The 56,762-nt window shown below is 64.0% G+C and carries 50 protein-coding genes; 20 read left to right on the top strand and 30 right to left on the bottom strand.

The annotated features are described in order from the left end of the window. Positions 1–172: 172 nt before the first annotated feature. Positions 173–1,375 (bottom strand): tyrosine--tRNA ligase, encoded by a 1,203-nt coding sequence (gene tyrS / locus CKO27_RS15520; protein WP_200375819.1) that lies wholly within the window; start codon positions 1,373–1,375, stop codon positions 173–175. Between the two features lie 196 nt (positions 1,376–1,571). Between tyrS and CKO27_RS15525 the strand changes: the two genes are divergently transcribed. Then, a complete protein-coding gene (locus CKO27_RS15525) occupies positions 1,572–1,823 on the top strand; it encodes a hypothetical protein (RefSeq protein ID WP_200375820.1) in 252 nt (83 codons plus the stop codon). A gap of 39 nt (positions 1,824–1,862) precedes the next feature. On the opposite strand, the gene erpA is transcribed toward CKO27_RS15525, so the two are convergent. From erpA to CKO27_RS15555, 6 genes are all read right to left on the bottom strand, one after another. Next, entirely contained in the window at positions 1,863–2,213 is a 351-nt protein-coding gene (erpA, locus tag CKO27_RS15530; RefSeq protein WP_200375862.1) for an iron-sulfur cluster insertion protein ErpA, read from the bottom strand. A gap of 99 nt (positions 2,214–2,312) precedes the next feature. Further along, positions 2,313–3,020 carry a DUF6776 family protein gene (locus tag CKO27_RS15535; RefSeq protein ID WP_200375821.1) on the bottom strand — a complete coding sequence of 236 codons (708 nt, stop codon included), beginning with the start codon at positions 3,018–3,020 and terminating at the stop codon, positions 2,313–2,315. Between the two features lie 10 nt (positions 3,021–3,030). Then, positions 3,031–4,056: an N-acetyl-gamma-glutamyl-phosphate reductase gene (gene argC / locus CKO27_RS15540; protein ID WP_200375822.1), complete on the bottom strand. Its 1,026-nt coding sequence runs from the start codon at positions 4,054–4,056 to the stop codon at positions 3,031–3,033. 95 nt (positions 4,057–4,151) lie between these two features. After that, on the bottom strand, positions 4,152–4,520 hold the full coding sequence (locus CKO27_RS15545; protein ID WP_200375823.1) for a HesB/IscA family protein: 369 nt from the start codon (positions 4,518–4,520) through the stop codon (positions 4,152–4,154). Between the two features lie 95 nt (positions 4,521–4,615). Then, a complete protein-coding gene (locus CKO27_RS15550) occupies positions 4,616–5,122 on the bottom strand; it encodes a DUF5063 domain-containing protein (RefSeq protein ID WP_242470944.1) in 507 nt (168 codons plus the stop codon). An 80-nt stretch (positions 5,123–5,202) separates the two neighbouring features. Next, complete coding sequence (locus CKO27_RS15555) at positions 5,203–5,367, bottom strand: rubredoxin (protein WP_200375825.1); 165 nt, start codon at positions 5,365–5,367, stop codon at positions 5,203–5,205. Positions 5,368–5,540: 173 nt separating this feature from the next. Between CKO27_RS15555 and thiD the strand changes: the two genes are divergently transcribed. The 4 genes from thiD (at position 5,541) to CKO27_RS15575 (ending at position 10,484) form a co-directional block, all read left to right on the top strand. Next, entirely contained in the window at positions 5,541–6,347 is an 807-nt protein-coding gene (thiD, locus tag CKO27_RS15560; protein WP_200375826.1) for a bifunctional hydroxymethylpyrimidine kinase/phosphomethylpyrimidine kinase, read from the top strand. Beyond that, positions 6,344–6,979, top strand: a complete 636-nt coding sequence (gene thiE / locus CKO27_RS15565; protein WP_200375827.1) for a thiamine phosphate synthase — start codon at positions 6,344–6,346, stop codon at positions 6,977–6,979. Before thiD ends, thiE begins: the two co-directional genes overlap by 4 nt. Next, positions 6,980–8,266, top strand: coding sequence for a glutamate-1-semialdehyde 2,1-aminomutase (gene hemL / locus CKO27_RS15570; protein WP_200375828.1), 1,287 nt, complete (start codon positions 6,980–6,982; stop codon positions 8,264–8,266). It begins immediately after the preceding gene. Between the two features lie 322 nt (positions 8,267–8,588). Further along, positions 8,589–10,484 carry a propionyl-CoA synthetase gene (locus CKO27_RS15575; protein WP_200375863.1) on the top strand — a complete coding sequence of 632 codons (1,896 nt, stop codon included), beginning with the start codon at positions 8,589–8,591 and terminating at the stop codon, positions 10,482–10,484. Between the two features lie 66 nt (positions 10,485–10,550). On the opposite strand, the gene CKO27_RS15580 is transcribed toward CKO27_RS15575, so the two are convergent. Further along, positions 10,551–10,847, bottom strand: coding sequence for a DUF3096 domain-containing protein (locus tag CKO27_RS15580; RefSeq protein WP_200375829.1), 297 nt, complete (start codon positions 10,845–10,847; stop codon positions 10,551–10,553). A 271-nt stretch (positions 10,848–11,118) separates the two neighbouring features. Between CKO27_RS15580 and CKO27_RS15585 the strand changes: the two genes are divergently transcribed. The 6 genes from CKO27_RS15585 (at position 11,119) to CKO27_RS15610 (ending at position 19,565) form a co-directional block, all read left to right on the top strand. Beyond that, positions 11,119–11,823, top strand: coding sequence for a GntR family transcriptional regulator (locus tag CKO27_RS15585; protein ID WP_200375830.1), 705 nt, complete (start codon positions 11,119–11,121; stop codon positions 11,821–11,823). Between the two features lie 64 nt (positions 11,824–11,887). Next, complete coding sequence (prpB, locus tag CKO27_RS15590; protein ID WP_200375831.1) at positions 11,888–12,778, top strand: methylisocitrate lyase; 891 nt, start codon at positions 11,888–11,890, stop codon at positions 12,776–12,778. 26 nt (positions 12,779–12,804) lie between these two features. Next, entirely contained in the window at positions 12,805–13,962 is a 1,158-nt protein-coding gene (gene prpC / locus CKO27_RS15595) for a bifunctional 2-methylcitrate synthase/citrate synthase (protein ID WP_200375832.1), read from the top strand. Between the two features lie 117 nt (positions 13,963–14,079). Beyond that, positions 14,080–16,674: a Fe/S-dependent 2-methylisocitrate dehydratase AcnD gene (acnD, locus tag CKO27_RS15600; RefSeq protein WP_200375833.1), complete on the top strand. Its 2,595-nt coding sequence runs from the start codon at positions 14,080–14,082 to the stop codon at positions 16,672–16,674. A 5-nt stretch (positions 16,675–16,679) separates the two neighbouring features. Beyond that, entirely contained in the window at positions 16,680–17,867 is a 1,188-nt protein-coding gene (gene prpF, locus CKO27_RS15605) for a 2-methylaconitate cis-trans isomerase PrpF (protein ID WP_200375834.1), read from the top strand. Between the two features lie 285 nt (positions 17,868–18,152). Then, positions 18,153–19,565: a sensor domain-containing diguanylate cyclase gene (locus tag CKO27_RS15610; RefSeq protein ID WP_200375835.1), complete on the top strand. Its 1,413-nt coding sequence runs from the start codon at positions 18,153–18,155 to the stop codon at positions 19,563–19,565. A 639-nt stretch (positions 19,566–20,204) separates the two neighbouring features. On the opposite strand, the gene CKO27_RS15615 is transcribed toward CKO27_RS15610, so the two are convergent. Further along, positions 20,205–20,867, bottom strand: coding sequence for a spermidine synthase (locus CKO27_RS15615; protein WP_338116066.1), 663 nt, complete (start codon positions 20,865–20,867; stop codon positions 20,205–20,207). A 276-nt stretch (positions 20,868–21,143) separates the two neighbouring features. Between CKO27_RS15615 and CKO27_RS15620 the strand changes: the two genes are divergently transcribed. Beyond that, complete coding sequence (locus tag CKO27_RS15620; protein ID WP_242470945.1) at positions 21,144–22,091, top strand: hypothetical protein; 948 nt, start codon at positions 21,144–21,146, stop codon at positions 22,089–22,091. A gap of 23 nt (positions 22,092–22,114) precedes the next feature. After that, positions 22,115–22,696, top strand: coding sequence for a YqiA/YcfP family alpha/beta fold hydrolase (locus tag CKO27_RS15625; RefSeq protein ID WP_200375837.1), 582 nt, complete (start codon positions 22,115–22,117; stop codon positions 22,694–22,696). A 210-nt stretch (positions 22,697–22,906) separates the two neighbouring features. Here CKO27_RS15625 and CKO27_RS15630 read toward each other — a convergent pair whose 3' ends face one another. After that, entirely contained in the window at positions 22,907–24,109 is a 1,203-nt protein-coding gene (locus CKO27_RS15630) for a TraB/GumN family protein (protein WP_200375838.1), read from the bottom strand. Between the two features lie 123 nt (positions 24,110–24,232). Between CKO27_RS15630 and CKO27_RS15635 the strand changes: the two genes are divergently transcribed. Continuing rightward, positions 24,233–24,730 (top strand): hypothetical protein, encoded by a 498-nt coding sequence (locus CKO27_RS15635; protein ID WP_242470946.1) that lies wholly within the window; start codon positions 24,233–24,235, stop codon positions 24,728–24,730. Positions 24,731–24,754: 24 nt separating this feature from the next. Then, the gene (locus CKO27_RS15640; RefSeq protein ID WP_200375839.1) at positions 24,755–25,069 is read left to right on the top strand and encodes a DUF3301 domain-containing protein; all 315 of its coding nucleotides are present in this window, start codon (positions 24,755–24,757) and stop codon (positions 25,067–25,069) included. An 11-nt stretch (positions 25,070–25,080) separates the two neighbouring features. Here the strand turns inward: CKO27_RS15640 and CKO27_RS15645 are convergent, their stop codons facing one another. The 10 genes from CKO27_RS15645 to CKO27_RS15690 form a co-directional block, all read right to left on the bottom strand. After that, positions 25,081–25,569, bottom strand: coding sequence for a ClpXP protease specificity-enhancing factor (locus tag CKO27_RS15645; RefSeq protein WP_242470947.1), 489 nt, complete (start codon positions 25,567–25,569; stop codon positions 25,081–25,083). After that, on the bottom strand, positions 25,569–26,204 hold the full coding sequence (locus CKO27_RS15650; protein WP_200375840.1) for a glutathione S-transferase N-terminal domain-containing protein: 636 nt from the start codon (positions 26,202–26,204) through the stop codon (positions 25,569–25,571). Before CKO27_RS15650 ends, CKO27_RS15645 begins: the two co-directional genes overlap by 1 nt. A gap of 322 nt (positions 26,205–26,526) precedes the next feature. Next, positions 26,527–27,258, bottom strand: a complete 732-nt coding sequence (locus CKO27_RS15655; protein WP_200375841.1) for a cytochrome c1 — start codon at positions 27,256–27,258, stop codon at positions 26,527–26,529. Then, positions 27,255–28,499, bottom strand: coding sequence for a cytochrome b (locus CKO27_RS15660; RefSeq protein ID WP_200375842.1), 1,245 nt, complete (start codon positions 28,497–28,499; stop codon positions 27,255–27,257). Before CKO27_RS15660 ends, CKO27_RS15655 begins: the two co-directional genes overlap by 4 nt. After that, entirely contained in the window at positions 28,499–29,092 is a 594-nt protein-coding gene (gene petA, locus CKO27_RS15665) for a ubiquinol-cytochrome c reductase iron-sulfur subunit (RefSeq protein WP_200375843.1), read from the bottom strand. Before petA ends, CKO27_RS15660 begins: the two co-directional genes overlap by 1 nt. Positions 29,093–29,303: 211 nt before the next feature. Next, positions 29,304–30,056: a Nif3-like dinuclear metal center hexameric protein gene (locus CKO27_RS15670; protein ID WP_200375844.1), complete on the bottom strand. Its 753-nt coding sequence runs from the start codon at positions 30,054–30,056 to the stop codon at positions 29,304–29,306. A gap of 234 nt (positions 30,057–30,290) precedes the next feature. After that, positions 30,291–31,031, bottom strand: a complete 741-nt coding sequence (gene phbB / locus CKO27_RS15675; protein ID WP_200375845.1) for a beta-ketoacyl-ACP reductase — start codon at positions 31,029–31,031, stop codon at positions 30,291–30,293. 164 nt (positions 31,032–31,195) lie between these two features. Beyond that, positions 31,196–31,561, bottom strand: a complete 366-nt coding sequence (locus CKO27_RS15680) for a phasin family protein (RefSeq protein ID WP_200375846.1) — start codon at positions 31,559–31,561, stop codon at positions 31,196–31,198. A gap of 118 nt (positions 31,562–31,679) precedes the next feature. After that, a complete protein-coding gene (gene phaR, locus CKO27_RS15685; protein WP_200375847.1) occupies positions 31,680–32,156 on the bottom strand; it encodes a polyhydroxyalkanoate synthesis repressor PhaR in 477 nt (158 codons plus the stop codon). Between the two features lie 142 nt (positions 32,157–32,298). After that, entirely contained in the window at positions 32,299–33,483 is a 1,185-nt protein-coding gene (locus tag CKO27_RS15690; protein ID WP_200375848.1) for an acetyl-CoA C-acetyltransferase, read from the bottom strand. A 143-nt stretch (positions 33,484–33,626) separates the two neighbouring features. Here CKO27_RS15690 and phaE point away from each other — a divergent pair, with 143 nt between their 5' ends. Together phaE and CKO27_RS15700 are read left to right on the top strand one after the other, a co-directional pair. Further along, positions 33,627–34,700, top strand: coding sequence for a class III poly(R)-hydroxyalkanoic acid synthase subunit PhaE (gene phaE / locus CKO27_RS15695; RefSeq protein WP_200375849.1), 1,074 nt, complete (start codon positions 33,627–33,629; stop codon positions 34,698–34,700). 57 nt (positions 34,701–34,757) lie between these two features. Then, positions 34,758–35,825: a class III poly(R)-hydroxyalkanoic acid synthase subunit PhaC gene (locus CKO27_RS15700; protein ID WP_200375850.1), complete on the top strand. Its 1,068-nt coding sequence runs from the start codon at positions 34,758–34,760 to the stop codon at positions 35,823–35,825. Positions 35,826–35,874: 49 nt separating this feature from the next. On the opposite strand, the gene CKO27_RS15705 is transcribed toward CKO27_RS15700, so the two are convergent. Together CKO27_RS15705 and CKO27_RS15710 are read right to left on the bottom strand one after the other, a co-directional pair. Beyond that, positions 35,875–36,522: a hypothetical protein gene (locus CKO27_RS15705; protein ID WP_242470948.1), complete on the bottom strand. Its 648-nt coding sequence runs from the start codon at positions 36,520–36,522 to the stop codon at positions 35,875–35,877. Continuing rightward, positions 36,512–38,602: an EAL domain-containing protein gene (locus tag CKO27_RS15710; RefSeq protein ID WP_242470949.1), complete on the bottom strand. Its 2,091-nt coding sequence runs from the start codon at positions 38,600–38,602 to the stop codon at positions 36,512–36,514. The genes CKO27_RS15705 and CKO27_RS15710 overlap by 11 nt, the downstream gene beginning before the upstream one ends. 500 nt (positions 38,603–39,102) lie before the next feature. On the opposite strand from CKO27_RS15710, the gene thiC reads away from it, so the two are divergent. Then, on the top strand, positions 39,103–40,995 hold the full coding sequence (gene thiC, locus CKO27_RS15715; protein ID WP_200375852.1) for a phosphomethylpyrimidine synthase ThiC: 1,893 nt from the start codon (positions 39,103–39,105) through the stop codon (positions 40,993–40,995). Between the two features lie 71 nt (positions 40,996–41,066). Here thiC and CKO27_RS15720 read toward each other — a convergent pair whose 3' ends face one another. The 8 genes from CKO27_RS15720 to pta all read right to left on the bottom strand — a co-directional run bounded on the left by CKO27_RS15720 (position 41,067) and on the right by pta (position 52,025). Beyond that, positions 41,067–41,432, bottom strand: a complete 366-nt coding sequence (locus tag CKO27_RS15720; protein ID WP_200375853.1) for a 4a-hydroxytetrahydrobiopterin dehydratase — start codon at positions 41,430–41,432, stop codon at positions 41,067–41,069. Between the two features lie 77 nt (positions 41,433–41,509). After that, entirely contained in the window at positions 41,510–42,589 is a 1,080-nt protein-coding gene (locus tag CKO27_RS15725; protein WP_200375854.1) for a ribonuclease T2 family protein, read from the bottom strand. Between the two features lie 107 nt (positions 42,590–42,696). Next, positions 42,697–44,670, bottom strand: coding sequence for an amylosucrase (locus tag CKO27_RS15730; RefSeq protein WP_200375855.1), 1,974 nt, complete (start codon positions 44,668–44,670; stop codon positions 42,697–42,699). A 56-nt stretch (positions 44,671–44,726) separates the two neighbouring features. Further along, a complete protein-coding gene (locus tag CKO27_RS15735) occupies positions 44,727–45,629 on the bottom strand; it encodes a carbohydrate kinase family protein (RefSeq protein WP_200375856.1) in 903 nt (300 codons plus the stop codon). Between the two features lie 108 nt (positions 45,630–45,737). Beyond that, positions 45,738–46,448, bottom strand: coding sequence for an EF-hand domain-containing protein (locus CKO27_RS15740; RefSeq protein WP_200375857.1), 711 nt, complete (start codon positions 46,446–46,448; stop codon positions 45,738–45,740). 365 nt (positions 46,449–46,813) lie between these two features. Next, the gene (locus CKO27_RS15745) at positions 46,814–48,553 is read right to left on the bottom strand and encodes an OmpA family protein (RefSeq protein ID WP_200375858.1); all 1,740 of its coding nucleotides are present in this window, start codon (positions 48,551–48,553) and stop codon (positions 46,814–46,816) included. 155 nt (positions 48,554–48,708) lie between these two features. After that, the gene (locus CKO27_RS15750) at positions 48,709–49,914 is read right to left on the bottom strand and encodes an acetate/propionate family kinase (RefSeq protein WP_200375859.1); all 1,206 of its coding nucleotides are present in this window, start codon (positions 49,912–49,914) and stop codon (positions 48,709–48,711) included. Beyond that, positions 49,911–52,025, bottom strand: coding sequence for a phosphate acetyltransferase (gene pta / locus CKO27_RS15755; RefSeq protein WP_200375860.1), 2,115 nt, complete (start codon positions 52,023–52,025; stop codon positions 49,911–49,913). The genes CKO27_RS15750 and pta overlap by 4 nt, the downstream gene beginning before the upstream one ends. A 370-nt stretch (positions 52,026–52,395) precedes the next feature. Between pta and CKO27_RS15760 the strand changes: the two genes are divergently transcribed. Together CKO27_RS15760 and CKO27_RS15765 are read left to right on the top strand one after the other, a co-directional pair. Then, positions 52,396–53,478, top strand: a complete 1,083-nt coding sequence (locus tag CKO27_RS15760; protein ID WP_338116068.1) for an efflux RND transporter periplasmic adaptor subunit — start codon at positions 52,396–52,398, stop codon at positions 53,476–53,478. Further along, positions 53,475–56,588, top strand: coding sequence for an efflux RND transporter permease subunit (locus CKO27_RS15765; protein ID WP_200375861.1), 3,114 nt, complete (start codon positions 53,475–53,477; stop codon positions 56,586–56,588). The genes CKO27_RS15760 and CKO27_RS15765 overlap by 4 nt, the downstream gene beginning before the upstream one ends. Positions 56,589–56,762: the final 174 nt, after the last annotated feature.

Below are 56,762 nucleotides of genomic sequence, written 5' to 3' on the forward strand. Positions count from 1 at the left end.
CTTAACCCAAATCTTGACACCCTCACTCCTAAACCAGGAACCCGATCCCCGGCCCGGCATCCAAGCCTCCCGCCCTCCTCCTCGAACGGCCGCGCAGTCTAACAAATTACAAATGCCCGTCAAGACCCAACAGCAACGGTACGCTCAAGCTCAAACTCAAACAACAGAGCCTTCAAATAAGACGAACCTTGGCAAAACGCCGCTTACCAACCTGATAGATATGCTCCGCACCTGCCGCGCAGGTCAGTTGAGGATCCTCGATCCGTTCGCTGTCGAGCCGAACCGCGCCTTGTCGGATCATCCGGATGGCCTCCGAAGTGCTGGCCACAAGCCCCGCGTCCCTGAGGAGATTCGCGATCGGCAACACGCCGCCCTCTCCGCAAGCCAAGTCCACCTCTGGGATATCGTCCGGCATTGCCCCTCGCTGGAATCGAGCCACGAAGGCCTCGCGCGCCTTCATGGCCTGAGCCGCTCCATGGAAGCGGGTCACGAGTTCGATCCCCAACTCGAATTTGATGTCACGCGGATTCGCTCCGTCACGAACGGCGTCTTTCCACGCCAGGATCTCGGGCATCCCACGGAAGCTCAACAGCTCGAAATAGCGCCACATGAGGTCATCCGACACGGACATCAGTTTGCCGAACATCTCATCGGGGGGATCCGCGATCCCGATGTAATTACCCAGTGATTTCGACATCTTCTGCACCCCGTCGAGCCCTTCCAGAATGGGCAGGGTGATGACGACCTGAGGCTCCTGGCCGTAGGCCTCCTGGAGTTGGCGCCCCACGAGAAGGTTGAATTTCTGGTCCGTGCCACCGAGCTCGACATCCGCCTTCAGGGCGACCGAGTCGTACCCCTGGATCATCGGATAGAGGAACTCGTGAATGGCGATCGGCTGACCCGACTTGTAGCGTTTCGAGAAATCGTCACGCTCCAGCATTCGGGCCACGGTATGCCGCGCGGCCAACTGCACGAGCCCCGCCGCGCCGAGCCGGTCCAGCCATTCCGAATTGAAGACGATCCGGGTCTTCTCGGGGTCGAGGATGCGAAACACCTGATCCTGGTAGGTCGCGGCGTTTTGCTGGATTTCCTCCCGCGAAAGGGGTTTGCGCGTCGCGCTCTTGCCTGTCGGATCGCCGATCATCCCGGTGAAATCACCGATCAGGAACAGAATCTCATGGCCAAGCTCTTGAAATTGCCGAAGCTTATTGATGAGAACCGTGTGCCCAAGATGGAGATCCGGCGCCGTGGGGTCGAACCCCGCCTTGATCCGCAAGGGGCGCCCCTGCTTGAGCTTCCCGCGCAAGGACTCTTCCAGCAGGATTTCTTCAGTACCGCGCCGAATGAGCGCGAGTGATTGCTCGAGTGAATCCATAATCGATCCGTGGGTCGAATAGTCGCAACAGGCGCCCTAGCGCAAAGGGCGAGAGGGTACGACGGGTGATCACGAGAGACAAGAAGCGGGAACCGACAGTGGCGGCGGGAGGGAAGAGCCTTGTTCGGTCACTGGGTTGCGACTACACTAGGAAGCCACGGAAGCACCTTGTTATTTATTGATATTACAGGAATTTATGATTCGCGATCACAAGTTTCAACGCACCGAGTGGACACTTCGCAAGAAGCGCCGCGTCAATCGGCGGGTACTTGTCCGGGCTTTCGCGCTCCTGGCTGCGGCTGGAATCGGCTATGCCCTGTTCGCGCAACTCGGCCATCGGCTGGCCAAGCCCACTCAGAGCCCGGAGACAAGCTCAAGCTCGCATGTCATCCCGCTCAAGCTTCCACCGAGCCGCCCAGGCACGCCGGACCTTCCGGCGGAAAAATGAGGATCCGCGCCAGCGGATTTGATCGGCCTCGGCCAACCATCAGGCCGAAAATGACGACCCACAGCCGCAAGTGGTCGAAGCGTTAGGGTTCCTAATGACAAATTGCGCGCCTTGCAGTCCTTCCGAATAGTCGATTTCCGCGCCCATCAGATACTGCATGCTCATGGCGTCGACGAGCAGCTTGACGCCATCGGTCACGATCTCGGTATCGCCGTCCTGGATTTCCTCGTCGAACGTGAATCCGTATTGGAAGCCCGAACAGCCTCCACCCTGGATATAGACGCGCAGCATCAGCCCAGGGTTGCCCTCCTCCTGGATCAGCTCCGCCACCTTCGAGGCGGCGGACGTGGTAAAGACAAGGGACGTTTCGACATTCGCTTCGACATTCATACTGGGATTCATCCTCGGTTCTTCATGCGATTCTTGGACATGCGTCTGTTTTGATAAATGTTCAAGCGGCAGGCCGAAGTCGCGTGGCGGCATCAAGGATCAATCGAGGACAGCCCCCCAGGGAAAGGAGACGGAGGTAGGCAACAAACGCTCGGTTCGTGGTTTGATGTCGACGACGATGGAAATCGGATCGAAGTCATGGGGAAGCACGAAAGCCCCCTGACAGTTCTGGAAGTGTTCGAAATCCATCCTCAAGGCATCCGGCTGGGCCTCTGGTAATTCACTCAGGGTCAGAGTGACCACGGCATCGCCCCGTCGACCCTCGATGCTCAACAGAACCTCGCCCGTGGATCGCCCGAAACCTTGGATCAACTGCATGATGGTGAAGTCGTAACGATACTCGCGCGGAGCCTCGCCATCGACCAGACGCATGTCATACACCTGTACCGCGCCCTCGCTTCCCCCTTGTACCAAACGCTTCAGATAGTTCAGCTCCCGGTTGCGTTCGAGACGGGCATCCTGAGCCTCCTTGATCTGCTCTTTCAGCAGCCTGCTGGCCTCCCGATCGATCCGCAGAGTGCGATCCAGGATGAGACGCTGTCGCTCCGACTCGGCCAGCAAGGTTTTCAGCCGATCGCGCTCATGCAGAAGCTGAACGCGCAAGGAGTCCGAGGCCGCCGGCCCATTGCCCGAGGCTGGCGCCTCTTTCCCCAACTCGAAGCCAAGTAAAAAAACCGCCGCCAGGGTGAGACTAAGGACACCGATGGCCAGTAAGCGATACGCAAGCCGCCGCGGGGAATCGGACATAGGCGGTCGATCAAGGCAGCATCGCCACCGCCTCCAGCCCAACCGACTCGTCGACACCGAACATCAGATTCATGTTCTGCACCGCCTGCCCCGCCGCCCCCTTGACCAGATTGTCGATCACCGACTGGACGATCACCACGTCGCGCCCCTGGCGCGACACGGCGATTCGACAGAGATTCGCCCCGCGCACGGAGCGGGTGTCCGGATGGCCGCCCGGCATCAGATCGACGAATGGCTCGCCACCATAACGCGCGCTGAACAGAGCATCGAGATCGACCCCGACATCCGTCAGGCGAGCGTAAAGCGTCGCCTCGATCCCGCGGATCATGGGCACCAGATGGGGAACGAAGGTCAGGTTCGCGTCGACGCCCGCGAACATCATGAGGTTTTGCGTGATTTCGGGGGCATGACGATGGCCGCTGACCGAATAGGCCTTGAAGCTCTCGCCGACCTCGGCCATCAAGAGTCCAGTCGTGGCCTTGCGGCCCGCGCCGCTCACGCCGGATTTGGCATCGGCGATCAACCAGGCGGGATCCACGGCGCCCCCTTCCAGAAGCGGTAGGAAACCCAGGGTCACGGCCGTGGGGTAACAGCCAGGATTGGCAATGAGTCGCGCGCTGGGGATCGAGGCGCGATTCAGCTCGGGCAGACCGTATACGGCCTGCGCGAGCCAGTCCGGGCAGAGGTGTGGCATCCCGTACCATTGCTCCCACAGCACCGGATCCTTCAGGCGAAAGTCGGCCGCCAGGTCGATGACGCGCGTCCCGCGCTCCAGAAGCTCGGGCGCCGCCCTCATCGCCGTGCCATTCGGCGTCGCGAAGAAGACCAGATCGCACTCGGCGAGCGCACCGGCGTCCGGCTCGGTGAAGCGCAGATCAAGATGACCGCGCAGGTGCGGAAACATCTCGGCCACCGGCTGACCGGCCTCGGTCCGAGACGTGATCACCGCGACCGTCGCGCCTGGGTGACGAGCCAGAATCCTCAGGAGCTCAGCCCCCGTGTACCCGGTTCCTCCAACGATTCCAACCCGAATCATGCCGACAAGGCTCCTCAAGCCAATGGGCGACGGATGGTCACCCTATCCCAACCGCCCCGCTCTCGCGCCACGGAAATCCGAGCTGCGACCTAGACCTAGGAGGAGCAGCCACCGCCCGACGACGATCCACAACTTCCACAACCCCCACCGACTTGCGGCAGGTTATTGAAAATAAAGGTTGCGTTCCCGTCTCCCTGATCGACGAAATCGATCTCGACGCCACGCAGATATTCGAGCGTCCCATCGTCGACGACGACCTTGAAGCCGTCGAAAGCAAGGACGCCATCGTCCTCGTTGATGACGTCAGTGAAGGTCATGCCAAAGCTGACGCCGCTGCATCCACCGGCGGTCGCGAAGACACGGACGCCCCGTACATTGTCATCGACCTGCTGGAACAGATCGCTCATCTTTACCTGAGCCGGCTGGGTCAGTGTCAATTCCGCCTCGGTGATCGCTACGGACATGGGTCAAGTCCTCTCGAATACATGGAATACGCGCAAAAAATCAGCGCCGGAGCGTAGCAGAAAGCCGCCCGGATATTCCAGCGTAAAATACAAGGTTAGGAAGTAAGGCGCGCCTCCGCGCCCAGCATCGCCAGATGGCGCTCGGCATCGACCAGATGCCGTCCCCAATGCTGTTCGTAACCCGTCGCCAAGGCGGCGATCGCGTACTCGGGGTCCAGCTCGAAGAGGCGTAGACCCTGCTTGAGTTCGCAGTAGATGTCGGTGAGGTCATCGGCCAAACTGCCGGTCATGGCGCCGACACCCTCGGCGACACGATCGAACTCCAGCCAGTAGGAGTCGCGATCGGCAAGCAAGCCGCGCAAGTGGCTGAACAGCTCGAAGCGGGCGTCCAGATCCACCACGTCGAGCTGATCGGCGAAGCAAAGATTGGCGACATCCAGGGAGGAAATACCGGCATGCAACCGCGGAAGCAACTCGGCCACGCCCCTAAGCCAGAGGCCTTGCGCACTCGAGCAGGAATCGATGAGGTGACAGTAGCGTCTCGCGAGCGAGACGATTTCGGTGTGAAGTCCAGGCTCCAGGTCCCGGGCGGAAAATGTCATGGCGTCCATGCGTGGGAGTGTAGCCGAGAAAATGCGTTTTGACCGAGGCAAGTCGATGCGCCAGGTCACGGCACGCTAAATCAAACGATCGCCATGTCGAAGTCGTCTTTTCCGACGCCGCACTCGGGACACTTCCAGTCAGAGGACACGTCTTCCCATTTGGTGCCTGGCGCGATACCGTCCTCCGGCCAACCTTTTGATTCGTCGTAAATCAATCCGCAAACGAGACATTGATAGGTGTTCATGCTACAGCTCCATCATGGGCAGGGCTGGGAGACGATCGCCTTCCGCCGTTCAAGATTCGAGTCCAAGCCCGATATTCATGAGATAAAAAATCGGGCTTTGACCAGGCATTTCAACCCGATGAAGGCTCAAGCGCAATGACGCACTCGACAACCACAGGCGACGCCACAGCAAGATGAACGGGACATCCGAGCGACCCATGGTGCTCTGCGTTGGCGGCCACGACCCAAGCGGCGGCGCCGGTATTCTGGCGGACGCGGAAGCGATCCAGGCGGCCCGCGCCTTTCCGCTGACCGTGATCAGCGCGCTCACGGAACAGGACAGTTGCGGCCTGAGCCATATCCATCCGCAACCGGCGCGGCAAGTCGCGTCGCAATGCCGACGGATCATCGCCGACAGCCCGCCAGCGGCCATCAAGATCGGACTGCTCGGCAGCGTCGGGATCGCGGGGGTGCTGACCGATCTCATCGACCAGACCCCAGGCATCCCGGTCGTTCTGGATCCCGTCCTGGCGACGGGCGCCGGACAAAGCGTCGTGGACGCGACGCTGCTGAATCATGTGCGCGAGCAACTCATCCAGCGATGCACCCTCATCACCCCGAACCTCCCGGAGGCGCGTACCCTGACCGACGCCGAGGCGCCGGACGCTTGCGCCGCGCGTCTTCGCGCCTCGGGGGCGCGCTGGGTTCTGGTGACCGGAACCCATGACGAAACCGACGCGGTAACCAACCGGCTCCATGGACCCGACGGCTATCGGCGCGACTGGGACTGGCCGCGACTGCCGGGGCAATATCACGGCTCCGGCTGCACCCTGGCCAGCGCCATCGCGGCACGGCTGGCCTGGGGGATGGGAATGGAGGACGCGGTCGCCTCCGCGCAGGCCTACACCTGGAAAAGCCTCAAGCTCGCCTTTCGCACCGGACGTTGCCAGATGACGCCTAACCGGCTCCACGACCTCCCGCCACCAGAGCCTTCCCGATGAATCCACGCCTGCACGGCCTCTACGCCATCACGCCCGAGGTCTCCCACCACCCGGCGCCACTGGTCGAGCAGGTCGCGGAGGCCATCCGCGGCGGCGCCCGTCTCATCCAGTACCGGGACAAGGGGGCCGGCGACAAGGAGCGCCGCCGACAGGCCGAGGCCCTCCTGACCCTCTGCCGCGCGTCCGGCGTCCCGCTCATCATCAATGACGATCTGGAACTCGCCGCCGAACTGGAGGCCGATGGCGTTCATCTCGGACGCCATGACCCGGACCCTCGGGACGCCCGCGAGCGGCTCGGCGACGCGGCCATCATCGGCGTCTCCTGCTACGACCAGCTCGCGCTGGCCGAGGCCGCCCAGTCCGCCGGCGCCGACTATGTCGCCTTCGGCAGCTTCTTTCCCTCGCCGACCAAACCCCAGGCCGCGAGGCCGGAACCTACGCTGCTGACCCTGGCTCGCGAGCGCCTAGAGCTCCCGCTGGTTGCGATCGGCGGAATCACATCACAAAATGGCGGATTATTGATTTCAGCGGGCGCGCGCATGCTGGCGGTCGTCACCGGCGTCTTCGCCCAGCCCGACATCAGTGCCGCGGCCCGCGTCTACACCAACCTTTTTCCTCAGGAGACCGTTTAAATGAGCCGATCCCACGACCTCTTCGAAGCCGCCCAGCGTCACATCCCCGGCGGCGTCAATTCGCCGGTGCGGGCGTTTCGCGGGGTGGGCGGCGACCCGGTGTTCTTCGAGAGCGCCGCCGGTCCCTACGCCTTCGACGCCGATGGCCGGCGTTATGTCGACTATGTCGGCTCCTGGGGTCCGATGATCCTGGGCCACGCCCACCCGGAGGTGCTGGCCGCCGTGCGCGAGCGTCTCGACAAGGGTCTGTCCTTCGGCGCGCCCACCGAGCTTGAGACCACCATGGCCGACCAGGTCTGCGCGCTGGTCCCGAGCATGGACATGGTGCGTATGGTCAGCTCCGGCACCGAGGCGACCATGAGCGCGCTGCGCCTGGCGCGCGGCTTCACCGGGCGCGACAAGATCGTGAAATTCGAGGGTTGCTATCACGGGCATGCCGACTCGCTGCTGGTCAAGGCCGGCTCCGGCGCCCTGACCTTCGGCGAGCCCAGCTCGCCCGGCGTCCCGGCGGCGCTCGCCGAGCTGACCATCACCCTGCGCTACAACGACATCGCGCAGGTGCGCGCGACCTTCGCCGAGGTCGGCGCGGAGATCGCCTGCATCATCGTCGAGCCGGTCGCCGGCAACATGAATTGCATCCCGCCCGTACCAGGCTTCCTGGAGGGACTGCGCGAGGTCTGCGACCAGTACGGATCCGTGCTGATCTTCGACGAGGTCATGACCGGCTTCCGCGTCGCCCTCGGCTGCGCCCAGGGGCTCTATGGCATCACGCCGGACCTGACCGCGCTCGGCAAGGTCATCGGCGGCGGCATGCCGGTCGGCGCCTTCGGTGGAAAGCGAGAGATCATGTCCAAGCTCTCGCCGCTCGGCCCGGTCTATCAGGCCGGCACCCTGTCCGGCAACCCCATCGCCATGGCCGCCGGGCTCAAGACCCTGGAGCTGATCTCCGCGCCCGGTTTCCATGACCAACTGACCGCCAAGACCAAGACCCTGCTCGACGGACTGCAAGCGCGCGCCGATGCCGCTGGCATTCCCTTCAGCACCAATCAGGTCGGCGGCATGTTCGGGCTTTTCTTCACCACTGAGCGGGTGACGAATTACGAGCAGGCGACCCAATGCAACCAGGAGCAGTTCAAGGCGTTCTTCCACGGCATGCTGGAGCGCGGCGTCTATCTGGCACCCTCGGCCTTCGAGGCCGGCTTCGTCTCCATCATGCATGAAGACGCGCACATCCAAGCGACCCTGGACGCGGCAGCGGAGACCTTCGCGGTGATCGCGAAGGGCTGAACGGAGGATCCGGAACCCTGACGGAGCAATGCGTCGAATAGTCAGGATTTAGAAGATTGTCCAGGATTGATGGGATTTTCAGGAGGCTTTTGCCTATTCTGCCGGGGCTGCGTCAAAGACAGCCCCGGACCCCGCCGAATCCAGGTGAACATCCGACCCTGGTCAACCGGGATCATCAGGACAGCGAGAGATTCGTCGCGAAGGGAGACGCCCGACACTCATGGCGACAGGCGGATCGGAATTCGACGGCACCGACGCAGCCAGCATCGAAACGCCAGATGGCCTTCCGAAGGCCGCGACCTCACCACCGGAGAAGAACAACATGGGCTACCAAAGCGTCTACGACCGCTCGATGAACGATCCTTCCGCCTTCTGGGCCGAGGCGGCGGAGCTGATCGACTGGAACCAACCCTGGGAGCGGGTACTGGACGACACCAACCCACCCTTCTACCGCTGGTTCAGCGGCGCCCGGCTCAACACCTGTTATAACGCGGTCGACCGCCATGTCATCGCCGGGCGCGGCGATCAAGCCGCCATCATTCACGACAGCCCGGTCACGGACTCCAAGACCGTCATCACCTACGCCCAATTGCAGGATCAGACCGCGCGCTTCGCCGGAGCGCTCAAGGCGCTTGGCGTCGAGAAGGGCGACCGGGTCATCATCTACATGCCCATGGTGCCCGAGGCGGTCGTCGCCATGCTCGGCTGCGCGCGCATCGGCGCCATCCATTCGGTCGTCTTCGGCGGCTTCTCCTCGCGCGAGCTCGCCACCCGCATCGACGACGCCAAACCCAAGGTCATGGTCGCCGGCTCCTGCGGAATCGAGCCCAATCGGGTCGTTCACTACAAGCCCCTGCTCGACTCCGCCATCACCCTGGCCGAGCACAAACCGGAGCACTGCCTCATCCTGCAACGCCCGCAAGAGCCGGGCTCGCTGGTCGCCGGCCGCGACCTGAGCTGGACCGAGGCGCTGGCCGAGGCCGAGCCGGCGGACTGCGTCTCGGTCGCCGCCACCGACCCGCTCTACATCCTCTATACCTCCGGCACCACCGGCCAGCCCAAGGGCGTGGTGCGCGACAACGGCGGACACGCCGTCGCCATGGCCTGGAGCATGGCCAACCTCTACAACGTCCAACCCGGCGAGGTCTTCTGGGCCGCCTCGGATGTCGGCTGGGTCGTCGGCCATTCCTACATCGTCTACGCGCCGCTGCTGGCCGGCTGCACCACCATCGTCTATGAAGGCAAGCCCGTGGGCACGCCGGACCCCGGCGCCTTCTGGCGGGTGATCCAGGAACACAAGGTCTCGGTGCTCTTCACCGCGCCGACCGCCTTCCGCGCCATCAAGCGCGAGGATCCGACCGCCGAGCATCTGAAGCGCTACGATCTCAGCGGTTTCCGCACCCTGTTCCTGGCCGGCGAACGCTGCGATCCGGCCACCCTGAACTGGGCCGAACAGATCCTCGGCGTCCCGGTCATCGACCACTGGTGGCAGACCGAGACCGGCTGGGGGATCGCCGCCAACTGTCTGGGCATCGAGCCGCTACCGGTCAAGCCGGGCTCGCCGACTCGCGCCGTACCCGGCTACGACATCCAAGTGCTCGACGACACGGGCGAGCCGGTCCAGCCCGGCGACATCGGGCGCATCATGATCCGCCTGCCACTCCCCCCCGGCTGTCTCAGCACCCTATGGGGCAACGACGCGCGGTTCATCCAGTCCTATCTGTCCACTCAGCCCGGCTATTATCTGACCGGCGACGCGGGTTATATGGACGAGGACGGCTATCTCTTCGTCATGAGCCGCATCGACGACGTCATCAATGTCGCCGGTCACCGCCTGTCCACGGGGAGCATGGAGGGGGTTCTGGCCGCCCATCCGGATGTGGCCGAGTGCGCCGTCATCGGCGCCGCCGACCAGCTCAAGGGCGAGCTGCCACTGGGGCTGGTGGTGCTCAAATCGGGCGTCACGCGGGCGTCGGAGATCATCATCAAGGAACTGGTGACACTGGTGCGCGATGAGATCGGCCCGGTGGCGGCCTTTAAGACCGTCGTCGTCGTCGAGCGCCTGCCCAAGACCCGTTCCGGCAAGATCCTGCGCGGCACCATGAAGTCGATCGCCGACGGCAAGGATTACCGCCTGCCCGCCACCATCGACGACCCAACCATCCTTGACGAAATCCAGACGGCGCTGGCCTCCATCGGCTACGCCAGACACGCCTGACGCTCTCCCCGTCCCTCGCCAACAAGCGCGGAATCCGGTCGGGCGACCGGATCCCGTCCCCAGCGGCTAGAACCGAAGAATCCCGGCCTCGATCAGACCCGCCAGGATCAGATAGATACCGATGACGTAACTCAGAATGGCCGGCTTGAGCAGGATGATCAGGCCCGCCACGATGGAGATCACCGTCATGGGTCGAATCGTCTGGCCGTAATAGACATGCATGACCCCCAAGGCGCCGACGATGAGCAGATAGGTGGCGACCGCGTAGTTCAGGACGCGCGGTACCAGCAGCACCACGACCCCGGCGACGATCGCGACCACGGCCTGAACCGGCCAATCCCGTAGCAGGTTTGGGATATCCATCCGAGCACTCCTGTCGACAAAGTGGATACTGTCCAGGTCGGCGGCGGAGCGTGCTCGCCACCACCAGGCCGACCAGTGAATCAAACCATTTTTATCGCTCGGATCCAATTCGAGTAAGGAAGACATCCAACACCCCAGCCGCGCCCCCAGGCAGGTCAAGGCCCCGCCAGAAGCCACTGCATAAAAAAATATTGTCGACAATCAATCTTGACATCATCCTTGAATCGGCTATTTTATCGGTACAAACCGATTTTATGTCGACACTTCAACCATGTCAGTTGCCGCCGAAACCATCAGCGAAGCCGCCGAGACCATTGCCGACCGAGTCTTCGATCAGCTCCGACAGGCGATCGTGGAAGGCGCGATCCCGCCCGGCAGCAAGATCAGCGAGCCGGTGCTGGCGGCGCGCTACGGCATTAGCCGCGGCCCCTTGCGCGAGGCGATGCGACGGCTGGAGTCCAGCAGCCTGGTGGAACGCAAGGCCAACGTCGGCGCGCGCGTGATCAAGCTCACCAGCGAGCAACTGCTCGAAATCTATGTCATCCGCGAGGCGCTGGAGGGCATGGCGGCCAGGCTCGCGGCGGATCGGATGTCCGACGCGGCCATCGCGGACCTCAAGGGACTGCTGGAACGCCATCGCAGCGATGTCGCCCATGAGGAATGGCAGGCCTACTTCCAGAAGGAAGGAGATCTGGATTTCCATTTCCGCATCGTTCAGGGCAGCGGCAACCGGCGTCTGACCGATATCCTCTGCAACGATCTCTATCACCTGGCACGCATGTACCGGTGCCAGTTCGGGATGAAGAGCGACCGGGCGCGCGATGCGCTCAAGGAACACGAACTGGTGGTGGATGCCATCGCCGAGCGTGACGGCGAGTTGGCCGAATGGTTGATGCGTCGACACATTCGGATCTCGCGCAAGGCGACCGAGCGACGGCTCGCGGCGATGAGCGCGAAAGTCGTCGCCAGCCTTTGAGGATTCCCAGGTTTCAGGCCCAACCGCTCGCGGGCGCGCGGGCTCCACACACGAGAAGCACACCATGACCGATACATCGACCCCCGGCGCCAAGCTGCGCCTCGCCGTCCAGCAAGAGCGCCCCCTGCAGGTCGTGGGCACGATCAACGCCTATCATGCCCGCATGGCCGAGCGCACCGGTTACCGCGCGCTCTACCTGTCCGGCGGCGGTGTCGCGGCGGGCTCCTACGGCATCCCGGACCTGGGCATGACCAGCCTGGACAATGTGCTGGAGGACGTGACCCGCATCACCTACGCCTCGGATCTACCCCTGTTGGTCGATGCCGATACCGGCTGGGGCAGCGCCTTCAACATCGCCCGCACGGTCAAGCAACTGATCCGCGCCGGCGCGGCCGGCTGTCACATCGAGGATCAGGTCGCGGCCAAGCGCTGCGGTCATCGTCCCGGCAAGGCGGTCGTCTCCAAGTCCGAGATGGTCGACCGCGTCAAGGCCGCCGTGGACGCCCGCACCGATGATTTCGTCATCATGGCCCGCACCGACGCCCTGGCGGTGGAAGGCATGGACGCCGCCATCGAGCGCGCCCTGGCCTGTGTCGAGGCCGGCGCGGACATGATCTTCCCGGAAGCCATGACCGAACTGGCCCAATACGAACGCTTCACGGCGGTCGTCAAGGTGCCGGTGCTGGCCAACATCACCGAGTTCGGCGCCACGCCGCTGTTCACCACCACCGAGCTTGGTCATGTCGGGGTGTCGCTGGTGCTCTATCCGCTGTCGGCCTTCCGCGCCATGAACAAGGCCGCGCTCAACGTCTATCAGGCGATCCGCCGCGACCGCACCCAGGCCAATGTGGTCGATACCATGCAGACCCGCATGGAGCTTTACGATTATCTGAACTACCACAGCTTCGAGCAGAAGCTCGATGAGCTGTTCGCGCAAGGCAAAGCCGACGAATAATCCAGACAATACGAGGAGAGGAAACGATGGCCGAGAACCAAGAACAGCAGTTGCCCAAGCCGAAGAAATCCGTCGCGCTGTCCGGCACCGTCGCCGGCAATACGTCCATCTGCACGGTCGGACGCACCGGCAACGATCTGCACTATCGGGGCTATGACATCCTGGACTTCGCCGACCAGGCCGAGTTCGAGGAGATCGCGCACCTGCTGATCCACGAGCGTCTGCCCACCCGCACCGAGCTGGCCGCCTATAAGCGCAAGCTCAAGGCCATGCGCGGCCTGCCGGCGGCCATGAAGACGGCCCTGGAGCAAATTCCAGCCTCCTCCGCCCACCCGATGGACGTGATGCGCACCGGCTGTTCGCTGCTCGGCACCCTGGAGCCGGAGAAAGACAGCATGCCGGTCGCCGCCGCCCGCGAGATCGGAGACCGTCTGATCGCCTGTTTCGGCTCCATGCTCCTTTACTGGTATCACTTCGCCCATCACGGCCGGCGCATCGAGGTCGAGACCGATGACGAGACGGTCGGCGGTCACTTCCTGCACCTGCTGCACGGCGAGACGCCGTCCGAGGAGTGGGTGCGCGCCATGCACACCTCGCTCATCCTTTATGCCGAACACGAGTTCAACGCCTCGACCTTCACCGCGCGGGTGATCGCGGGCACCAACTCGGACATGTACTCAGCCATCGCGGGGGCCACCGGCGCCCTGCGCGGTCCCAAGCATGGCGGCGCCAACGAGGCCGCCTGCGAGATCCAGGAGCGTTACGCCAGCGCCGACGAGGCCGAGGCGGACATCCGCGAGCGGGTCGCCCGCAAGGAGATCATCATCGGCTTCGGCCACCCGGTCTACACCATCTCCGATCCGCGCAACGAGGTCATCAAGTCGGTCGCTAGACGACTGTCCGAGTCCAACGAGAGCCTGGGGATGTTCGAGGTCGCCGAGCGGCTCGAAAGCGTCATGTGGGATCAAAAGAAGATGTTCCCCAATCTCGACTGGTTCTCGGCCGTGTCCTACGCCCAGATGGGCGTGCCGACCCCACTGTTCACGCCCATCTTCGTCATCTCGCGCACCGCCGGCTGGGTCGCGCACGTCATCGAGCAGCGTCAGGACGGCAAGATCATCCGCCCGAGCGCGAACTATGTCGGCGTCGAAAACCTGCCCTGGGTGCCGATCGAGCAGCGTTAAACCGCGCCCAGAGCGGTGGGCGATGTTTGTGGATTGGATCGACCGCGGCCGCATCGACGCTAGTCGGCGCGGGCGCGGTTTAAGATTTTGAATAATATAAATTTTAGTGTACTGATCATGAACACCACCTACCGTAAACCACTGCCCGGCGCCGACCTGGATTATTTCGACGCGCGCGCCGCGGTCGACGCCCTCGCGCCCGGCGCCTATGACAGGCTGCCATACACCTCGCGCGTGCTGGCCGAAAACCTGGTCCGCCGCTGCGATCCGGCCATGCTGACCGATTCGCTGAAGCAGCTCATCGAGCGCCGGCAGGATCTGGATTTCCCCTGGTTCCCGGCGCGCGTGGTCTGTCATGACATCCTCGGCCAGACCGCGCTGGTCGACCTCGCCGGCCTGCGCGACGCCATCGCCGAGCAGGGCGGCGACCCAGCCCAGGTGAACCCGGTCGTTCCGACCCAACTGATCGTCGACCACTCGCTGGCGGTGGAATGCGGCGGCTTCGATCCGGATGCCTTCGCCAAGAATCGCGCCATCGAGGATCGGCGTAACGAAGACCGCTTCGACTTCATCGACTGGACCCGGAAGGCGTTCAGGAACGTCGACGTGATCCCGGCCGGCAACGGCATCATGCATCAGATCAACCTGGAGAAGATGTCGCCGGTGATTCAGGTGCGTGACGGCGTGGCCTTCCCGGATACCTGCGTCGGGACCGACAGCCACACCCCGCATGTCGATGCGCTGGGTGTGATCGCCATCGGCGTCGGCGGTCTGGAGGCGGAAACCGTGATGCTGGGGCGCGCGTCCATGATGCGCCTGCCCGACATCATCGGCGTCAAGCTGACCGGCAAGCGCCGGCCGGGCATCACCGCCACCGACATCGTGCTGGCCCTGACCGAATTCCTGCGCCAGGAGCGGGTGGTGGGCGCCTACGTCGAGTTCTTCGGTGACGGCGCCGACAGCCTGACCATTGGGGACCGCGCCACCATCTCCAACATGTGCCCGGAATACGGGGCCACGGCGGCGCTGTTCTACATCGACCGGCAGACCATCGACTATCTCAGGCTGACCGGTCGTGAGCCCGAGCAGGTCGCGCTGGTCGAGCACTACGCCAGGACCAGCGGCCTCTGGGCCGACAGCCTGGTCGACGCGCAATACCCGCGGGTGCTGGAGTTCGATCTGTCCGCCGTGGTGCGCAACCTGGCCGGCCCCTCCAACCCGCACCGGCGTCTGCCGACCTCCGAGCTGGCCGCGCGCGGCATCGCCGGCGTCTGGGAGGAGAAGGAAGGCGAAATGCCCGATGGCGCGGTGATCATCGCCGCCATCACCAGTTGCACCAACACCAGCAACCCGCGCAACGTCGTGGCCGCCGCCCTGCTGGCCCGCAACGCCAACCGGTTGGGTCTGGTACGTAAGCCCTGGGTCAAGTCCTCCTTCGCCCCCGGCTCCAAGGTCGCCAAGCTCTATCTGGAAGAGGCCGGTCTGCTGCCCGAGCTGGAGAAACTGGGCTTCGGCATCGTCGGCTATGCCTGCACCACCTGCAACGGCATGTCCGGCGCCCTGGACCCGGCGATCCAGCAGGAAATCATCGACCGCGACCTCTACGCCACCGCCGTCCTGTCCGGCAACCGCAATTTCGACGGCCGTATTCATCCCTATGCCAAGCAGGCGTTCCTGGCCTCGCCGCCCCTGGTGGTGGCCTACGCCATCGCCGGCACCATCCGCTTCGATATCGAGAAGGACGTGCTGGGTCTGGACACCGCCGGCCAGCCGATCGCCTTGAAGGATATCTGGCCGTCCGATGAGGAGATCGACGCCATCGTCGCCGCCAGCGTCAAGCCGGAACAGTTCCGCTCGGTGTATCTCCCGATGTTCGAAGTCCGGCAGGACGATGGCGTGAAGGTAAGCCCACTCTATGACTGGCGCCCCATGACCACCTACATCCGCCGTCCGCCCTATTGGGAAGGCGCGCTGGCCGGCGAGCGCACCCTGACCGGCATGCGTCCGCTGGCGGTGCTGCCGGACAACATCACCACCGACCATCTGTCGCCGTCGAACGCGATCATGGCCAACAGCGCGGCCGGTGAGTATCTGGCCCGGATGGGCCTGCCGGAGGAGGACTTCAATTCCTACGCCACCCATCGCGGCGATCACCTCACCGCGCAGCGCGCCACCTTTGCCAACCCACAACTGGTGAACGAAATGGCCGTGGTCGATGGGCAGGTCAAGAAGGGCTCGCTGACCCGCATCGAGCCGGACGGCCAGGTGACCCGGATGTGGGAGGCCATCGAAACCTACATGGCGCGCCAACAGCCGCTGATCATCATCGCCGGCGCCGACTATGGTCAGGGATCGTCGCGCGACTGGGCGGCCAAGGGCGTGCGCCTGGCCGGTGTGGAGGCCATCGTCGCCGAAGGCTTCGAGCGGATTCACCGCACCAATCTGGTCGGCATGGGCGTGCTGCCGCTGGAGTTCAAACCGGGCGTCGACCGCAAGACGCTGGGCATCGACGGCACCGAAACCTTTGATGTCATCGGCGAGCGCACCCCGCGCGCCACGCTGACACTGGTCATCCATCGCAGGAACGGCGAGCGGGTGGAGGTGCCGGTGACCTGTCGCCTCGATACCGCCGAAGAGGTGGCGATCTACGAGGCCGGCGGCGTGCTTCAGCGTTTCGCCCAGGACTTCCTTGAATCCTCGAAGGCCGCGTAATTCCCATGGCTTACGTACCCCAGATCAAGATCCCCGCCACCTACATGCGTGGCGGCACCAGCAAGGGCGTCTTCTTCCGCCTTCAGGATTTACCCGCAAGCGCCCAGGCGCCGGGCGCGGCGCGCGATGCGCTGCTGCTGCGCGTCATCGGCAGCCCCGACCCCTACGGCAAGCAGATCGACGGTATGGGCGGGGCGACCTCCAGCACCAGCAAGACGGTCATCCTGTCCAAGAGCGACCGGCCCGATCACGATGTCGATTATCTGTTCGGCCAGGTGTCCATCGACAAAGCCTTCGTCGACTGGAGCGGCAATTGCGGCAATCTCTCCGCCGCGGTCGGCTCATTCGCGATTAGCGCCGGGCTGGTCGAGGCCGAGCGCATCCCGCGCAACGGCGTGGCGACCGTGCGCATCTGGCAGGCGAACATCGGCAAGACCATCATCGCGCATGTTCCGATCACCAACGGCGCCGTGCAGGAAACCGGCGACTTCGAACTCGACGGCGTGACCTTTCCAGCCGCCGAGGTGTGCCTGGAGTTCCTCGATCCAGCCGACGAGGGCGAGGACGGCGGCTCGATGTTTCCCACCGGCAACCTGGTCGACGACCTCGAGGTTCCCGGTATCGGAACGCTCAAGGCCACAATGATCAATGCCGGCATCCCAACCATCTTCGTGAACGCGGAGGCCATCGGCTATACGGGCGCCGAGTTACAAGAGGCCATCAACAGCGATGCCAGGGCCTTGGCCATGTTCGAGACCATTCGCGCCCATGGCGCGGTGCGCATGGGCCTCATCCAGCATGTCGATGAATCAGCCATTCGTCAGCACACCCCCAAGGTCGCCTTCGTCGCCAAGCCCGCCGATTACGTCTCATCCAGCGGCAAGCCGGTCGCCGCCAACGACATCGACCTGCTGGTGCGCGCACTCTCCATGGGCAAGCTGCACCACGCCATGATGGGCACGGCGGCGGTGGCCATCGGCACGGCGGCCGCGATCCCTGGAACCCTGGTGAACCTCGCCGCCGGCGGCGAGGCGCGAACGGCGGTGCGCTTCGGTCATCCCTCGGGTACCCTGAGGGTGGGCGCGGAGGCGAATCAGGTCGACGGGGAATGGGTGGTGACCAAGGCGATCATGAGCCGCAGCGCCAGGGTGTTAATGGAAGGCTGGGTGCGCGTGCCCGGCGAGGCCTTCTAAGGAACGCCGCCTTTGGCCGAATTTGCGCCGGGTCGATCGACCCGGCCGTACCGCGGCCATTCCATTCGCGGCCTGACCGAACGAGCCAAATCCCGCGAAACTTTCAAAATCAGGCCGATTCTTCAGCCAAGCCCCCCACCCGCCGAGCCAATCGAACGGCTACTTGCCGACACATCATCCCACCAGGATTCGACACCAAGAATGGCTGTCGAGCGGTGCGTCTCCATTGACAGGCTGATGGAACTCGCTGATCCTCCTTGGAAGGCCACACGGCATGCCGCGCTCATGAACAGCTCCCACAGCATGGACGACCACCTTCGCGAGGAAAACGCCACCCTGAGACTCCGCCTCAGTGTGCTTGAGGCAAGCCTAGCCGAGACCAGGCCATCCCCGGCTGCGGCCCTGCGCATCGACAAGCTGCTCGATAACCTGCCAGGCATGGTCTACCGTTGCCGTGACGATCCGGATTGGACGATGGAATATGTCAGCGTTGGCGCTCGGGAACTGCTCGCCTGCTCGCCCGATGATCTACTCCAGAATCGGATCAGCTACGCCGGCCTGATCCTGCACGAGGACAGACAGGGCGTTTGGGACGAGATCCAGCAAGCCTTGGCCCTCGAGCGTCGGTTCGAGCTTCGCTATCGCGTCCAGGTTCGCGATGGCGCGATCAAATGGGTATGGGAACGCGGCTGGGGCGTCTGGTCCGACAGCGGCGAATTGATCGCGCTGGAAGGCTTCATCACCGATATCACCGACACCAAGCAGGCCGAACACGCCTTGCTGGAAAGCGAGCGTCGCTATCGGCGGATCGTCGAAAACAGTCAGGAAGGCATCTGGACCATCGACGCCGAGCAGCGCACCAATTTCGTCAACGCGCGCATGGCCGAGATGCTGGGCTACCCGGTCGAGGAAATGCTCGGCCGATCCCTGCTGGAGTTCATGAGCGAGGAGTTTCGGGGCATCGCCCTGAACCAGATCCAGCAACGTCGGCAGGGCACCCGTGAACCGCATGATTTCCCTTTGCAACGTAAGGACGGAGGCGAAATCTGGGCCTTGATGTCGACCACTCCCCTTCTGGACGAGAAGGGACGCCACAGGGGTACGCTCGCGATGGTGGTCGACATCACCGACCGCAAGCGGATGGAGGCCAGGCTCCGAGAGCTGGCCATCTCCGATCCCCTCACGGGATTGCTCAACCGGCGGCACTTCTATGAGCTTGCCCAGCGGGAGTTGGAACGCTTCACGCGCTACCGCCGTCCCCTCGCCGCGATCATGGCGGATCTGGACCATTTCAAGTCGATCAATGACGAGCAGGGACACCTGATTGGAGATCAGGTTCTGCAAACCGTCGCGAGGATGCTGAGCGAGAGCATGCGCCAAACCGATCTGCTCTGCCGGTACGGTGGAGAAGAGTTCGCCATGCTGCTCCCGGAAACGGATATCCGAACGGCCAGCCTGACGGCGGAACGGCTACGCGCCATGTTCGATACCCAGCCGATCGATACCGAGCGTGGTCCGCTGCGCCTGACCGTCAGCCTGGGAGTGGCGGCGATCAGTGCCGGTGAGACCATCAGCCTGGAAACACTACTGGATAACGCCGACCGTATGCTCTACGCGGCCAAGGACGGAGGACGCAATCAGGTCGCCATCTGGGATCTGTCCAGCAATCGTAAGGTACTCGCCAAGCCGCCGGGCTGACCCGCGCGGGATTCGGTGCCCCCGTCCTTTCGTCACGGAGAGCGCCGACCTTCCTGGCGCTCTCCGTGAACGCTCAACCGCGACCCGCCATCCGCTTCGACCCCTAGTCCAAAAACGTCAAACCGGGAACGAGCCACATTCAACCCAGTAAAGAGCCGCCAGCGATCCGCCTCCAGCCGTTGCATGGCCGAGGTTTTCGCTTCTTGCGGGGCTTCTTGCGGGCTTCGCCCAATGGGTAAGCCTCGGCCGGTCTCGGCCAATGGCCAAGTGACCGACTCCCAATAGCTGGAGGCTGGAGGCTGACAGCTCTTTATCCAGAGCCGATCGAGGCGTCTCGACGGTGGACGATCAATACCGGTCGGTCTTGTCGGATTGAGGCCGAACCAAATTGACGAACCTTGTCTGAAGGCTCCTGGCCCAGGGCGGCTGCGTCCAATTCCAGCCGATCACGATCCCGATCACGAGGCCAAGCAATAACTGAATCATGCGCGTTTCCTCCTCTTGGGTTTGAACACAAGCGCCGCGCTAAGCCCGATCATCGATCAGGGCGCCTGATCAATTATCACAGAAGCCCGATAAAAGATAAGGTTCCGCGAACCCTGAATCCAAGCGTCTTAACAAGGTTGAGGCCAAGGGGCGTTAGATTTGATCTTCAAGGTGAAAACCGAACAGTTCCAGCACGATACCGGTCAAGGCCCCGCCGAGCATGCCGCCCAAAAGCCCTGGTGGGACATCGTTCAGGACATGAGTGATGGCGTCCTGACTGCGCGTGTCCAGCATCGCCGCCGTCGTGCCGCCAAGGATCCAGATACTGGCGCCCACGACGGCGGCGATCAGTCCAGCCACCACGGGAGCCGAGATCACGCCTGGCAGCCAGGGGATACTGCGGCTGACCAACCAGCGTTCCGAGACTTGGAAGAAGGTACCGACCAGGGCGACCACGCCGGCCGCCAGCACGAACATGCCGACCGGCTCGGCCGTGACCGACAGCACCAGGGCCAGCGAACCGCCCGCGAGCAGGCCCGCGATGAGTCCAGTGAGGGTCTCGGCCAGCGGACGACTGCCCCCGGTCACGATCCAGGAATAGAAACTACCGGCGATCAGGCCGGTCACACCGGCGATGCCGACGATCATCAACAATTCGACTTCTTGACCAGTCGCAATCAAATAGCCAATCGAAGCCAGAACACCCGCCATGGAACCTACCAGCGCCACCGGCATCGCGCTATAAAACGCCGACGTCGTCATCGCCGCCGCCGCGGCGGCGATGATCAAAGGCTGCCAGCCGGTCAGACCAAGCACCCCGAGGATCTGGTAGAGCCCGGCGAACAGGGCTCCGAACAAGGCTCCGGCAAACCCCCACACGAAGAGCGCCATGACAATCGCGGTAAACTGGTCCTTGGATTGCATAGTGAATACCCTGCATAGTAAATACCCAGCGACGAGAGGAACGCTGGCCCTAGTCTAGCCTTTCTCCGATCCGGAACCGCTATCCTTTCAGGAACCTCTGGAACAATCGCCAGCCGTGGAATCCGATGTCGATTCCCAGGCTCGCCCCAACCATGACCACGGACATTGATGCGCAGCCTGTGTCAGTCCCCTTGCAACGGAGCCAAACGCCAGATCGATGGCGTCACTCGCGTCTATTATGACGGATACTGGGTCAAGTATTACGAGCCGCCCGTCGACAGCCTCGTGGTCCGGCGCCAATTGATCCAGGCCCTCACGCGACGCCTGTTCAACCACGTCGAGCACGGGATCAATATTCCGGGGGCGCGTCTCAAGGAGGCACGCGCCGCTTACGAGGCCGAGACGGATATCGAACGCAAGCGCGTCAATGGGGCCATGCTGGCCGGCGCCCTCTTCAATCGGGCCGCCGACATCTTTCACAGTCTGGTGGATCTGCAAACCGCCGGAGTCGAGATCCCTCCGGATCACGCCCTGATGCGCGAGTGCGGACATTGCCTGATCGAGGCGCTCGAGCTGGGAAAAATGGTCCGTCACCGGGGCGGCGACGAAGGGATCGATGAACTCTGGGGCGAGCCATTCAAGGCCTTCTCCATGCCCATCGAGGACTTCTACGCCAGCCGCTATCTCAAGATCGCCATGACCATGCGCGATATCGACCGCATCACGGCGGCCATGAAGGATACCTTCGCCGGCAGTCGTCAGATCCTCGACATCGAGCCTCGGCTCGCGGAACTGGCCGAGACGGCCAAGCGCAAATGCGAGATCCTCAGGACCGATCCGGCGGTCTTCGATGTCTGGCCGACCTATGTCGTCGCGAGCGAGCGGGTCCGCAATCTGGAGCCGGTCATACCGAGCATCCACGACGCCGCCGACGTGCGCGAGGCGATCGAGGGTACCCGCGTGCTGCGCGACGGAGCCGATCTGATCAGCTTCATCGTGCGCGCCCGTGTGCCCATGTCCAAGAGCACCCGTGAGTACATCGATCGCTGTCTGCAATTTCGCCGCGCCCACATCGAGCCCCGGCTTGCCCGAAGCCCGGACTCCTCTTCCGTCTGAACCTCGCCACCCACGGAACCCCGATGCTCGTTTATCTCCATGGCCTCAACAGCTCCGGCCAATCCATCAAGGGCCAACAACTGCGCGAGCGGCTGCGCCCATTCCAGGTACTGACTCCCGACTATCCGGCGCATCGCCCGAACGAGGCGCTCGCCTGTCTCGAGCGCTTCTTCCGCGCGCTCGATGGACCGGCCCCGGCGGTGGTCGGCAGTTCGATGGGCGGATTCTATGGGCAGTATCTGGCGAGACATTTCACCTTCTCGCATCTCTTCATGATCAATCCGGCGCTCACCCCCTGGACCTTCCTCGCCGAACACCTGGGTGAAACCATGACGACGGCGGAGGGAGAGCGCTATCCGATCACGCGCGAGCTCATCGACAGCACCCGCGCCTACGGGATCGACGACCCCGGCGCGGGCGTCGCGACGACCCTGTTCCTGAATCGGGGGGACGAGGTCATCGACTATCGCATCGCCGAGCGACACTATGCCGGCCATGGCCGACGACTCATCTGGGATGGCGGCGACCATGCGTTTCAGAACATGGATGAAGCCATCGAGATCATCCGCGCCCATCTGGTCGCGAGGACAGGGTCGCGAGCCTGATGGGGCCGGGGGCGGGGCCGCTCCCCGGAGCGGCCTGAAGAGGGCTTAGGCGATTTCCGGGAAAGTCCATACCCAACCTAAAACTCCGGAAATGGACAGGATTTACAGGATTAAAAACAGAGTTTTATAAATCCTGTCAATCCTGCGAAATCCTGTTAATCCTGTCTATGACGGGGCGGATCGCGGGTACAAGGTTTCCCGGAAATCACCTTAGGTCGTCGAGCGAAACAACTGTTCGACCATGCGGAAACCCGCCACATAGGTTCCGATCGCCGCCCCCAGGCTGCTCAAGACGAACACCACCAGGACGCGCGAGACGCGATTTCGCCACCAGCCCGTCCAGGTGGCCACGTCCGCGCGCAGACGGCTGAAGTCGCCAACGTTGGGCTTGCGCAGATAGAGTTCGACGGCGCCCGTGACCATGCCCGCTCCCACGGCGGGATTTAGCGTCGTCAGGGGCGCGGCCAGGAAGGCGGACAGGATGGTGAGCGGGTGACCGGCGGCGAGCAGGGTTCCGAACGCGGAGAGACCGCCCGTGATCAAGACCCAGGAGATCAGCAGATCAAAGCCGAGTCCGGGACTGGTGGCGAATCCGTAGCCGAAGCCCGCGAGGATCAGGACCAGGATCGCCCAGGCGATCATGGACGGCCATCGACTCGGGGGCGGAATCTCCTCCAACGCGGCGACTACGCCGGCGGGGTCGGTCCGATCCCGCTCCAGGTTAGCGGCGATCCCCTTGAGGTGGCCGACGCCAACCACCGCCAGGATTCGCTTGACGCCGAGCCGCGCCGCCTCGCGTCTGAGCTTGGCGGCCATGTAGAGATCGCGCTCCTCGATCAATGGCACGTAGAGATCCCGACGGTCGGCGGCGAACTCGGCGAAGGTGGTCTCGAGGACGTCCCCTTCCTTGAGTCGCTCAACCTCCTCCTCGGTGACCTCGTCCGAGCTGACCATGGCGGCCATCAGGCCGGCGAACAGACCATAGCGCCGCCACCAGCCGAGACTGGCGGAGATGCGTTTCAGGGTCAGGCCGATCTCCCGATCGATGAGCATGACGGGCAGGTCCAGATCCTTGGCCAGGCGCACGGCCATCCGCTGCTCGGCCCCTGGCTCGATGCCGAACTGGTCGGCGAGTCGCTGCTGATAGGCGGACAGGGCCAGGTTGGCGACCACCATGTAGACCCGGTTCTGGCGGATGACCGAAAAGAGGTCCATCTGGGACAGCGATCGCGGATCGAGCAAGGCATTGAAGCGACTGCGGCAGAGTTCGACGGCGACCGCCTCGTAGTGACCGGTTTGGATCAGCTTGCGAACCTGCTCGGCGCTGGCGCGCGACACATGCGCGGTGCCGAGCAAGGTCAGCTCGACACCATCGATGACCAGATCCAGTCTTGGCTCCGTTGAATCGACCATGGGATATCGTTACTCACTCCAAAAACACAGGGCGGCATCATACCCCAGCCATCGCGGGCCAACCCGATCCGCCGCCACCCCGAGCCGCGCCGGGATCCGTTGGTCGACCCGAGCGGATGCCGTATGATCGCCGAACAGAGGAACAACATCATCGCCTGGAACAGCATCGTGGAGAAAGCAACCCTCGGAAAACCGCGTCGATTCTCGTCGACGCTGGCCCGGCTGTGCCTGGCCGGCCTCGTGGCGACGACCCTCGCGGCCTGCAACCCCGTGAAAAAGGACCAGATGACCGACTCGCTTCAAAACGCGACCAATGGCTATCAAACGGCGTTGCGCTGGGGCTATTACGAGAACGCCTACGCCTTCATCGATCCTCGGCAGCGACAGGACAAGCCCATGCCAGCCTCGCTGGAGGGCCTGCGACTCACCGGCTATGACGTGATCCAGCCGTTGGTCCTGAAGCAGGACGAGAATCAGGCGGCCCAGATCGTCGAGATCGAATACCTCTACGAAGACCGGCAGATCGTCAAGAAACTCAAGGACCGACAGGTCTGGCGCTATGACCTGGAGAAAAAGAAATGGTGGCTCGAATCCGGGCTTCCACCCTTCGCCAAGCGCTGATCGGCGCCGCCGGAACCGAACCCCATGAGCAACCTCCTCGCGATCTGTCTACTGCTGCTGATCGGCTGGTTCTGGCTGGACAGCCTCCGCGCCAGGGAGATCGCGCTCGCCATCTGTCAGGCGGCCTGCCGCCAACGGGATCTGCAATTCCTCGACCAGGCCGTGGCCCTGCGTCGACTTGGATTCGCCTGGCGCTCCGAGGGACTGCGGCTGCGCCGCGTCTATCGCTTCGATTTCAGTGAGGAAGGTGTGGGCCGGCGCAATGGCTATATCGTGATGCGCGGCTTGAGTCTGGAGGAATTGAGCTTTGGACTACCCGAGCAGACAGGGGATGCCTGAACCGCTCGCTCCTATTTCACGACCTTGAGCGTCGGACCGCCGCCCTTGCCACGCGGCGACCCGGATGCCGGCTTAGCGCCCGGTTCCGCCGACGTGTCGCCAACCGGCGCGAGCCTGGGCCCGGCCGACGGACGGACATCCCCCGACGCGGCCTCGGGATAGCGGGGCTCGGGAAAGACCATGCCCTGTCCGTTCTCACGGGTAAAGATGCCGATCACCGCCTCGCTCGGCACCATCACATCCCTGGCGACGCCACTGAAACGGGCATTGAACTGGACCCAATCATTGCCGATCGACAAGCCACGCACGGCTCCCGGCGCGATATTGAGCACGATCCGCCCCTCCTCGACGAACTCCCTGGGCACCAGGGTATCCGGAAAGCCCGCGTCGACCACCAGATGAGGCGTCATCTGGTTATCCAGGATCCAATCGTAGATGGCCCTGACCAGGTAGGGCTTACTCGATGTCATGCTATCGGCGGTATCGGTGGTGTCGATCATCAGCGTGCGTCCGCGATCATCTCCTTCTCGGCCTCGGTCAAGCTTTGGCGGAAGGCATCCCAGTTGAAAATCCGCTTCATGTAGACACGGATCGGATCGGCCTGTTTCGGCAGTTCGACGCCGAGCATCGGCAAGCGCCACAGGAGGGGCGCGACACAGCAATCGACCAGCGAAAACTCATCGCTCATGAAGAACGCATGGGCGGAAAACACCGGCGCGGTGGCCGTCAGGCTCTCGCGCAGTTCCTTGCGGGCCTGGTCGACCTCGCCGCCCTCGCCCTTGAGGATCCGCCCCATGAGCGAATACCAATCGCGGTCGATGCGATACATGAAGAGCCGCGCGCTGGCGCGCGAGACGGGATCGACCGGCAGCAAGGGTGGGTGTGGAAAACGCTCGTCCAGATATTCCATGATGATCCTTGACTCATAGAGTCGCAGATCCCTGTCCACGAAGGTCGGCACGGTGCCGTAGGGATTGAAGTCCATGACTTCATCCGGCAGCGCCTTGGCGTCGACGTCCACGACGTCGACCGCGATCCCCTTCTCGGCCAGCACTATCCTGACCCGATGGCAATAGGGGCAAACAGGATCGGAATATAGGGTCATTGCAGCTCGTCTACTAGCGGCCTCGGCCATTCTTCCCTTCTCCAGCACATAGGCTGAGCCCGGTTGGGCTCGATCATTGAGTGTCGTCGACCGTCCTGGGCGCGACTTCCCTCCGGTCCGGCAGGGGCATCGCCCGATCGGCCTCGGGCCGAGGAATTTACGGAGTCATTGCGATCCGAGAGGCCAGTATACCCCTCAAGGTCTCGGCGATTGCCGATTTTCAACGATAGATAGAGCCATGGGCTCGCGGCCGGTCGCCTCAAGCGGAGAAGCATCGACCTGTTGGGATAGCCGACTGGCGCGGGAGGGAGGCGGTGCCCCCGAAACCGGAGGTCACCGCCGATAGGCCCGATCAGTGGATGTCTTTCCAGTACTCTTTCTTGAGCAGGTACGCCAGGATGAACAGGAAACCCAGGAACAGGAGGACGTACCGACCCAGTTGCTCACGCTGCAACTGGCTGGGTTCGCCCGCGTAGGTCAGGAAGGCGGTGATGTCGCGCACCATCGCATTGTATTCCTTGGGCGGCAACGAACCTTGCTTGACCAGCTTGACGCCTTCAAGCACCGGCGCGCCGCCTTCCTCGTGCGCCGGAGCAAACACGGGCTCTTGAGCACCCTGCATATCACCTAGCACATGCGGCATGGCGACCAGCGGAAACAGGACATTATTGACGCCGTAGGGGCGAGTATCGTCCAGGTAGAAGCTCTTCAGGTAGGTATACACCCAATCTGGCGAACGCCAACGGGTCACGAGCGTCAGGTCTGGAACAGCGATACCAAACCACTTCAGACTATCTTCCGGACGCATGGCGTTTTCCATCAGATCGCCCGGCTTGGCATCGCCGAAGAGCAGATTCTGGCGCAGCGTCACCTCGTCGATGCCAAGATCCTTGGCCAAACGGTTGTAGCGCATGTACTGCAGGGAATGACAGCCCATGCAGTAATTGACGAAGTACTTAGCGCCACGTTGCAGCGAGGCTTGATCGCGGAGATCGATGTTGGCCTGCTCAAGAGGCGGCCCCTCGGAAGCCGAGAGGATGGCCGGCGAGAGCAGCAACAGGGTGGCAATGATCAGCTTTCTCATGAGGTCACCCTCTCCGGAACAGGCTTGGTCTTATCCAGCGAGCTGTAGATTGGCATCAGCAGGAAGTAGGCGAAGTACAGCGCGGTGAAGATTTGCGACAGCAACGTGTACAGGTCCGAGACGGGCTTCATGCCCAGCCAGGCCAGGACGACGAATGAAACGGCGAAGATGGCCGTCGCCCACTTGAAGATCGGTCCCTTATAGCGCATGGACTTGACCGGACTGCGGTCGAGCCAGGGCAGCACGAAGAGGATCAGGATCGCCGCGAACATGACCACGACGCCGGGGAACTGCGAGCCCCACATGGGCGGAACCGCGCGCAGCATGGCGTAGAAGGGCGTGAAGTACCAGACCGGGGCGATGTGCACCGGGGTTTGCATCGGATTGGCCGGCTGGAAATTTGGCGCTTCCAGGAAGAGCCCGCCGAAGGTCGGTGCGTAGAACATCACCAGACTGAAGATCGCCAGGAAGACCACCACGCCCATGAAATCCTTCACGGTGTAGTAGGGATGGAAGGGGATGCCATCGGCCGGGGCCTTGTCGCTCCAGCGGTTGCCCTTGGGGCCGTTCTTGATCTCGATCCCGTCCGGGTTGTTCGAGCCGACATGGTGCAACGCGACGATGTGCAGGAACACCAGCGCCGCGATCACGAACGGCAGCAGGAAGTGGAAGGCGAAGAAGCGGTTCAGCGTGGCGTCCGAGATGACATAGTCACCGCGCACCCAGACCGACAGATCCTCGCCAACCACCGGCACCGCGGCGAACAGATTCACGATGACCTGCGCGCCCCAATAGGACATTTGGCCCCAAGGCAGCAGATAGCCGAAGAAGGCGGTCGCCATCATGGCCAGGTAGATCACGATACCGATGATCCACAGCAGTTCGCGCGGCTTGCGATAGGAGCCCCAGAGCAGGGCGCGGAACATGTGCAGATAGATCACGATGAAGAACATCGAGGCGCCGGTGGAGTGCATGTAGCGGATCAGCCAGCCCCAGTCGACATCGCGCATGATGTACTCGACCGAAGCGAACGCCAGCGTGGCGTCGGGCTTGTAGCTCATGGCCAGCCAGATGCCGGTTAAGATCTGGATGACGAGCGTCAGGATCGCCAGGGAGCCGAAGAAGGACCAGAAATTCAGGTTCTTCGGGGCATAGTATTCGGAGAGGTGGTTGCGCCAGGTCTCCGTGAGTGGGAATCGCTTATCGATCCAACTGAGGTTTTCGGTCTTTTCAGCGCTCATCAGGCCGCTCCTCCATCCTCACCGACCAGGATGGTGGTGTCGTTGAGATAGGCATGCTTCGGAATCACCAGATTGGTCGGCGCCGGCACACCCTTGAACACGCGTGCCGCCAAGTCGAACCTCGAGCCATGACAGGGACAGAAAAACCCGCCCTTCCAATCGGACCCGAGATCATCGGGGCCAAACTCCGGACGATAGGTCGGCGAGCAGCCCAGATGGGTGCAGATACCGATGGCGACCAGGTACTCGGGCTTGATCGATCGTGTCGGATTCTGGCAGTAGCTGGGTTGCTGAGGAACCGCGGAGACCGGATCCACCAATTTGGGATCGTTGCTGGCCAGCGCCGCAAGCATCTCGGGCGTGCGATGCACGACCCAAACCGGCTTACCACGCCATTTGACGCGCAACAGGGCGCCCGGCTCCAGTTTGCTGATGTCCGCCTCGACCGGCGCACCGGCGGCCCGAGCGCGAGCGCTCGGATTCATCGATGCGACAAACGGGACGAGCGCGTAGCCAGCGCCGACGGCACCGACCACGCTGGTCGCGGCAACGAGCACTCGTCGCCTCATTTTGTTCACGCCTTGCGCGCTCATAGGCCAATATCCCCCGGCTGATGCGAGCACCGCCCACGGCAATCCAGGCGGACACCCCACGCAGCTTGGATGAAAGAAACGTCAGATGGAAAAATATAAGAATATGACGATTGACTGCGAAATCGACCGCGCATTCTCTTCGATTCCAGTGGGATAGGTCAAGGATAAAGCTAAAGCCGCCGTGGCCAGGCCCTTCCTTGATCCAATTCCATCAGGCTGGATTGTCGATCTCGACGAAACGATGCCACAGACCGAAAGACTCGGCCAAATGGACGCCAAGCGCCTCGATGCCATAGCGTTCGGTCGCATGATGGCCAGCGGAAACGTAACAGAGACCGAGTTCGCGAGCCTGATGCATGGTTTGCTCGGAGAGCTCCCCACTCAAGAAGGCGTCGACCCCCAACTCGGCGGCCTGCTCGATATACCCCTGCCCACCACCCGTGCACCAGGCGATCCGCTCGATTCGACCCCGCTCGTATCCGACCGGGATAGCCCGACGACCGAGCCGCCCGGTCACATGCTCCACGAGTTGATCGACGCTCAAGGGTTCCGGCGGACGACCGGCCCAGAGGAGACCATTGGCCAGCGCGGTTGGTTCCGCGTCGAGCAGCCCCAGTCGCCGGCCGAGGGTCGCGTTGTTTCCGACCTCCGGATGGGCGTCGAGCGGCAAATGATAGGCAACCAGACTGGCGCCCGCGCTGAGCAATGTCCTTGCGCGCCGCCCCTTCATGCCAACCAGGCAGGGATTTTCGTTCTTCCAGAACCAGCCGTGATGGACCAGGATCGCATCGGCCCGCTCCGCGATCGCCGCCTCGATGAGCGCCGCGCTCGCACTGACGCCGGATACCAAGCGGCGAATCGGCCGCTCGCCCTCCACCTGCAATCCGTTTGGGGCATAGTCCGCGAAGCGCGCGGCCTCCAGGAAACGATCGCAGTATTCCACGAGCGCGCGAGGTTCGATCATCGGCTTCGGATCTCCTTCTTGTCAGTTGTCAGTGAGTTTTAGACAAGGTCTCGGTCGATGACAAGCCGGCGGAATCCCGCGACGGGGTGAGACTGATGGAAAACAAGCAAAAAAAAGCCCGGCGGGGAGCCGGGCTGGAAACGTCTCATGATGAGAGAGACGAGGAGGACTCGGTAAAATCCAGTGACGGTCAGGCTTGCTTAACTACTCGCTTACGCCTGATCCGCGCTTAAATCAATGCATGAACAGACCGCCGTTGACCGGCAGATTCGCGCCCGTCAGGTAGCTGCTTTCGTCGCTGGCGAGGAAGGCGATCGCGGCGGCGATCTCTTCCGGCTGGGCCATGCGGCGCATCGGAATGCCGCCGATGATGCTGTTGCGCACGCTGTCATCCATCGCCAGGGTCATGGCGGTCTCGACATAACCGGGCGAGATGGTATTCACGGTAACGCCCTTGGAAGCGCCTTCCTGCGCCAGCGCCATGGTGAAACCGTGCATGCCGGCCTTGGCCGCCGAATAATTCGCCTGACCGAACTGTCCACGCTGTCCGTTGACGGACGAGATGTTGATGATGCGCCCGAAGCCGCGCTCCAACATGCCATCCCACACCGGGCGCGTCACATTGAAGACGCTATTGAGGTTGACATTGATCACGGCCTCCCAGTGCGCGAGCTCCATTTTCTTGAAGGTCTTGTCACGGGTGATGCCGGCGCAATTCACCAGGATATCGACCGGACCGAATTTTTCGGTGATCTCCTGGATCATGCGGGTGCTGTCCTCGAACGAGGAGACATCCGCCGTGATGGTGGCGATGTCGAGACCCTCGGCCGCGCGCGCCTGCTTCCACTCCTCGGCGGCCTGGGCCTCGGACGGGTGACAATTCGCCACGACGGTACATCCGTCCTTGGCCAGACGGGTGCAGATCGCGGTGCCGATGCCGCCGATGCCGCCAGTGACGAGTGCGATGCGGGCCATATGTTTCCTCCAGTGACGTTTGTCGTCGGAATTATTGTTCAGGGATAATTTACTACCAGGGCGAAGGTCAGGTGAAGCCCGGCCTCCATTGGCCGTGATCCCCGTCACATCGGGAATCATGGCCAATGGCGGTCCATCCCTGGACCGCTAGGCGACGCCGTCGATCAGGCGGTCGCGACAGTCTTGCGCAGGTCGGCGCTGACGTCGCTCAGGTTCTTTTCGAACCAAACGCGATAGTCGTCGCGAGCCTCGCCGGCGAGCTGCATGGTGGTCTTGCTCTCGGCCAGAACGCGCTCGCTCAGTTCCTTGGTGGCATCGACCTGACCGGTGAAGAACTCATTGTAGCCCTTGGACTCGGTGGCCAGCTTCATGACGCGCATGGCGTGATCCATGTAGAGGGTCATGGCCTCCATCTGACGGGCCGCCATCTTCTCGAAGATGCGAACATTCAGCTCGCCGAGACTGGTCGCGCGCTCGACACTCTTCTCGGTCCACTCATTGACGTTCTTGATGCTATCGGTGCTGTTCATGTGTGTCTCTCCAGGATTTTGTGCAGTGCAGCAATGTTGCATCGCACAATAATCGTCCGGAACGACTCGGTCAAGAGTCTTTTTTGCAATTCTTTCGATTGAGAAAGGCAAGCCTCGATCAGATCGGCGACTCGTCGTCCTTCTTGCGCTCGCCAGCGACGGGAAAGCCGGCCGCGCGCATGAATTCGTCCTGGAGATCCGACCAGATCTCGACGTTCTTCTGGGTCAGGCGGGTCATGGCCTCGAAGGGGTTGTCGCCGAGAGCCTTGGCCATCTCCTGCTGCTGATCGGCGAAGAGATCGAGCGAGGACTCAAGATAGCGGGCAAAGGTGCCCTGCAGGGTTCCGCCATAGAAACGGATGATCTGGGCCAGCATGGAGGCACTGAACAGGGGCTCGCCGCCGGTCTCCTCCTCCAGCATGATCTGAAGCAGGATGGAACGGGTGATGTCGTTGTCGTTCGCGGCATCGACGACCTTGAATCGGGTCCGGCTCATCACAAGACCGCGGACGTCCAAGAGGGTGATGTAGCGACTGACCTCGGTGTCGTAGAGGCGGCGGTTGGGATACTTCTTGATGATTCGCTCGCTGTTCATGGGCACCCATACGGCTCGGCTTGTCGTTCGGCAAGTTTACCCCATTCGCGCGAACGCCTCGCCGACCGAGGTCGGCGAGGCGCCCGAACCGATTGGAGCCAGGCGATCCACGGCCGCCGGCCAGAAGCCGGCGACCATGGCGTCACGACCGCTCGACCGCCAGGGCGACGCCCTGACCACCGCCGATGCAGAGCGTCGCCAGACCCTTCTTGGCATCGCGCTTTTGCATCTCATAGAGCAGCGTGACCAGAACCCGAGCACCGGAGGCGCCGATCGGGTGACCGATCGAGATCGCGCCGCCATTGACGTTCACCTTGGAAAGATCCCAGCCCATGTCCTGGTTGACCGACATGGCCTGCGCGGCGAACGCCTCGTTGGCCTCGACCAGATCCAGATCGGCCGGCGTCCAGCCCGCCTTCTCCAGACACTTGGTGGAGGCCGGGATGGGGCCGGTACCCATGATGGCCGGATCCACGCCCGCGCTCGCGAAGGCGACCAGACGGGCCATCGGGGTCAGGCCCAGTTCCTTGGCCTTGGACTCCTTCATCACCACGACCATGGCCGCGCCGTCGTTGATGCCGGAGGCGTTGCCGGCGGTCACGGTGCCGGCCTTGTCGAAGGCCGGACGCAGCTTGCCCAAGCCCTCGGCCGTGGTTCCGGCGCGCGGGAACTCATCGGTGTCGAACACCAGCGGGTCGCCCTTGCGCTGCGGGATGCTCACCGGAATGATCTCGTCCTTGAAGCGGCCGGACTTGATAGCGGCCTCGGCCTTCTGCTGGGAGCCGGCGGCAAAATCGTCCTGGGCCTCGCGGCTGAAGGCGTACTGCTTGGCGATGTTCTCGGCGGTGACGCCCATGTGGCAGTTGTTGAAGGCGTCCCAGAGACCGTCGACGATCATGGTGTCCTTCATCGCCCAATCGCCCATGCGCTGTCCCTCGCGCGAACGCGGCAGAACGTGCGCGGACTGGCTCATGCTCTCCTGACCGCCGGCGATCACGATGTCGGCGTCGCCGCAGGCCACCGCCTGCATCGCCAGATGCACCGCCTTGAGCCCGCTGCCGCAGACCTTGTTGATGGTCATGGCCGGGACGGAATTCGACAGACCGGCGTTTAGGGTCGTCTGACGCGCCGGATTCTGACCCACGCCGGCGGTCAGAACCTGGCCGAGAATCACCTCGTCGATCTGGTCGGGCGCGATACCGGTGCGCGCGAGCAGGGCCTTGAGCACGGTGGTACCGATCTCGGTCGCGGACAGGGTGGAAAGTGAGCCGCCGAAGGTACCGACGGCGGTACGGCCAGCGTCGACGATGACGATATTCTCGCTCATGGTGTGAATGTCCTCTCTCTTGAAGGTGCGGAATCGCCCATTGGTTGGGGCTTGTGGCGGGCGGATTCTACGCACCTTTGTTGCAGTGCACAAATCCGCATGATAACGTTGGCCCGATAACACCCCCCGAGGAGGGCCAAGGCATGAGTAACGATACCTTTTTCAACAACGACTGGCTGGATCTTCAACGCAAGTACTGGGATAGCTGGTCCGCCATGAGCCGCAAGGCCATGGGTCAGGATGGCGAGGCGAACATGACGGCGCCCTGGGAAGACGCGCTCAACCACTGGTGGAAGGCCCTGTCGCCGGCGGCGCCCGATCTCTCCCGTTCCTTCATGGAAAAGATGATGGATCAGGGCAAGAATTTCTTCCGCATGGCGGAAACTTTCTCCAACCGTCCAGACGATGGAACCGCCACCAACGGCGTGGCCTATTGGACCAAGGCGCTCGAGGACATGCAGAAGCAATTCAGCGGATCCCTCGACGACGGCGGCAACGCCATGCAGCGCATGATGTCCTTCTGGGAGCTGCCGCTCGACAACTGGCAGCGCATGATGTCGTCCATGTCGCCCATGCCCGGCGACTTCCTGCGCAACATGCCGCACGAGCATTTCAAGGGCAACCTCGACCGCGCCCTCTCCGCCCCCGGCCTCGGCTATACCCGCGAGGAGCAGAGCCAGTACCAGGAGCTCATGCGCAGCGCCCTGGACTACCAGGCGGCCCAACAGGAGTACAGCAACTTCTACAGCGGACTCGGCATGAAGTCGGTCGAGCGCATGGGCGGCTACATCCAGGAAGTGATCGACAGCGGCAAGAGCATCGACTCCGCGCGCGCCCTCTATGACAACTGGGTCCGCTGCTGCGAGTCGGTGTATGCCGACGAGGTCGCGACCCCCGAGTACGCCGCGATCCATGGCCGTCTGGTCAACGCCCAGATGGCGCTCAAGAAGCGCATGTCGATCCTGGTGGACGAGAACCTCGGCGCCATGAACATGCCGACCCGCAGCGAGCTGCGCACCCTACAGGATCGTCTCCAGGAAACCCGGCGCGAGAACAAGCAGCTGCGTCAGGGCCTGAATGCGCTGGAACGGCGCGTGGCGGCCTTGGCCGGCGAGACGCCCGTCAGCGCCACACCCGCGACCGCCCTCAAGGCGACCGCGCCAGCCACCAAGGCCCCGGCGCGTCGACGCGCCACCAAGACCGATCCGACCGAATAGACCGGCGGATATCGACCTTAGGCCGCGCAACCAACGAACACCGCGAGGAAAGACAATATGCTCCCTATCGATATCCGGCCAGACAAGCTCGCCCAGGAAATGCTCGACTACAGTCGCAAGCTGGGTCAGGGCATGGAAAACCTGCTCAACGCCGAGGCCATCGACACCGGCGTCAGCCCGAAACAGCCCGTTCACAGCGAGGACAAGCTGGTCCTCTACCGCTACGACACCCCCGAGGGCGTCACGCCCGGCGCGGTGCCGCTGCTGATCGTCTACGCCCTGGTCAACCGGCCCTACATGACGGACATCCAGGAAGACCGCTCCACCATCAAGGGGCTGCTCGCCACCGGCCAGGACGTCTATCTGATCGACTGGGGCTACCCGGACCAGGCCGACCGCGCCCTGACCCTGGACGACTACATCAACGGCTACATCGACCGCTGCGTGGACTTCCTGTGCGAATCCCACGGCGTCGAGAAGGTCAACATCCTCGGCATCTGCCAGGGTGGCGCCTTCAGTCTGATGTACGCCTCGCTGCACCCGGACAAGGTCAACAACCTGGTGACCATGGTCACCCCGGTCGACTTCAAGACCCCGGACAATCTGCTGTCCGCCTGGGTACGGAATATGGACGTCGACCTGGCGGTCGACACCATGGGCAACATCCCCGGCGAGCTGTTGAACTGGACCTTCCTGTCGCTCAAGCCCTTCAGCCTGACCGGCCAGAAATACGTCAACATGGTCGATCTGCTCGATGACCCGGACAAGGTCAAGAATTTCCTGCGCATGGAGAAATGGATCTTCGACAGCCCGGACCAGGCCGGCGAGACCTTCCGTCAGTTCATCAAGGATTTCTACCAGAACAACGGCTTCATCAACGGCGGCGTGAAGCTCGGCGGGCGTGAAGTGGACCTCAAGCACGTCACCTGCCCGGTGCTCAACATCTTCGCGCTCCAGGATCACCTGGTTCCGCCGGATGCCTCCAAGGCGCTCAAGGGCCTGGTCGGCAGCAAGGACTACACGGAACTGGCCTTCCCCGGCGGCCACATCGGCATTTACGTCAGCGGCAAGGCGCAGAAGGAAGTCACCCCCGCGATCGGCAAGTGGCTCAACGAGCGAAGCTGATCCAAGCCTTCCAGCCGTCGGCCCGACACAGGGGCTGGCGGCTGGATCTCTAATCCTGCACGTAGAAGTGATGCCAGCCGGCACCGCTGGCTCGGATCAACAGATCGAACAGCGACTGGGTTGGCGTCGCCTCCCCTGGAAAGACCTCCTCCACCTGGATGAAGAGGCAGCCGAACCCACCCTGCTGCTTCCAGTCCCATCCCCAAGGCGCACGCGTTTCGCCACAGCTCGGACAACTCACACCGGCATGCGGATGCGCGGCCCAATGGTCCGTGCGCTCGCGCCAGTCGGTCAATCGCGCCCGACACCCCAGACACCTTGGCGCCCTGGTATTGCGACCCGATAACAGCCAGGGATGCGCGCTGGCGGGCGGAATGCGGATATGGGCGAAGCGGGTGTCGGCCTCGGGCTCATCCCGAACCCAGACCGAACAGCCAGCGAAGGCCAGCAGACTCAGGAACCCAGGCCCGATCCGGAAGGCGCGAGCGCCGCCTTCGCCCAGATGTTCGCCCAGACGTTCGCCGAGAAATCCCGCCGTGGTCAGCGCCTCGATCAGTAAACCGCTATCCGGGGCGGCATGAGGATCGGCAGGGGTCAGCACCAAGCGACCCGTATGGGCGGGCGAAAGCGGTTTCGGCCCCTTGGGGTCGTCCGGCGCGGAGGTTGGGCCATCGATGGCGAGGGGCTCAATTTTCATGCGACATACGCTGGAAATCGAAGGTCAAATCCGGGCTCGGCATCTGGAGATAATGGCCCTGGATGAAATCCGGCCGACAGGTCCAGACGCGCGAGACGCCGGCCTGGTCGTCGATGCCCGGAGCGATCACCGAGATACCGCGCACCTGAAGCGACTGGATCACATCCATGAGTCGCGTCTGTTCCATCTCGCGGGTCGTCTGAAGCGACAGCTTGACCAGCGTCACGCCGAGCCGCCCCAGCAGGGAGACCTCTTCCCTCAGACCCGTGACATGACAGACGCAGATCTGCATCCCATAGTTGCGCAGACGCTCGATCAGCGGCTTGGCGTCGCCGCGATGCTGACGAATGTCGTTCATCTGAACCTGCAACAAGGGATAGACCTGAGTCAGATTCCCCTGGACGATCTGGTCGCGCAGCCAGGGAAACCACTCCGGAGCGGTCAGGGTCGTGATGTTCTGATGCACCAGCAGCTTCAACCTGGGATGCTCGACGCGGCGCGCGCGCATGATTTCCAAGGCCCGCCGCAGCACCCAGCGATCGATCCTCGGCATCAGCTCCGAGCGCTCCGCGACGGACAGGAAATCCGCGGGCGGGATCTCCTCGCCATCCAGGGTCCGCAACCTGATCACGGCCTCGTACAGCTCATCCTCCTGACGGTTCAGCGAAAGAATCGGCTGGAACAGCAGCAACAGGCCGTCGTGAGCCAGCGCGGTGGTCACCAGCCGCTTAATCACGGATTCGGCCTCCTGGGTTCCTCCTCCCCCCGCTCCACCAGGCGACCAGACCTGGATTCGGTTCCCGCCGGCCTGTTTCGCGCTCAAGACCGCCTTCTCGCCACGCGACACCAGGGCGGAGACATCGTCCGGCGGTGGATTGAAGGTGCCGACACCCACGCTCACCGTGACCGGGAGCTCCTTCTCCAGGTTCCCTGGCTTCAGCCCGGCCAACTGGCCGCGTAACTCGTCGGCCAACCCCTTCAACTGCTCCGCGCTCTCACGCCTGGCCAGGAGGGCATACCGAAAGTCGTCCAGGCGCGTCGCGCTTTCCTCGGCGCCCACCAGTTTGCCGAGCCGCATTTCCAGCTCCCGCAGTAATGCCTCGGTGGCGCCGAGACCCAGCGTCTCAAGCAGGGACTGGGAGGTGTCCAGCTCGATGAGCAAAAGGCCCTGCCCATCGCCGGCCACCTCGTCCGCGTGGATGATCCGCTCCAGATGACGCATGAAGACATCGCGCGGCAGGAATCCACCCGCGCTCTCGCGACGATTGACCAGGGTGCGGCGATCCTGAAGCCAGCGCGACATCCGCATCCGGTATTCGACCGCCGCGATCAGGGCCGCGCGACGCACGGGCTTGGAAACGAAGCCATCGCCCCCGGCCTTGAGCGCCTCCAGTTGCCTGTCGAGATCGGTTTCCCCGGACAGAAAGAGCAGCGGGATCCCAAAGAAGTCATCGTGATCGCGAATGATGGCCGCCAGTTCGGCCCCCGAGAGCGCCGGAAAATAGAGATCCGCCAGAATCAGATTCGGCCTGAAGGCCAGCATGCGCGCGAGCACCTTCATTGGATCCTCGACCACCAGGGCCTTCATGCCGAGGCTGGCGAGCAGGGTCGCGAGTTTCCGGCCCTCGACCGGATCCGCCAGGATCAGCAGGATGCGATAGGGCCTGGCCTCGATGAGGCCGCACATTCGGAGAATCCGGGCGGCGAGACGCCCGACCGCCACCGGAGCGACCAGATAGCTGGCTACCCCGGCGCGCATCGCGCCCAGCCTGTGCTCCAGGGTATCCTCGCCACGTTCCCTGCTGGCGATGCCGATCAGGTTCGGGCGTGCGCCCGCGACATCGGCGAGGGCCGCGATGAAGCCACCGAGCCGGCCCTCCCCGGAGAACTCCGCCAGATCGAGCAGAACGACCTGGGGCAATGATCCCGCGGCCTCCCGGATGAGATCGAGCGCCTTGGCGAAGGCGACCAACCGGACACCCCTGGGCTCCAGAACGGCGTCCAGTTCCGCCATCAGCTCCCGATCGACGCCCAAGCAGAAGACACGGCCGCGCGAGGCTTCATTGGTGGTAGGTTTCATATCCTGTAGAACCTGTGTATGGAACACGCCATCGTCTGGGGCGATGATGAATGGCCCGCTCGGGTTTCGCAAATCCGTCGCGGGCGGGTTTCTATTGAAATCACCGCGCCCTTTCGCTAGTTTCGGAGCCTAGATGCTGCTGCTGGGGGTGTCCGTGACGATCCGCCGCCGCTGGTTTCTCGAGATTCGGACCTCAGGGTTCGGCCGAGCACCCGGTATTGGCGGAAATCGTCACGGGCTGAGAGAAGACCCTTTGAACCTGATCCGGATCATGCCGGCGCAGGAAAGCAGGCGAGATCGCAAACGCGCAGGGCGCTCCGACAGAGGACGGAGCGATCCGGCGCGCCCCTCCCGCCCCGCCTCCTGTCCACTCGCCGCCGATCCCTGGAAGCCAGGTCGAACCGCCTCGCCGGAGGCGCTTTCTCAATCCCTCGCGGCTCGCGATCCCCGCATCGATCAGAGGCGCCCCAGGCGCCGCGCACCAGCCTCGAGGTATCCAGATGAGCGCCATCCCAAAAGAATTCGTCCGTAAGACCGCCCGGCTGTCCGAGGAGGTGACCCGGCCCTTCCCCAGTTCCAGCAAACGCTATGTCATCGGCTCCCGTCCGGACCTGCGTGTGCCGATGCGCGAGGTGACCCTGACGCCCACCCAAACCAACCAGGGCGACGAGGACAATCCACCGGTCCTGATCTACGACACCTCCGGTCCCTACACCGATCCGCACGCGCGCATCGATCTCAGGGCCGGTCTGGCGGATGTGCGCACCGCCTGGATCGAGGAGCGCGGCGATACCGAATTCCTGACCGGACCGACCTCCGCCTTCGGCCTTGCCCGCCAGAACGATCCAGCCCTCGCCCATCTGCGTTTCGAGCATCTGCGCACCCCGCGCCGCGCCGCGCCCGGCCGCAACGTCACCCAGATGCACTACGCCCGCCAGGGAACCGTCACCCCCGAGATGGAATATATCGCCATCCGCGAGAACATGCGGCTCGACGAACTGCGCGCCGATCCGCGCTACGCCAAGGTGCTGCGTCAGCATCCCGGTCACTCCTTCGGCGCCGCCCTGCCCGAGACCATCACTCCCGAATTCGTCCGCGCCGAGGTCGCCCGCGGGCGCGCCATCATCCCAGCCAACATCAACCACCCCGAACTGGAGCCCATGATCATCGGGCGCAACTTCCGGGTGAAGATCAACACCAATATCGGCAACTCCGCGCTCAGTTCATCCATCGAAGAAGAAGTCGAGAAGATGGTCTGGTCGGCGCGCTGGGGCGGCGACACCCTGATGGATCTCTCGACCGGCAAGAACATCCACGAGACCCGCGAATGGATCCTGCGCAACGCCCCCATGCCGATCGGCACCGTGCCCATCTACCAGGCGCTGGAGAAGGTCGACGGCAAGCCCGAGGAACTGACCTGGGAGCTGATGCGCGACACCCTGATCGAGCAGGCCGAGCAAGGGGTCGACTACTTCACCATCCATGCCGGCGTACTGCTGCGCTATGTGCCGCTCACGGCCGATCGCCTCACCGGCATCGTCTCGCGCGGCGGCTCCATCCTCGCCAAATGGTGCCTGGCCCATCACCAGGAAAATTTCCTCTACACCCATTTCGGCGAGATCTGCGAGATCATGAAGGCGTATGACGTCGCCTTCAGCCTGGGCGACGGCTTGCGTCCCGGCTCGCTCGCCGACGCCAACGACCGCGCCCAGTTCGCCGAACTGGAAACCCTCGGCGAGCTGACCAAATTCGCCTGGGAGCAGGATGTGCAGGTCATGATCGAAGGCCCCGGCCATGTCCCCTTGCAGATGATCCAGGAGAACATGACCAAGGAGCTGGCCGACTGTTACGAAGCACCCTTCTACACCCTCGGCCCGCTGATCACCGACATCGCACCGGCTTACGACCACATCACCTCCGGCATCGGCGCCGCCAACATCGGCTGGTATGGCACCGCCATGCTCTGCTACGTGACACCGAAGGAGCATCTGGGTCTGCCCAACAAGCAGGACGTGCGCGACGGCATCGTCACCTACAAGATCGCCGCCCACGCCGCCGACCTCGCTAAGGGCCTTCCCGGCGCTCAGATCCGCGACAACGCCCTTTCCAAGGCCCGCTTCGAATTCCGCTGGGAAGACCAGTTCAACCTCTCCCTCGACCCCGACCGCGCCCGCGAATACCACGACCAGACCATGCCCCACGCCGCCCACAAGGTCGCCCACTTCTGCTCCATGTGCGGCCCGCATTTCTGTTCCATGAAGATCACGCAGGATGTGCGCGACTATGCCGAGGCGCACCGGATCGAGAACATCTCGGTCGCGGTGGAGGAAGGCATGAAGGAGAAGGCGCGGGAGTTTCTGGAGGAAGGGGCGGCGATCTATAAGGCGATCTAGTCGCTAACGATCCTGTAGAACAGGATCGAACCCCAGGCGGTCGGTCCCGGTGGACCGACAGGCACGGGGGATCAGTCGTATTTGATGTACTCGTACCGGGCGTCATCCGGCGTGCCTTCGAGGGCGCTGTCGGCGGCCGGCCGCCAGGTCACCGTGTCCTCGATCTTGCGCGCCAGCTCGAAGTCCTTGTCGGTGACGCCATTGGCCGAGTGGGTTAGCAGCGTGACGATGATTCGGGCGTAGGAGGCATGTAGGTCGGGATGGTGCCAGGCGGCCTCGGCCAGGTGCCCGACCGTATTGATGACCATCAGCGTGCCTTTCCATCCACTGGTGCGGTATTCGCGATGAATGGCGCCGTCCGCGTAATACCAGTGGGGAAGTTCGGCTTGCAGGCGTTGCCGGATCTCGGCTTCGGTATGGATCTTGTCGGTGGACATAGGGATTCACTCCAGTCATGCGGGTTCGAACCCGGCGCCTCGACCGGAGGGCCGAAGCGCCCATCAAGGCCCCGGCGCTAATTCGCCACGCGGGTCACGCGCCCTTGGGCGCAACTCCTCTGATGGCTCGACTTGGATGTCGGCGGGGCGGCCTGGATGAGACGCCCCAGTTCGGCCGGCTCGCCGATATCGCCGTTCAAACTGATCCAGAGTTCGGTGATGATGTTCTCGCCGCCGACCCGCGCGCAGCGAATGAGAACGCGCTCGCCCGCGCCCGCGCCGAAGGCGTCGTCGAAGGCGGACTCGATCTGGTCGCGGGTCAGGATCTCGCCCAGCCGGGCGACGAATAGATCGCGCACACCCGAGGCGTTGAGGGCGTCCAGCGGGGCCAGCGATTCGGAGAAGTACTCATCCGGATCGGTCCCGGCGTCGGGTCCACTCCTGTCCGCCTCGTAACAGGCACCGTGCTTCGGCCATTCGCGCCGGTGCAGACCGGATCGCACCCCCGGCATGGCCACCTCCAGGCGCGCCATCACCCCAGAGGAGAGATCGATCCCGGCGTCCCTGTCCTGGCTGGCCGAGCAGTCGATGGGCGCGCCGCGACCGCAATAGCAGGGAAAGATCGCCTTGTCGTCCAGATCGTCCGGCCAGAGCCCGTGCAGCGAGAAATGGCTGGCGTCGTGGCGCTCGGCCGTTTGCGATCGACACTCCGCCTTGTCCCGGCCGGCACTGGTGGCGCAGAACCCCGGTTGCCAGCTCGCGGCGAGCACCAGTTCGATGCTGTCGGGCGTCAGGCCCGCGCCGCCCGGACCGCCACCGGAACCGCCGCCCGACCCCGGCTCGCCATCGACGAGGACCAGTGAATCCTTCGGGGCATAGGCCCCGCAGCCCATCGGAACCCAGCGCGCCTCGGTCAGGGGCGCGCCCGGCACCAGGATGCGATAGTGGCTGCCAGGCGTGGCGTTGCGTCCAATCATGTCGTAGGCGCGCCGGGGTTCGAGCCGGATGTTGCCGGGGTTGTCCCGATCCTTCTTCTTGGTCGCCTCGCAGGCCTTGAGGGCGATGAAATAACCCTTGAGATTGACCTCCTGGGCCTGGGTCGGAGCGGCGAGACCGACCGACAGGAACAGCGCCGCCGAAAAGATGAGCTGTCGCATAGCGAGCCTCCGCGTCATGGGTGAAGTATCAAATCCGCTGATTGGATGAGGCTCCTGTCCGCCCGGCGACCGGTCAAGGATCCAGCGCCGGATCGTCCTGGGAGCGCCTATAACAGCGAGCGTCCGCGCGGATTCGCCAGCCATTGGAAATGATAGGGCGGGATCACCAGACGATTGTTGAACAGTGTGGGCGACTCGCCCGTGACCAGATCCTGGAGCGGCCCGCGACCGAACAACCCGCGGTGGCTGAGATCATCCAGATCCAGATATTGCGGCGCGGCGTCGAAATTGGCCGCGACCAGCACCGAGCTGGTCGGCATGGTCGGGTGGGTGCGCAGGAAGACGAAAAGGTGCGGATTGCCCACGTCGACCGGCTCGCGGTTGTTGAAGTCTGCGAAGGCCGGGGTGTTCTTGCGCACCGCGATCAGCCGCTTGAGCCCATCGAAGAGGCGCTGCTCGACGCTGCCGGGCTGGTGGCGCCGCTCGGCGCGCTCCCAGTCGATGCGCGGACGATGGATCCAGCGCGCATCACTGGCCTTGTTGACGTCGTCCAGGAAGGAGCGGTCGTTCAGGGTACCGATCTCGTCGCCGTACCAGATCAGCGGGATGCCGCCGAACGAGAGGATCATCCCGTGCAGGGTCAGGATGAGGGCGATCGCCTGGTCGATCGCCGGCTGATCGTCCGTCTCCAGCGCGCTCTCCAGTCCCGCGAGCGAGGCCAGGGCGCCGGCGATGCGCGCGTCGCCGGTCTTGTGGTTGACCCCGAACGGCCGTCCGCGACTGGGCGAGCCCTCGAAGGCCCCGGTGAACCAGTCGATCAGGAAGCGGCGATGCGCATAGGGCTCGTAATCGCAGGCGCGGATGTCGGCGTCGTCGAAGCCGAGCCCGATGTCATCGTGACAGCGCACATAGTTGAGCCAGGTCGCCCGGTCGAGCTTGAGCGGCAGGCTCTGAATGCCCTGATTGAGCAGCTTGGCGTTCTTGGTCGCCACCGCGTCCCAGAGCAGGGCCATGAAGGTGGCGTTGTAGGCGATCTCGCATTCCTTGGCGATGACCGCGTCCTCGCCGAAATATTTGATGATTTCCGAAGGCGCCACGATCGCCTCGGCGATAAAGAGCACCCCCGGCGCGACCACCTGACAGCAGTCCTTCATCAGTTGCAGGATGAGGTGCGCCTCGCGTTCGTTCTGGGAGCGGGTGCCGATCTTCTTCCACAGAAAGGCGACCGCGTCCAGGCGCACGATGTCCGCGCCCTGATTGGCCCAGAACAGAATGATGTCCAGCATCTCGATGAAGACCGAGGGGTTGGAGTAATTCAGATCCCATTGATAGCGATTGAAGACCGTCATCACCCACTGTTCCATGGACTCGTCCCAGGTGAAATTGCCGGGGGCGGTCTCGGGGAAGATCTCGGGCAGGGTCGCCTCGAACATATCGGGGACGTCGCGGTTCGGAAAGACGTAATAGAAATCCTGGCGGCTCTTGTCGCCGGCGCGCGCCGCGCGCGCCCAGGCGTGCTCGTCGGAGGTGTGATTCACCACCACGTCGAGCGTCAGCAGCATGCCGCGCGCGTGCATCGTCTCGGCGAGCGCGCGGATGTCCTCGACCGTGCCGACGCGCGGGTCGATGGCGCGGAAATCACTTACCGCGTAGCCGCCGTCGCTCGCCCCCAGCGGACAGCGCAGGATCGGCATCACATGCACCATGTTGACGCCCAGTTCCTGGAGATAGGGCAGGCGCTCGACCAGTCCCTCCAGGGTGGTGGCGAAGCCATCCAGATAGAGCGCCAGACCGGTCCATTCCTGACTCAGAAACCAGTTGTGATTCTCCTCGCGCTCCATGTCGATCCGCTGGAGCGCCTCGGGCCGATCGAGATAGGCGCGCGCCAGCCGCTCGGTCAATTCGGTGATCCGCTCCTGGAAGTCCTCGCGATGACCGTAGAGGTGCTCGAACAGCGAATGAATGGCGTAGAAATTCGCGCCCAGGCGGGTATAGAAGTGACGCAGATCCTGCCGCGCGATCGGATGACTGAGGGCATCGAGGATATCGTTGAGCAGGGCATGGGAAACCGGTTCGTACATGGAGACTCCAGAGCCGCGGGTGAGTCGGGGGTCTGGTCTGGACCGCCAGCCAGGCGCTAGTAGGTATCGAGACCCCAGTGATCGAGGAATGGCTGATACAGGGCTCGATCCGTCCCGGTCGCGCCGCGCCGCGCGACGATCCGCGAGGCGAAGGTCTGGGCGCGCGCGAGGGTCGTGGCGAGCGGCCAGCCCTGGAGCAGGCCGAGGAGGATCACGGCCGTGAAGGCATCGCCCGCGCCGACCGTGTCCACGACCTCCAGCGCGGGCGCCGGGGCGACCCGCTCCAGCCCGCCCTCCGGCGTCAGACCGAACGCCCCCTCGCCGCCGAGTGTGACCACCAGCCCGCTCAGGGCGTGCCGCTCCAGGAACCGCCGCGCCAGGTCGGGCAACGGCCAGGCCGACGCGCCCGCCTCCCCGGCGGATAAACGCACCAGTTCATCCCGGTTCAGCTTCACCCAATCGGCGTCCGTCACCAGCCCCAGGGTGGTCTCCAGCGTCCACCAGGGATCGCGCAGATTCACGTCGAGAAAGACCAGATCCGGGATCCCTCGCTTGAGTCCGAGCAGGGTGGAAGCCGACACCGGGCCGCGCAACGCCAGGGTTCCATGATAGAGCAGCCCAACCGAGCCGCTATCCATAGGCGCGCGGATGAAATCGTAGGCGCGCTCGGGAAGGATCGCGTAGCTGGGTTCGCCGTCGACCAGGCTCACCCGGACCCGGCCGGTCGGATGCTCGGGATCCGTCTGAAGGCCGGACGTGTCCAGGCCCCACGCCTCCATGTCCGCGCGGATCCGCTCGCCGTCCGGATCCGCGCCAGCCGCGCTGATGAAACGCGGCCCGGCGCCGAAGGCCGCGAGATGCCAGGCAACATTGAAAGGCGCGCCGCCGAGCACGCGCCGACCATCGGGGAAAACGTCGAACAGCACTTCGCCAAAAAGACAGGGGTTGGGGTATGGCATCGTCGGAGATCCTCCGGAGTCGAGCCGAGCGGCTGGCCGCGGCCAGCCGCTCGGTCCTTTCCAGGATAGCCAAGCGAGCAGGCGCCCGCGCGGCCTAGGGCGACGAGGTTATGCGGAGATCGACAGGAGTCCGGAAGCGCTGGCGTTACCGCTTTTCTCGACCCCGCCATAGGTCTGTGCCAGTTGCATGATCGTTTGCCTCGACCTGGCGTCAAGGCCGCTCGTCACGCTGTCGCTACTCGCACTCTCCGAGGTCGTTGCCGAGGTGCTGGTCGCACTGGCGTCAAGGGTCTCGGTGGCCGAGGTCTGGCTCGCTTGGTAGTAGGCGACGAGTTCCTCGGCACTGACGGCACCATCCTCATTGGTGTCGGCCGCGGCGATCAGGCGCGAATCGGTCTCGCTGTCGGACGATTCGGATGACTCTGGCGGCGGCCCACCTGGACCACCCGCCCCCCCAGGTCCACCTGGCCCACCAGGTCCACCCGGACCACCTATCCCCGCAGCGAAATCACGACTCTCGGCAATGGTCCGAAGGGTATCCGTGAGTTCGGTCGAGGTGACCTCGCCATCCCCATCGTTATCGAACGCCGAAAAAATCTCGTCGGCACTGGTAGCGGACGCACGACCGCTTGCGGCCGACATCCCCTCGATAGCCGTCTGGAACTCCGACTCGGCAAGAGAACCATTGCCGTCGGCATCCAGATTCCCAAGGAGGCTGTCCGCTAGCGTGGCCGGATCGGGCGGCTGCGTGGCTCCCCTGGAGGCCGTTTGATAAAGCATCGACGTAAAGCCGCCGACACCGCTGATCGCGCTACTCATGGCAAGCTCCTCGCGGGTTGAACGGCTCTAATTCCGTTCCGCCTCCCGACGCCTGGTTTTAGTCCTCATGACATTGTAGGCCCTCCTCGGCCAGCCTGACTCGGGCGGCTCGACAAAATTCGCCTTCCGATCCTATCGTCGGACAAACGGCGCAGCGCCCTTGATCATCATGCGGACCGTGATCGGCGCTGACCGATCACGCCCGGCGCCTCGAACCGCGAGGCTCTCTCTGGAATCGCTCAACTCCAGTTGTACGGAACGAGGATCGACGCGGTCCGCTCCGCTATCTCGGTATGGCGATGTCGAATCGCATCGCTCAGCGTGACCTAGGCGGGCCCGTTGGATGAACGGAGCGGGCCATCCCATTAGTCGATGAGATAGACCTCGACCCGACGGTTCTTGCTCCGACCCTCCGCCGTCGCATTGTTGGCGATGGGACGCGCGGAGCCGATGCCTTCCGCGCTCAGTCGCTCGGCCGCCACGCCACGATCGCTCAGGGCCTGTTTGACCGCCTCGGCGCGCTGACGCGACAGGGTCAGGTTCAAGTCGTCGCCTCCAAGACTGTCGGTGTGGCCCTCGATACGCACGGACAAGGCCGCTTGCTCGGACAGAAGCGCGGCGATCCGATCCAGGCTCGCCAGCTTGGTCTCGGGCAACGTCGCCTTGCCGGCGGGGAAACTCAGCTCGGCCTCGGCCAGACGCACCAAGAGCCCTCGGTCCGTATAGGTTCCGTTCAATTCGGCGAAGCCCGCCTGGAGCGCGCGCAGTTGGGCCAGTTCGGCCGCGAGATCCTGACCTCCCGCGGCCTCCTCGGATCGCGCCTGGCTCCTCGCCTCGTTCAGTTCGGTCTCAAGCGCCTGAATACGCGCGGTGGCCGACGCGAGGGCCTCGATATCGGCTGGGCTGGGCTCGGCCGTCGCGGGCACCGCCGGTTCCGGGCGCGTCTCGGCGGACGCCAGCCTGGCGTTCGCCTCGGCCAGTTGCTCGCGCAGCGCAGCCTGGGTCTGCTCGGCCCGCGCGCGCGCCTCTTCCAGACTGGACTCCAGTGACTGGATCCGGGTGCCGGCATCCGCGAGTTGGGACGATTCCTCGTCCAATCGGGCGGCGGCCGTTCGCGCGGCCTCCAGGCCGCTTTCGGCGGTAGCCAGCCGCGCCTCGCGCTCGCTCAGGCTGTCCTTGAGCGCGGCGATGGCGGCCTCGTGCTGTTTCTGCAGGGCCGTGCGAACCTCCCGCTCCGTCAACAGTCGGGAGTTGAGGTCGTCGAGCCGGGCCTGGATGTCGGGTTCCTGGTCCGTCTCCGCGACGGACTGGTCCTCCTCAAGCGCGCGCTCAAGCTCGGCCTGCGTCTCGGCGAGCCGCGCGCGCGTGGCTTCGTGCTCCGCTTGCAGAGACGCCAGCGCGGCCTTGGCCCCGGCGAGTTCGTCGGAGACCTCCTGGGTCAGCGCGGCGCGGCTCTCGGTCGAGGGCAGAATCCCCATCTCGGTGGCCGTCTTCAGCAGATCGGCGTCGCCGGGCGAGGTGCGGGCCAGGGTCACCCGTTCGTTGATGTGGCGCTCCAGATCCGCGACGCGCGCCTGATGCTCGGTAACCGCGTCGGCGATGGCCTCATGCACCTTGTCGAGATCCGCCCGCAGAACCTGAGTCGTGGCCTGCTCGGCCTGGTAGAGGGATTGGGTCTCCGCGAGGGTCGCGGCGATCCCATCCTTTTCGGCGGCGACCTCCGCGGTCTTGCCCTGCTCGGCCGCGAGTGCCGCTGCGTGCTCGGCCTTGAGGCCCTCCAGATCCTGTCCGAGACCGCTTCTCGCCTGCTCAAGGGACTCGATCTGGCTGGCCAGGTCTTGCCGTTCGGCCCGATGCCGCTCCTTGAGCGCTTGGATCTCGACGCCGAGGGCGCTCCGCCCCTCCTCCGACGCCAACCGCCGCGCGTCCATCTCCTTGAGTTGTCGGTTCGATTCGGCGATCAAGGCATCCTTACCGGCGAGCTGGGCATAGAGCCGGTCGTCATACCACTCGTAAAGGACATAGACGCCGACCAGGGCGAACAACAGGAAGAACGCGAGCATCTTGCAGGACGACGTACTGGGCGAAACGCTGGATTCGGACATCCTCATCTCCATTGGCTGGTTGTTCTAGGCGCTCGTGTCTCGCCAGCGGGCGGCACGAGGTTGGCCGATTATCCAGCATTTACGGGGCCGATCCTAGAAAGGACGGCCCTCCAGGACGGACGCCGCCCCGCGAGAAGGACGCGCGCCGTCCAGGCTCAACCCATGACCGCGAGCCGTGACTGCTGGGCGATCTCCAGTTCCTCGTTGGTGGGGATGACCAGCACCTTGACCTCGCCCGAGGCGGAGCTGATACGGCGCTCCCCGCGCGAGGCCCGCGAGTCGTTGGCCTCGGCGTCCAGGGTGATGCCCAGTCGCTCCAGTCCCTCGCACGCGCGGCGGCGGATCTCGGCCGAGTTCTCGCCGATCCCGCCGGTGAAAACGATGGCGTCGACCCGTCCCAGCTCGGCGTAATAGGCGCCGATGTATTTCTTGAGCCGATGGGTGGTGAGGCCGATCGCCAGCTCGGCGCGCTCGTCGCCTGCGGCGGCGAGCTGATCGATCTCGCGCATGTCATTGACGCCGCACAGACCCACGAGGCCGCTCTGGCGGTTGAAGAGCCGGTCGAGCGCGTCGGCGTCGAAGCCCAGATGCTTGCAGAGATAGATGAGCACCGCCGGGTCGATGTCGCCACTGCGCGTGCCCATGACCAGCCCTTCCAGGGGGGTCAGACCCATGGAGGTGTCGATGCATTGACCCGCGCGGATCGCGGTCGCGCTGGCGCCGTTGCCCAGGTGCAGGGTGATGAGGTTGCACTGATCGAGCGGCTTGCCCAGCATGGCCGCCGCGCGCTTGGCCACGTAATGGTGCGAGGTGCCGTGGAAGCCGTAGCGACGGATCCGATGCTCGCTGTAGAACGATTCCGGGATCGCGTACCGGTAGGCGGTCGGCGGCATGGTCTGATGGAAGGCGGTATCGAAGACCACGACCGATGGGACGCTGGGGAAGAGCGCGCGCGCGACCTCGATGCCGGCCAGATGTCCCGGATTGTGCAGCGGCGCGAGCGGGATCACCTCGCGGATCGCGGCCACCACCGAGTCATCCACGATCGCCGGATGCTTGAAGCGGGCGCCACCGTGCACGACCCGATGACCGATGGCCGCCAGCTCGGCCACGTCGGTCAGCACGCCGCTTTCCCTGAGCGAGCGGATGATACGGTCGATACCGGCCTGGTGGGTCGGGATCGGCAGCGACTCCTGACTGGAGTGGGACGCGCCCTGGTCGTCGAGCCAGTTGAGCTTGATCTCGCCCTCGGCCTCGCCGATGCGCGCCACCAGCCCGGAGGCGATGGCCACCCAGTCCTGGTCGCGAAAAAGCTGGTACTTGATCGACGAGCTACCGGAATTCAGTACCAGTACCTTCATTGCGAACTCTCCTCGTTGGCGGCGCGGGTCTCGCCCTGGGCCTGGATGGCGGTGATGGCGACGGTGTTGACGATGTCGGTCACGGTACAGCCCCGACTCAGATCGTTGACCGGCTTGTTCAAGCCTTGCAGCACCGGGCCGATGGCGAGCGCGCCGGAGCTGCGCTGCACCGCCTTGTAGGTGTTGTTGCCGGTGTTGAGGTCCGGGAAGATGAGCACGCTGGCATGCCCGGCCACCTCGCTGTCGGGCATCTTGGAGCGGCCGATCTCGATGTCCACGGCCGCGTCGTACTGGATCGGCCCCTCCACCTTGAGGTCCGGGCGGCGCTCGCGCACGAGACGCACCGCCTCGCGCACCCGCTCCACGTCCTCGCCCTTGCCGGAGCTGCCGCTCGAATAGGAAAGCATGGCGATGCGCGGCTCGATCCCGAAAATGGCGGCGGTGGCCGCCGAGCTGATGGCGATGTCGGCCAGTTCCTCGGAATCGGGATTCGGATTCACCGCGCAGTCGCCATAGACCAGCACCCGATCGGGCAGGCACATGAAGAAGACGCTGGAAACCAGCTTGACGCCGGGCTTGGTCTTGACCGTCTCGAAGGAGGGCCGGATGGTGTGCTGGGTGGTATGCATGGCGCCCGAAACCATACCGTCGGCGTCATTGTGGTACACCATCAGGGTGCCGAAATAGCTGACGTCCTGCAGGACGTCATAGGCCATCTGCTCGGACATCCCCTTGTGCTTGCGCAGCTCGTAATAGGTTCGGGCATAGCGCTCGCGCTCGGGCGAGGTCGCCGGGTCGACGAGGCGAACGTTGTCGAGCTTGAGACCCAGCTCGCCGGCGCGGCGGCGGATCCGCTCGGGATTGCCGAGCAGGGTCAGATCCGCGACCTGACGCAGCGAGAGGATCTCGGCCGCGCGCAGGATGCGTTCGTCGCCGCCCTCGGGCAGTACGATGCGCTGACGCCTGGATTTGGCGCGACGGATGAGTTCGTACTCGAACATCAGCGGCGTGATGCGGTCCGAATGACGCACCGAGATACGCCCGCGCAGTTCCTCGATGTCCACATGTCCCTCGAACACGCCCAGCGCGGCGGCGATCTTGCGTTCGTCCTCCGGCAGAATGCTCGCCTCGATGCGGCTGACGTTCATGGCCGTGGCGAAGGTATCCTGCGGAACCTGGAGAATCGAGACCTTGGTCCGGCGCAGGCCCTCGATCAGGCGCTGGACCTTCTCGGCCGGTCGTAATCCACCGGTGAGCAGCAGCCCGGCCACGCGCGGAAAGGCCGAGGAGGCATCCGCCGCGAGACTGGCGAGGATGATGTCGGAGCGGTCGCCGGGGGTGATGATGAGACAACCGTCCTCGATGTAGCCGAGAAAATCCGGGATCTCCATGGCCGCGATCTTGTAATTGGTGACCACCTGATGAAGGGCGTCGCCATCGCCGCACAGACAATCGGCGCCCAGCGCCTGCCGTATCTCGCCCACGGTCGGCATGCCGAGCGCCGGTCGGGCCGGAAGCACGTAGACGGTCTCGGTCTCGCTGAGCAGATCGCGGACACGTTCCTTCACCGTTTCCACGTCCTCCGGGGCGACGCCATTGACGACGCTCGCCAGAAAATCGGCTCCGCGCTCGCGCATCAGCTCATGGGTGATGTGCAGGGCGTCCCAGGCATCCTGGGGGCCGCGGCCGAAACCCTTGACCACGGCCACCAGACTGCATCCAAAATTGTTCGCCAGATCGACATTGAAGCCGAATTCCAGCGAGGGGATGAGACCGTTGTAGTCGGTGCCCGCGCACACCACCAGATCGCAACGCTCCTCAAGCATCTTGAACTTGTTCATGATGAGCTTGAGCAGTTCGTCGTAATGGCCGCTGCCGATGAGCTGACGGGCGGTCTCGACGCTACAGCCGTAGAGCATCTCGGACGGAAAGGGCAGATCGTAGCGGGCGCGGATCAGGGCCGTGAGGTTGTCCGGCTCCCCGTCCTTGGGCGCGAAGGGGCGAAAGAAGCCCACCTTGCGATTCACGGCCGACAGCATCTCCATGAACCCAAGTACGACGACGGATTTACCACTGCCAGCGCCGGCACCGGCGATATAGATGCTTTGCATGCTTAAAACTCACTTCGGAAATGGACGGTCGGCGCGGACGGCCGGAATGCTGCACTGCGCAAAAATACCAGATAATGGCAACGAAGGTGGTACGGTGTGGTGACATAGCCGATGGATCCGCCGCGCGCGGACCGCCAGAGGCGTGGGCCTGGCGCTCGGGCGAGAGGTCACGACGCGGGGGCGAGTCGGGAACTCCATCCAGCGGCCAAAGCCTAAGGCCAGGATTAGCGAACCCCATCGACAGGGCCGACGCCCGCGAGTCCTGGGTTGGTGCCAGGCGCGCCTAGAGAGACGCCTCGGGACCGCCCCGAACGCCTGACATCGAATGCAACCGGCTCATCGAGGCCGCTCACTATAAGGTCATTCCTCCGTGTGGCACATCGCCCTGTTCATTCTCGCCTCGCTGACGTTCGGATTCGCCAATGTTTGCGCGCAAGGCTCGGGCGGTGCCTCGCCCGCCCCTGCCCCGGTGATGGTTTCCGACGTCAGGCTGGAACCCCTGAGCGAACGGGTCGAGGCCCTCGGGACGCTCACGGCCAATGAGTCGGTCGCCATCACATCCCGGGTGACGGAGACCATCTCGGCCGTGCATTTCGAGGATGGTCAACGGGTGCGCACGGGCGATCTCCTGGTCGAGATGACCAGCGCCGAGGAGCAGGCCCTGCTGGAGGAGGCGAAAGTCCGGGCCGGCGAGGCCGAACGTCAGTACAACCGGGTCAAGGCGCTGGTGGCACAGCGCTCGGCCTCGGAGTCACTGCTCGACGAGCGCAAGCGTGACCTGGACACGACCCGCGCCCTGCTGACCGCGCTCGAATCGCGCGTGGCGGACCGTCGCATCAAAGCCCCCTTCGATGGCGTGCTGGGTCTGCGCGACATCAGCCGGGGCGCGCTGGTCGAGCCCGGCGACCTCATCACGACGCTGGACGACGACCGTCTGATGAAGCTCGATTTCGCCGTCCCCAGTGTCTATCTCAATGCGCTCGAGCCAGGGCTCGGGATCGAGGCCAGGAGCGCGGCCTTCGAAGGCCGGGTCTTCAAGGGCGTGGTGCGCGGGGTGGACAGCCGCATCGACCCCGTCACGCGCTCGGTCCAGGTGCGCGCCATCATCCCCAATCCAGAGGCCGCCCTGAAGCCGGGGCTGCTGATGCGCGTGGTGGTGCGGCTCAATCCGCGCGAGGGGCTGGTGGTTCCCGAGGCGGCGATCCTGCATGGCGCGCGCGACCATTTCGTCATGCGCGTGATCGAGGACAAAGGCGCTCTCACGGCGGAGCGCCGCCAGATCCAGATCGGCTCCCGCTCGCCGGGTTGGGTGGAGGTGCTCTCCGAGCTGGCCCCAGGGGATCGCGTCATCACCGATGGCGGCGACAAGGTCCGACCCGGCCAGCCGCTCAGGATCCTGGCGGTTCAGGACGGCCCCCGCGACCTTAGCGCCATGACGGAGCCCAAGCCTTGATCCTGTCGGACATTTCAATCACCCGCCCGGTTCTGGCCAGCGTTCTCTCGCTGCTCCTGGTGGCGTTCGGCCTGGTGTCCTTCGACCGACTGCCCCTGCGTCAGTATCCGGATACCGACCCGCCCGTGGTATCGGTCGAGACCCTCTATCGGGGCGCGGCGGCGGCGGTGGTGGAAAGCCGCGTCACTCAGATCATCGAGGAGCGGATCGCCGGCGTCGCGGGCATTCGCACCGTCGAATCGACCAGCGAGGATGGCCGCTCCCAGATCACGGTCGAATTCAATATCGACCGCGACATCGACGGCGCGGCCAACGACATCCGCGACCGGGTCTCGGCGGTCATGGACCAACTGCCGAGCGAGGCCGAGCCGCCCGAGATCCAGAAGGTGGACAGCAACGAGGACGTCATCCTCTGGCTCAACCTCTCCAGCGAGCGCCTGACGGTTCCGGAGCTGTCCGATTACGCGCGCCGCTATCTGGTCGACCGCTTCTCGGTGCTCGACGGGGTGGCCAGGGTGCGGGTCGGCGGCAATCAGGTGTTCGCCATGCGGATCTGGCTGGATCGCAACGCGCTGGCCGCGCGCGATCTCACGGTGGCGGACGTGGAGGACGCGCTGCGCTCCGAGAATCTGGAGCTGCCGGCGGGCGGGGTCGAGTCCATCGACCGTCAGTTCAGCGTCCGCGTCAATCGCGCCTTCGGCACGGCGGAAGACTTCGCGCGACTGGTCCTGGCGCGAGGTGAGGACGGCTATCTGGTCCGTCTGGGCGATGTCGCGCGTGTCGAGCGTGGCACCGAGGAGGACCGCACCTTCTTCCGGGGCAATGGAATGCCCATGGTCGGCATCGGCATCATCAAGCAGTCCACCGCCAACACCATCGCCGTCGCGGACGCGGCCAAGGCCGAGATGGAGCGGATCGGCCCTTCGCTGCCGGAGGGGATGCGGATGAGCCAGAGCTATGACACCTCGGTCTTCGTCAAAGGCGCCATCGAGGAGGTCTACAAGACGCTCGCCATCGCCATCGCCCTGGTGATCCTGGTGATCTTTCTCTTCCTGGGAAGCATCCGGGCGACCCTGGTGCCGGCGGTCACGGTGCCGGTGTCGATCGTGGCCACCTTCACGGTCCTGCTGATGCTCGGGTTTTCGATCAACATCCTGACCCTGCTGGCACTGGTGCTCGCGATCGGACTGGTGGTGGACGATGCCATCGTGGTGCTGGAAAACATCCACCGCCGGATGGAGGAATACGGAGAAACGCGACTGGTCGCCGCCTATCGCGGCACCCGTCAGGTCGGCTTCGCGGTGATCGCGACCACCGTCGTGATCGCCGCCGTCTTCATCCCGATCGCCTTCCTGCAAGGCGATCTCGGGCGACTGTTCGCCGAGTTCGCCCTGACCATGACCGCCGCCGTGGTCTTCTCCGCCTTCGTGGCCCTGTCGCTCTCACCCATGCTGGCCTCCCAAATCCTGCCGCCGACCCACGGCGGCGACAAGGGTAGCGGTGGACTCTCGGGAACCATCGATCGCCTCTTCGCACGGATACGTCGCGGCTATGGCCGCGCCCTGGGCCTGCTGCTGCGCCAGCCCTGGATCGTGCTGCTCTCCCTGGTCGGCACACTGGGGGCCGCCGTCTGGCTGTTCGACCAGATCCCGAGCGAATACACCCCCAAGGAGGATCGCGGCGCCTTCTTCATCCTGATCAACGGACCCGAGGGCGCCTCGCACGCCTACATGAAGACCTACATGAACGAGGTCGAACGGCGTCTCATGCCCTACACGGAAAGCGGAGAGGCCATCCGTCTACTGGTGCGCACGCCAAGATCCTTCTCCAACACGGCGACCTTCAATACCGGCATGGCCATTATCGTCCTGAACGAATATACCCTGCGGCGCTCGGCCTGGGTCATCATGGACGAGATTCGCGCCAAACTCGGCGACCTCCCCGGCGTCCGGGCCATTCCGATCATGCGCCAGGGCTTCGGCGCGCGCACCCAGAAACCCGTGCAGTTCGTCCTGGGCGGCGGAACCTACGAGGAACTGGTCGCCTGGCGCGATACCCTGCTGGCCGAGATCGAAAAGGACAATCCCGGACTCACGGGCATCGATTGGGACTACAAGGAGACCAAGCCCCAGATCCAGGTCGAGATCGACTACGATCGCGCGGCCGACCTGGGCGTGACCGTCGGCGATATCGGACGCACGCTGGAGACCATGCTCGGCTCGCGCAAGGTCACCACCTATCTGGACCAGGGCGAGGAGTACGACGTCATCCTGGAGGGAGAGCGTTCCGAGCAGCGCACCCCGGCCAGCCTGGAGAACATCTATGTCCGCTCCGCGCGCAGCGACGCGCTGATCCCGCTCGCCAGCCTCGCGAGGCTGTTCGAGGCGGCCGACTCGCCGAGTCTGAACCGTTTCAACCGTATCCGCGCCATCACCATCGAGGCCAACCTCGCCGACGGACTGGCGCTCGGGGACGCGCTCGGCTATCTGGAGGACAAGGCGCGCGCGCATCTGCCCGACCGTGTCCAGATCGACTACAAGGGCCAAAGCCGGGATTTCCGCTCCAGCGGCGAGGGTGTGCTCTTCGTCTTCATCCTCGGCCTCATCGTCGTCTATCTGGTCCTGGCGGCTCAGTTCGAGAGCTGGATCCACCCGCTGATCATCATGCTCACGGTCCCGCTCGCCATGGCCGGGGCGCTGTTCGGGCTCTGGATCAGCGATCAGAGCCTGAACATCTTCAGCCAGATCGGGTTGGTGATGCTGGTGGGGCTGGCGGCCAAGAACGGCATCCTGATCGTCGAATTCGCCAATCAACTGCGCGACCAGGGGCAGGAATTCCGCGCCGCGCTCCTGCACGCCAGCGATGTCCGGCTGCGTCCGATCCTCATGACCGGCATCACCACGGCGGCGGGCTCCATCCCGCTTCTGATGTCGAGCGGCGCGGGGGCCGAGACGCGCGCGGTGATCGGCACCGTGATCCTGGCCGGGGTACTGGCCGCGACCATCTTCACCCTGTTCGTGGTGCCGGTGGCCTATGATCAACTGGCGCGGCGCACCCAGTCGCCCGGCGCGGTCAAACGTCGTCTGGAGTGCGAGCTGGAATCCACTTGAGCCATCAGGAAGCGGGCTCAGAATCCTCACCGGGACACCACCATCGGTCGCTCGCTCGGACCCACCGGCAACATGGGCTGGCGCTGTCCCGACTGCCAACGGCTGTTGATCGATCATTCGCGGATGGTGCGACCAAGCCGCACACAGGGATGATGGACGCCGATCGGGAGGGAG

Origin of the sequence: Thiocystis violacea, from assembly GCF_016583575.1 — a bacterium.
GTDB lineage: Bacteria > Pseudomonadota > Gammaproteobacteria > Chromatiales > Chromatiaceae > Thiocystis > Thiocystis violacea.

Coding starts and splice junctions, on each gene's coding strand:
- tyrS (WP_200375819.1), bottom strand. CDS start 1,375: ATGGATTCACTCGAGCAATCACTCGCGCTCATTCGGCGCGGTACTGAA.
- CKO27_RS15525 (WP_200375820.1), top strand. CDS start 1,572: ATGATTCGCGATCACAAGTTTCAACGCACCGAGTGGACACTTCGCAAG.
- erpA (WP_200375862.1), bottom strand. CDS start 2,213: ATGAATGTCGAAGCGAATGTCGAAACGTCCCTTGTCTTTACCACGTCC.
- CKO27_RS15535 (WP_200375821.1), bottom strand. CDS start 3,020: ATGTCCGATTCCCCGCGGCGGCTTGCGTATCGCTTACTGGCCATCGGT.
- argC (WP_200375822.1), bottom strand. CDS start 4,056: ATGATTCGGGTTGGAATCGTTGGAGGAACCGGGTACACGGGGGCTGAG.
- CKO27_RS15545 (WP_200375823.1), bottom strand. CDS start 4,520: ATGTCCGTAGCGATCACCGAGGCGGAATTGACACTGACCCAGCCGGCT.
- CKO27_RS15550 (WP_242470944.1), bottom strand. CDS start 5,122: ATGACATTTTCCGCCCGGGACCTGGAGCCTGGACTTCACACCGAAATC.
- CKO27_RS15555 (WP_200375825.1), bottom strand. CDS start 5,367: ATGAACACCTATCAATGTCTCGTTTGCGGATTGATTTACGACGAATCA.
- thiD (WP_200375826.1), top strand. CDS start 5,541: ATGAACGGGACATCCGAGCGACCCATGGTGCTCTGCGTTGGCGGCCAC.
- thiE (WP_200375827.1), top strand. CDS start 6,344: ATGAATCCACGCCTGCACGGCCTCTACGCCATCACGCCCGAGGTCTCC.
- hemL (WP_200375828.1), top strand. CDS start 6,980: ATGAGCCGATCCCACGACCTCTTCGAAGCCGCCCAGCGTCACATCCCC.
- CKO27_RS15575 (WP_200375863.1), top strand. CDS start 8,589: ATGGGCTACCAAAGCGTCTACGACCGCTCGATGAACGATCCTTCCGCC.
- CKO27_RS15580 (WP_200375829.1), bottom strand. CDS start 10,847: ATGGATATCCCAAACCTGCTACGGGATTGGCCGGTTCAGGCCGTGGTC.
- CKO27_RS15585 (WP_200375830.1), top strand. CDS start 11,119: ATGTCAGTTGCCGCCGAAACCATCAGCGAAGCCGCCGAGACCATTGCC.
- prpB (WP_200375831.1), top strand. CDS start 11,888: ATGACCGATACATCGACCCCCGGCGCCAAGCTGCGCCTCGCCGTCCAG.
- prpC (WP_200375832.1), top strand. CDS start 12,805: ATGGCCGAGAACCAAGAACAGCAGTTGCCCAAGCCGAAGAAATCCGTC.
- acnD (WP_200375833.1), top strand. CDS start 14,080: ATGAACACCACCTACCGTAAACCACTGCCCGGCGCCGACCTGGATTAT.
- prpF (WP_200375834.1), top strand. CDS start 16,680: ATGGCTTACGTACCCCAGATCAAGATCCCCGCCACCTACATGCGTGGC.
- CKO27_RS15610 (WP_200375835.1), top strand. CDS start 18,153: ATGAACAGCTCCCACAGCATGGACGACCACCTTCGCGAGGAAAACGCC.
- CKO27_RS15620 (WP_242470945.1), top strand. CDS start 21,144: ATGCGCAGCCTGTGTCAGTCCCCTTGCAACGGAGCCAAACGCCAGATC.
- CKO27_RS15625 (WP_200375837.1), top strand. CDS start 22,115: ATGCTCGTTTATCTCCATGGCCTCAACAGCTCCGGCCAATCCATCAAG.
- CKO27_RS15630 (WP_200375838.1), bottom strand. CDS start 24,109: ATGGTCGATTCAACGGAGCCAAGACTGGATCTGGTCATCGATGGTGTC.
- CKO27_RS15635 (WP_242470946.1), top strand. CDS start 24,233: ATGATCGCCGAACAGAGGAACAACATCATCGCCTGGAACAGCATCGTG.
- CKO27_RS15640 (WP_200375839.1), top strand. CDS start 24,755: ATGAGCAACCTCCTCGCGATCTGTCTACTGCTGCTGATCGGCTGGTTC.
- CKO27_RS15645 (WP_242470947.1), bottom strand. CDS start 25,569: ATGATCGACACCACCGATACCGCCGATAGCATGACATCGAGTAAGCCC.
- CKO27_RS15650 (WP_200375840.1), bottom strand. CDS start 26,204: ATGGCCGAGGCCGCTAGTAGACGAGCTGCAATGACCCTATATTCCGAT.
- CKO27_RS15655 (WP_200375841.1), bottom strand. CDS start 27,258: ATGAGAAAGCTGATCATTGCCACCCTGTTGCTGCTCTCGCCGGCCATC.
- CKO27_RS15660 (WP_200375842.1), bottom strand. CDS start 28,499: ATGAGCGCTGAAAAGACCGAAAACCTCAGTTGGATCGATAAGCGATTC.
- petA (WP_200375843.1), bottom strand. CDS start 29,092: ATGAGCGCGCAAGGCGTGAACAAAATGAGGCGACGAGTGCTCGTTGCC.
- CKO27_RS15670 (WP_200375844.1), bottom strand. CDS start 30,056: ATGATCGAACCTCGCGCGCTCGTGGAATACTGCGATCGTTTCCTGGAG.
- phbB (WP_200375845.1), bottom strand. CDS start 31,031: ATGGCCCGCATCGCACTCGTCACTGGCGGCATCGGCGGCATCGGCACC.
- CKO27_RS15680 (WP_200375846.1), bottom strand. CDS start 31,561: ATGAACAGCACCGATAGCATCAAGAACGTCAATGAGTGGACCGAGAAG.
- phaR (WP_200375847.1), bottom strand. CDS start 32,156: ATGAACAGCGAGCGAATCATCAAGAAGTATCCCAACCGCCGCCTCTAC.
- CKO27_RS15690 (WP_200375848.1), bottom strand. CDS start 33,483: ATGAGCGAGAATATCGTCATCGTCGACGCTGGCCGTACCGCCGTCGGT.
- phaE (WP_200375849.1), top strand. CDS start 33,627: ATGAGTAACGATACCTTTTTCAACAACGACTGGCTGGATCTTCAACGC.
- CKO27_RS15700 (WP_200375850.1), top strand. CDS start 34,758: ATGCTCCCTATCGATATCCGGCCAGACAAGCTCGCCCAGGAAATGCTC.
- CKO27_RS15705 (WP_242470948.1), bottom strand. CDS start 36,522: ATGAAAATTGAGCCCCTCGCCATCGATGGCCCAACCTCCGCGCCGGAC.
- CKO27_RS15710 (WP_242470949.1), bottom strand. CDS start 38,602: ATGAAACCTACCACCAATGAAGCCTCGCGCGGCCGTGTCTTCTGCTTG.
- thiC (WP_200375852.1), top strand. CDS start 39,103: ATGAGCGCCATCCCAAAAGAATTCGTCCGTAAGACCGCCCGGCTGTCC.
- CKO27_RS15720 (WP_200375853.1), bottom strand. CDS start 41,432: ATGTCCACCGACAAGATCCATACCGAAGCCGAGATCCGGCAACGCCTG.
- CKO27_RS15725 (WP_200375854.1), bottom strand. CDS start 42,589: ATGCGACAGCTCATCTTTTCGGCGGCGCTGTTCCTGTCGGTCGGTCTC.
- CKO27_RS15730 (WP_200375855.1), bottom strand. CDS start 44,670: ATGTACGAACCGGTTTCCCATGCCCTGCTCAACGATATCCTCGATGCC.
- CKO27_RS15735 (WP_200375856.1), bottom strand. CDS start 45,629: ATGCCATACCCCAACCCCTGTCTTTTTGGCGAAGTGCTGTTCGACGTT.
- CKO27_RS15740 (WP_200375857.1), bottom strand. CDS start 46,448: ATGAGTAGCGCGATCAGCGGTGTCGGCGGCTTTACGTCGATGCTTTAT.
- CKO27_RS15745 (WP_200375858.1), bottom strand. CDS start 48,553: ATGTCCGAATCCAGCGTTTCGCCCAGTACGTCGTCCTGCAAGATGCTC.
- CKO27_RS15750 (WP_200375859.1), bottom strand. CDS start 49,914: ATGAAGGTACTGGTACTGAATTCCGGTAGCTCGTCGATCAAGTACCAG.
- pta (WP_200375860.1), bottom strand. CDS start 52,025: ATGCAAAGCATCTATATCGCCGGTGCCGGCGCTGGCAGTGGTAAATCC.